Source organism: Mycolicibacterium austroafricanum, from assembly GCF_902705885.1.
GTDB lineage: Bacteria > Actinomycetota > Actinomycetes > Mycobacteriales > Mycobacteriaceae > Mycobacterium > Mycobacterium vanbaalenii_A.
On record NZ_CACSIP010000007.1, the window covers coordinates 55,199 to 112,869 of the forward strand.

Sequence of the window (57,671 nt, forward strand, 5' to 3'; positions counted from 1 at the left end):
TTCGTTGCGGCGTCGCGTCTTCGGTTCACCGTCCACGACAGTCCTCACGATTTCCGAATCGGCAGCTGCAGATACGAGGCGCGTGAGCATCCGGTATGGATGACGTGGCGTCCACTGTTGGCGCCGGCGTACTCGCGGATCCCGGGCATCAACGGGCCCAGCAGGTTGGCCGAGCTGATGACGAAGCGCAACTGTTCGCCGGGCCGGAAAGCGAGACCGATGGGCAACAGGTCGATTTCGATCTCGACGGGCTCGCCGTCGACAAGCTTTTCGACGCGGTCGAAGGTGTGCGCGGGCACATCCGCGGTGGACAACTCGTCGTCGAGGTGTCGGGCGGAGACACGCAATCGTCCATCGGATCCCTTGTACCGCAGCACGCTTGCCCCATGGTCGGTCAGATCGTGGATGCGTGCGTTCTGGTTGGGCACGGTGAACTGCTGCAGCGGGGTGCCGTACGCGTCGAGTTTCTGGACGAGCACGAAAAGATCCATGTCGTCGGCGCCGCGTGCCTCGACCCAGAGGTGCGCCTTCGGATAGCCGACCATGACGGTCTCTTCGTCGAAGCGGGCGATGAACGACACCGCGTTCGGACTGCTGTCGACCGCGTAGCCGACCTCCACGCCAGCCGAGGGCAGCCGGGTACTCAACACCCGCGCAGCGCCGTCGAGGTAGAACCTGGTCGAGACGAATCCGGCGGGCGGAAACGCGTCCGCGGGCACGCCTACCTGATCGCCACCGTGCAGGTCGAGAATCGAATAGCGAACGCGGGGTGTGGATTCCCACCCATTGTCGACACCCTTGAGGTAGCGGTCGAAGAAGCGGCGCAGATCCTCGCGGTTGTCCTCGTCGTAGTAGTCCGGCCATTCCTGACCGTTGTGGATCCGCAGCCATTTGTCCTGCGACGCCATCCGCCGCCAGGCCCGGAACGTTCCCGCGGTGTGCAGTGTGTTCGTATAACTGGCCACCACGTACGCCGGCACGGCGATCTTGCAGAAATCCGGGATCTTGTTCTCCCACAGGGCATTCATCTGCGGGTAGCGCTCCGCCTCGGCGAGGATGTCCTCCTTCAGGCCGGCACCGAAGAAGCTGCCTTCCTGCAACTGACGGGCGAACCCGGTGTCCGGCATGCCGCCACGCATCACGAGATCGCGGTAGACATCGCTGACGCCCTCCCACGGGTTGATCGCGGCCAGGTGCGGAGGCTGCTCAGCCGCGGTGAACCACTGCGACACCGCCAGGTAGGAGGTGCCGCTCATCCCGACTTTGCCGCTGCACCAGGGTTGCCCGGCCAGCCATTCGATCAGGTCGTGGCAATCGCGGCCCTCCTGACGGTCCCACAGCACACTGTTGCCCTCGGAGTCGACCACACCGCGAACATCCGGGTTGCAGATCGCATAGCCACGGGCACACCAGTACGCCGGATCGGGCCCCTCAAACTTCTCCAGTCCCGAGACGATCCCGTTGTCCAGGCCGACCATGGCGAACACTCCCATGACGCTGGCCGAGGTGCCCTGCCCCTTGCCGTACGGACTCCAGGCCACGACGACGGGCACCGGTTCGTCGCCCACTGGGCGAAACAGGTCGACGTGGATCGTGACCCCGTCACGCAGCCGGACGGCGACGTCCTTCTCGAAGACGATGTCGACCGGAATCGGCAGCAACTGTGGTGCGACCCGAAAGCCGGCCGGCAACGTAAGCGTGCTCGGCGCGAATCCGGTCAGCACGCCCGTGCGAGCCGCCGGCAGCCGCCCCGATGGCGTGAAGATCATCTGCTGCTCCACGGCCATGGCGCTTCCCCGGATTCCTCGTGCGGCGTCGACCGATGTAGATACGGTCCGTATCTTAAAATCGTACTCGGGTCCGTTCGGGCCGCCGACAACCCTGGCGAGAATGCGCAGAAATGCCGGCCGTTGACGGCACCAATACGCCAAACCGAGCGCGAGTGAGGGAATGCACTGCTACAGGCGCTGCGTTACAGTTTCTGACACCAGATCCCGGCGTAAAATGGGACTGTTGCACCCGGTTTTCGCGGACATCGCGGCTGCCGAGGTTCATCACATTGACACACAAGAAAAGGACCGAAGATGGCATTGAATCGTCTGGCTCGTCGTCGGATTTCGGCAGCGGTTGGCGGTGGCGCCATCATCGCGATGATCGGCTTCACCGCGGCGTGCAGCAGTGACAGCGACAAGCCCGAAGAGTCGCCGACCACCACCACGACCACCACCGAGGTCTCGCTGACCCCGACCGAGAAGTCGCTCAACCCCGGAGGCGGCGTATTCACTCCTCCGGTCACGGCCCCGCAGCAGACCGTTGAGGGTCCGAACGACTGACCGAATCCATGAGAAGTAAGGGCGGGTCCGAATATATTCGGACCCGCCCTTACTTTTTTTTGCGGACTTTGACCGCGAGCGTTCGCAATTGGTCAGGGCGGACGAACGGAATTTCACGCGGCCCGCACTGCGGGATTTGATGGTGGGCGCGGACGGTATCGAACCGCCGACCGCTGGTGTGTAGAAGCCTTTTACCAGCTTCTATAGCGTCTTGTCGCACCTTCGCGGTACCTATATGTCCAGGTCATTGCCTCTCACGGGTTTCATCCCATTGTTCGCGTCTCCCCTGTTTCTGCGCGTCTTGGCGCACGCAGGGCGCAAGCGGGGGCTCGACGTCGGAAGACTCGTTCCTCCCCAAACAGGGCTTGGCCGCGGGCCGTTCCATTGAACTTCGGAACACGATCAGCAGCGCTGCGGTCGCAGTCACCAGTCCTCCAAAACACCAGGGCAGGCGTCAGCCAGAGCATCGCCATGGGCGTGGTGCGCTCGCGGAGACCCTCGCCTGCGCCGTTGCTTCTAGGGTCGCGGTCAACCGACGGAGACTGCCCCCGGTTTGGTTGACTCTTGACCTGTGAGGATTCGTCCTTGCTGGAAGGATCAACCTTGTGCCGACACCGTTTCCTGCCGAGTTCCGGGCCGACGTCATCGCTGTGGCCCGCAAGGGTGAGGCGCCGCTGCGCCAGATTGCGAAGGACTTCGGCATCTCGGAGGCCTGCCTGCATCGCTGGCTCAAGATCGCCGACCGAGAGGATGGCCGCGGCCGGCCCACGTCCTCGACCAATGCGGACGATATGGCCGCGCAGCTGCGCGAAGCCCGCAAGCGGATCAAACTCCTCGAGCAGGAAGCGGAGGTGATGCGACGCGCGGTCGGCTACCTGTCCCGGGATGCCAACCCAAAATGATGTACCCGCTGGTCCTCGACCTTGCTGATGTCGGCGTGCCCGTCACGGTGACCTGCCGGGTCCTGGGATTCTCCACCCAGGCGTTCTACAAATGGCGCAAAGCACCTCTATCGCAGCGTGATTGGGATGACGCCCACCTGATCAACGCCGCCCGCGGCATCCACGCCGCCGAACTCCCTGGGCGCGGGATCACCGCCGGCGAGAACCGTGTCGCACGACTGTGTTCCCAGGAACGCATCTGGTCGATCTTCGCCGCGAAATGTGGACTGAACCGCCGATCCGGACCACCGGTGCATGACGACCTCGTGCAGCGTCAGTTCAGCGCCCTGGCCGCCAACCAGGTCTGGCTGGCCGATATCACCGAACGCCGGACCGATGAAGGCAAGCTCTACCTTGGCGCGATCAAAGATGTCTATTTTAACCGGATCGTGGGTTCTTCGATCGACTCCCGGATGAAGTCCTCGCTGGCGGTGGCCGCCCTGGATCATGCGGCAGCACTGCGGTCACCCGTGGCGACGATCGTCCATTCCGACAGAGGCAGTCAGTTTCGATCGAGCAAGTTCGTGCATGTTCTGTCGCGCAACGGGTTACAGGGATCGATGGGCCGCGCGGGAGCGTGCGGTGACAATGCTGCGATGATGTCGTTCTTCGCCCTGCTGCAACGCAACGTCCTCGACCGGAAACGGTGGGCTACCCGAGCCGAACTGCGCCTGGCGATCGTGACCTGGATCGAGCGGAACTACCACCGCCGTCGCCGGCAACGTGCCCTCGGCAGGCTCACCCCGATAGAGTTCGATCTGCTCCACACATCAGTCGCGACCGCGGCCTGAAATTCACAACCCGCGAGTCAACTGAAATCGGGGCAGTCCCCTCCGCAATTGGAGGCCAGCCACCGGACACCCGACTGACCGACCTCCCTGGACGTCACACCTGAGTGTACTCGACAGGGACATTGTTGACGGTTTGGCTGTGAGAAGGGAGGACCTCCGGGGGTTAGTGGAGCTGTCTGACGTCCTCGCCCACACGCAGGTCCTCTTCTCCCCCGCTGATACCCGGCTGACTGTCTATGGTCGACAACTGCTCGTCGATCGGATCCTGATCGGTGGCCGCAAACCCGCTCACGTCGCGGCCGAACTTGGGGTCTCACACCAGTGCGCGTATCGGAGGGTGCGCCGCTTCCAAAAACAAGACCTTGCGGGGTTGATCGACCACTCCTCACGGCCCCATCGCTGCCCGCGCCGCACCACCGCCGCGGTGGAGTCAGCGGTGAACGAACTCCGGCGCCCTCCCGACGCGGCCAGGACTGGATCGGCGCGGAGCTGGGTCTGCCGGCCCGCACCGTCAGCGCGATCCTCCACCGTCATGATCTGCCCTGCCTAAGGGACGGTGACCCGCTCACCGGTGCGCTGATCCGCGCCTCGAAGACAACCGCGGTCCGCTATGAGCGAGCCGGTCCCGGCGAGTTGATTCACATGGACGTCAATGAAATTGGTCGCATTCCCAACGGATCGATGAACGGTATGGGGTTCGCACAGAGCCTTCAGCTGTGAACATAGAGGGCAAGCCTCGCGCCCGAAACTAGGCAGCAGGTACGTTCGGCACGAGTTCAATCGTATCGGCGATGCCGAATCCTCACGGGGTCAGGAGCCAAGCAAACCGGCGCGGTCCCACGTGCTTTTGACCCATACGTATCCCGAACAAGGCGCGATTGTCTGGCGAAGTCGCACGAACTGGGGAACCATAGCTTCATGCCGACGCTGACCGAGGTGTGGGATTCCACACGGATGAGACTGTTGATCGAGCTCGATCGCGCGTCGAGTCTCTCGGCAGCGGCCGCGGCAATGGGAATAAGTCAACCGTCGGCCAGCGAGCATCTACGCCTCTTGAGTTCGGCGGCCGGCGAACCGGTCGCCGAACGATCAGGACGTTCTCTAGTGCTCACTCCAGCGGGGCGCATCCTCGCACGTTTCGCCGCGCAGGCGCTCGCAAGTCTCGCTGCTGGAGAATCCACGCTGGCCGCCCGCGCTGGACTACGGTCGGGGGACCTAGCAATTGGTGCATCGTCAATGCCAGGAACGTACATCCTTCCCGCTGTGGCCGCGTCTTTCATCGCTCGTTGTCCCGCGGTCACATTGCAGGTTTCAGTTGGATCGACTGAGTCTGTGATGGAGTGGTTACGAGAGGGACGAATTACCTTGGCAGTAGCGTGCAGCGACTCCAAACTCCGAGGACTGCGTTCCGAAAGCATCGGGGCTGATGAAGTAGTCGGTATCTGTAGCCCCGGCTCGATTGAGGTTTCCTCGGACGGTTACGTTAGCGTCGAGCAGTTGGCGTCTCGGACATTGTTGGCGCAGGAGCGTGGTTCGAGTATCCGTGCACACGCACTTCGATTGCACTCATCTGAATCGAAATGGGGTGCGGTGTGGGAGATGGGCTCAATCGATGCAGTCAAAAGGGCAGCACGCCAGAACGCTGGCGTGGGTTTCGTTTCCAAGTACGCCGTCAGCGACGAACGGCGCCGAGGCGAGCTACTGTGCTTTCGGATTAGCGATGTCGACTGGGGCTGCCGAGACATCCGCGCGGTAACGCTAGGCAACGCTATCCAGGCGCCCGCCGATCGGTACTTTCAAGCCCTCCTGACCGAGGCCGTCGCAAGCGGTTCGGGGCTCCTGTGTCCTTGAAGTGAATCGTTCGAAGGCGTCGTCGGCGGTATAGGTCCGGTTGAATGGGCCGCGCGAATTGTGGTTCCAGGCTGTCACTCTGATGATTAGCGTGAACTCGAGGGCACCGAGATAGTGGCCGGCCATCTTCCGAATCCGACCGGTTGTTTGAGTTCCTGGCGGCACGACGGCGAGATCGCACCGCTCACCCTTTAGATAATCCCGATGACCATCGATCACCGGGCACGACAGAGTCTCCGGACATGGCCGGGGCGGTTCACGGACCCCGCAGCGGCCAGACCCGGAATGGCCATCACGGATCACCTAGAACTGGAGATCTGACCCACCTATCGGAAAATCCAAACTGAGACTGCGGTCGCATACGGGCTCTGTATATGTCGGACATTTTCCTTGGTTGCCGGTGCCGGATCGCCCTACTGTGCATTGGTATCCGAATTCACATTCGGCAGACGGAGATTCGACTGAATGAGGTGACCAATTGTCTTCGTACGATAGCGCTGTTGATGTGTTGATCGTCGGTGCGGGGGTGGTGGGAACCTCAATCGCGAGGGAGCTCTCTTTGCTTGATGCCAAAATCGCTGTAGTCGAACGCTGGCACGATGTCGGCGAGGAGACGTCGAAGGCCAACAGCGGCGTAGCCAACTGCGGGTGGTCGGCTGCCCCGGGCAGTCTTGAAGCGCAGCTGATCCTCGCCTCGGCACCTCAGTGGGAGAAAATTTCCCGAGATCTCGGTGTCGCCTTCCGTCGAGTCGGAATCACCATGCTGGCCCTGAATGAGGACGAGGTCGAGGAGCTGCCGAAATGGGCCGACCGGGCCCAGCAGAACGGCGTAGAGGCACGACTCGTTACCGGAGGCGAAGTTGCAGAACAGGCGCCGCACGCCTCCCCTAAAACGCTTGCGGGTCTGTACATTCCGGAAGAAGGGGTCGTGGACTCGGTGCGGCTTTCGGTCGCCTACGCCGAACAGGCCGAACTCAACGGCGCTCGTTTCTACTTCTCTGAGCCAGTCACGAGCGCGCAGAAAGACGGCGACCGCGTAGTCAGCGTTACGACGTCAAAGAGAACATTTTTTCCCAAGTTCGTCGTGAACGCCGCTGGTCTGGGCGCCGACCAAGTGTCGCGCATACTCGGTGGCGACGTATTCACAGTCACCCCTCGGCGCGGGCAGTGGGTGTTGTTGGATCGAGAATTCGGCAAGAACGTCCCAAGCATGTTGACCGGTGTTCCGGGGAGGCTTGGACACGGGCCGATGGTGCTGCCCACCGCCCATGGCTCGGTGCTGCTGGGGCCGACAGCAGAAGACCAAGACGACAAGCTCGACCGATCGACGGATGAGGACGCTCTAGACGACGTTCTTCGTAGATGCATGGACATGATGCCTTCCATCGACTTGCGGTACGTCACCAAACGATTCGCAGGAGTGAGAGCGAACTCAGATCCCACCTACCGGATCGAGTGGTCGGAGTCAGCCGGGAACCTTCTTCAGGTCGCCGGTATCCGTTCTACAGGCGTTTCGGCTTCCCCGGGGATTGGTCAGTATGTCCGCGGGCTCCTAGAAGAAGCAGGTCTTGGCGGAGCCCCAAGGTCGGACCCAGTCCGCATTCTGAGCTACTCCCAACCGCTGTGGCAGGACCTAGATTGTGATCGGGCCGCTGCTGATCCACTCGGGCGGACTGTTATCTGCGCCTGTGAAAAGGTGACCGCCGCGGATATTCACCAGGCACTGTCCCCTCCATTGCCGGCAACGTCGATTGCAGGGGTGGCCCGGCGAACACATGCGACGTGGGGGCGTTGCCAGGGTTCGGCGTGCTTGTCCGGTGTCTCATTCATTACATCGCTGTACACCGACCACGAACCGTGGCAGATCCCATACCACGAAGAAGGATCCGATCTGGGAGTGGGCAAAACCGATGACTGACGTCGTTGTAGTTGGCGGTGGACGCTGTGGACTTCACGCCGGCACCATGTTAGCTGAGCAGGGATTCGCGGTCACACTGGTCGAAAGGCTGCCTCAGGCCGGGGGCCAGGAACCTGAGCGTGACGCGCACAGGCTCGTCAAGGAGGCACGACTCACGGGTGTCAGGTTCGTTCTCGGCACCCTGGCGGTCGAGTATCGGGGCGGTGCAATTGCGATGCTGGGTATCGATGGGGCGGCCATCGTCCCCACCAAAGCGCTGGTTCTTGCCACTGGCACGCGGCCAAGAACACGAGCCGAGCTCAACATAGGCGGCGAACGAGGTGCCGGTGTGCTGCCAGGGTCAGCCGCACTGCATTTCCTCGATTCCGGGTTACTGCCGGGTCGCCGCCCAGTCGTTATCGGCTCAGGCGAGCTCGCGCACCACCTCACAAGCAAGCTGCTCAGCAAGGGGGCTCAAGAAGTGAGCGTGGTCACCGAATCAGGGGCCGGAGTCTTCCCAGAAAGCGTCCGGCACTACTCCCACGCGAGACCCAAGACAATCCGTGGGTTTCCCCGCCTGCACACGCTAGAAATCGAAACTCGAGACCGGTTGCTATCGCTTTCCACTGATTCGGTGATCCTGGCCTCCGGACGAATCCCCATGCGCAACGTAGAGGGTGCGATTTATGGAGGCAGCCCAACGGTATATGAGTGCTTCTCCGATTCAGATCCAAAAACAGCTGACAACGCTCGAACCATTGCGGCCACTACCAGCCGCCTAATAACAAGCCGCCTACGCTAAGGCGATTACACCGGAGAAAAATTATGCAAGTTCTGTCGCCCGTGGGAAGATTTTCCGTTAATTACCATGGCTTATATATCCAAGACCGTCGAATCGTCGTGAGAGCTTCGCTGGGTGCTTGGCGGTCAGAAGTCACGTTGGAGAGATCTGACATTCCGCTCATCTCAAGCATACTCGCTGTTTTCAGCGCTCTCCCGCTTGTCACGTTCTGCCTCGGGCGGCGGTCAGCTTCAAGGAAACAGGTGAAATAAATTGGCAAATAACGTTTTCAACAGCATCGTCGGAACGGCGCTCGCAGACGGATATGGTGTACTCGGGTTAAATGTATTCGATGAGTTGACCTTGCGAACCGCGGTAGAGGCTGCCGAGTCACAGGGAGCGTCGCTGATCGTGCAAACGTCCGTCAAGACGGTGAAAGCCATAGGTGCAAAACGTTTGTCAGATCAGTTCAAGCTCGCGACATCTCTTTCTCTGACGCCGGTTGCGCTGCATCTAGACCATTGCCCGGACCGTGCCGTCATCTCGGAGTGCATCAGGGAAGGCTGGGACTCGGTGCTCTTCGATGCCTCCAGCCTTCCTTTGCATATTGCAACTGCCCAGACCAAAGAAGTAGTGGAGGAGGCCCACGCCCAAGGGGTGAACGTCGAAGGAGAGATCGAAGGAATTCAAGGTGTCGAAGATGGAATTGGCAGCGACGACGTTCCTCTGCTCTATCCGATCGAGACTGTAATTGACTTCATTGAAACAACCAGAATCGATTGTTTTGCACCAGCCATCGGGAATGCACACGGACTCTACAAGCAAGTCCCGCAACTAGATGTCCAACGTGTGCGCGATATAGTCGCGGCCACAAATATCCCAATGGCATTGCACGGAGGATCTGGGCTCTCATCGGAACAATTTAGCGAGCTCATTGCGGCAGGGTGCGCAAAGGTGAACATCTCCACCGCACTGAAGAAGACCTACATTGAAGGTTTCCGCAGCTATCTCACCGAGCATACGTCCGCATCAGAACCCCTTACTGTGATTGAGCACGTTCGCCAGAATGTTCGGCGAATCGTAGTCGACTATATCCACGAGTTTGGCAGCTCCAAAGTGATTTCCACATGAAGGCTCTGATTTTTGATTGCGACGGTGTTCTCGCCGACACCGAACGTGACGGTCACCGGGTAGCGTTCAATCAAGTATTTGCTGAGAATTCGGTCGCCTTCGAGTGGACGGACTCGGCCTATCAGCAGGCCCTCAAGGTTGGCGGCGGTAAGGAGCGCCTGCGAGCGCTGCTGTCTCCGGACTTCACCACGAGGCATGACTTGCCCAACGACGCTGCCGAACTTGAAGCCCTCATAGCGAGTTGGCACCGGCGAAAGACACAGTTGTACGTGGACCTCCTCGACTCTGGTGCTGTGCGGCCAAGATCCGGTGTGCGGCGGCTTTCTTGCGAAGCCCTTGAACAGGGCTGGAGGCTTGCAGTCGCATCGACGTCTGCACATGCGTCGGTTCGAGCTGTTTTGAATAGGGCAATGGGAGCAGAACTCGCAGAGCAGTTCTCGGTCTTCGCAGGCGATGATGTTCAACGAAAAAAGCCGGCGCCTGACATCTATCTCCTCGCGCTCAAACAGCTGGGAGTCAGAGCCTCCGACACGGTTGTGGTCGAAGATTCCGCCATTGGCATACAAGCGGCGCGCGCAGCGGGCATCACTGCAGTGATCGCGACGCCTAGCACGTACACGATTCATGAAGACCTCAGCGCCGCAGCAATAGTGGTCAGCGAGCTCGGCGACGCGGGAGTGAGTACTCACTGCGCAGGGACAAACGTTATCGGCAATTTGATTCACGACGTAGTGGAGCAACGGCATCTCCAAGCCCTCTTGGAAATTGGTGTAGCACCCGAGGAAGCGAGTAATCATGCAGATAATAAGTAGCATCGTCCTCTACACGATGATGGCATTCGTCCTCATTGGAGCAGCGTTTGCGATACGCGACAGCGAATCGGGTATTGGGAAAGAGTTCCTGCAGGGAATCCACTCAATCGGACACCTGTTCATCCCCGTAGCGGGAATCATGGCATCGATTCCGTACCTCACTATTGCAGTCGAAAAGGGCGCCGGCCCCATTTGGCAGGCGCTGGGCGCTGACCCCTCCATCGCTGCAACAACATTCATCGCCTCCGATATGGGCGGCTATCAATTGGCCTTCGCAACAGCAGATAACAGTGGGGCCTGGATTACCGCGATGGTAACTGGGTTCATGGCGGGAGCAACAATCGTGTTCACCGTCCCCGTCGGATTGGCGATGCTACAGAAATCTGACCAGCGATACATGGCGCTGGGGATCATGTCAGGTGTACTGACAATCCCAATCGGAGTTCTGGTGACCATGGTGACCATCATGGTCACTCGCCCGTTCATTCGCGGAGACGTGCGGACGACCGGTCCCTCTGACACGGTGATCGAGGGGCTAAACTTTGCCGAATTGCTAAGAAACCTATTCCCGTTGCTCCTTATCGTCGTTCTCATCGCCGCTGGGCTAAAGTTCGCACCCGGTTTCATGATCAAAGCATTCATCATCTTTGGTCGCCTCATTGACGCGGCGGTCAAGATCATTCTCGCCCTGTCGATAGTCGAGTACTTCACTGGAATCTTTGGGAAAATCTTTGGCTCTTGGGGATTCGAGCCTATCATTGCCACTCCAGACGACCCGTTTCGTGCCCTTGAGGTTGTCGGAGCGGTTGGCATCATGCTGGCAGGCGCATTTCCCATGGTGTACGCCATTAATAAGTTTCTTGCAACGCCCTTGAGCCGCTTAGGAAATCGCGTTGGTATCAGTGAAGCTGGAGTCACCGGAATGCTGGGTGGCGCGGCCAATGCGCTCGCGCTCTTTCACGTCGTCAAGTCAATGTCCCCAAAGGACAAGGTGATGTCCATTGCGTTCGTAGTGTGCGGTGGGTTTTTGCTCGGAGACCACCTCTCCTTTACTGCGAACTTCCAGCCCAACCTCATCGGCGCTGTACTTCTGGGCAAACTATCTGCCGCCGTTCTCGCGGTGATCTTGGCGCGTTACATCGCGGTCCCCACCGCGGAGCGGTTGGCACAAAACGATAATCCGTTCATTGATGCGACACCTTCACAGGGTCTGCACGGAAAATGAACGAACCAGATTCTGCAGCTCATCGTGATCTGGGTGCTGTGGTCCAAGCGCATTGGCCGAACCGTTCTTGGAAGTCCGTTCCGTTGGACGGGGGTATGACCAATCGTAATTGGCGTGTAACGGTCAAATCGGACACCCGAGATACGGAGCGAGACTTCGCTGTCCAACTCCTGCTGTCTACCGACCATGCAGCCAGAATTGGAATCAATAGGAGCACCCAGGGGCAGGTGATGCCGATCGTCGAGGAGCTGAAGCTGGGCCCAAAGCTTGTTGCATGGCGACACGACAACCCTTGCGCTCTGATCACAGACTTTATCCGCAACACCAGCTGTTGTGGACCACAAGACCGGCCACGAGTAATTCTCTCGGTGGCTGCGGCGCTGGCGCGTCTACACGGACACACGCAGAAGACCACCTTGCACAACTACATAGCCGATCCATTCGATGGTAACGAGTGGCTTTTCCGGAGAGTCCAGAAGCTTGTTCCACAAGCAGCGAAGTCCTTCGCTTGGGCCCTTGATCTGAGTAGTCGTTGTCAGCGCGCGCGAGGTGCGTTTGATGCTTGTCTTTTGCACTCAGATCTGTCAGTCGGGAACGTGTTGGTATCGCCGTCAGACGTGACGCTCATTGATTGGGAGTACGCGGGCGGCGGAGACAGATACTTCGATTGCGGCGATTTCGCAGAGAAATGGGAGCTCAGCGCTGATGAAGAGCACCAATTCGTCGTTGCGTATTCATCCGGGAAGGATTCACTTGAGTATCAACTCGCTGCTCTGCGCATGTACCGCTTCCATAGTCGGCTACGGGAGGCATTGTGGGCAGTGGCGGCGAGTACCACTCATTTCGTCGACTTCGACCACATCGCTTACAGCCGAGCCTGCGCGGTCCGCCTTGACGAGATTGCCAGTAGCAGCGCGTTTGAAGACAGCGTGACCATGATGGAATCAAGTACGGAAGCGAAGGAAGTACAGTGCTCGTGACTTCATCTGACCTCAGCTGCAACACTGCCGAGGCCCTCAGAGAACGACAGATCAAGGTTGAGCGTGCCTCGGCGGAGTACGTACGCTTGGTCCACCCTTCATTTCTTACGGGGCTCGCGCCTGAGTCTGAAGTGAGCGTGACTAGGCGCTTCCGTCAGATAATCGATCTTTTCGAGCCGCAACGAGAATCCACTCCGGCGGGGTTCCGAGTGGAAACCGTTGAGAACAATGGTGTGGCGTTTGATCTTGTCCGAGATATCAGTTATGACCGAGGTGGTCAACCGAGACCGACACCGCTACTATTTTCAGCCGATACCGCCAACCCATACGAGATCGCCCAATGCCGCGACTTGATCGCCAATGTGACATGCAATCCCGGAATTGTTTACGATCTTTTTCTGAATAATCCAGACGCAAACATTGGCGGCGAATTCTCGAATCTAGAAGAGGTGCTAAGAGCGATCGCCGGAGAGGTCGGTCCAGGGTGTGACGTTTCCGTCGAACTTCACAACCCCTACGAAACAGACCCCTCCAAATTGTTCGACGAGATCCAAATGTACGAGGAAATTCTATCGCTCTACCGACTGGTAGTGAAAGTACCTCATACCGGCGCGATATCGCCATCGCAAGTTGAACAGTTGCTGTCGAGTGACGGTCGCCTGGATAATCGATATCACGATGGATCTCCTGAAGATCTTCTACGCGGGCACGCTTTAGCAAACAAGCTACACAGCCTAGGCCACAGGGTGAATTTTACTCTCATGTTCGAACCGTACCAAACACCACTCGCCCTTCAGGTGCACCCGTATTTCATCAATGCGTTCGTCCGTAATAGGCTCAATGCGACGCGCCGCATATCGGGACTATTGGCCGCCTTCGAAGCAACAGAGGACCTGTGGTTTGTAAAAGAACTACGGCAATTTATGGTAGCGAATCACTACCTGGGTAAGAACGACGTCAGCCTTGACCTTTTAGAAACCCTTTCGCTTGCGAAGCGGATGACCGCATATCGCCAAAGTGAGTGCAGCGACGGCCTGGACAGTGTGCGAGCATCTGTCCGCTGGCTAGGTGCGTCAAACCTGCCGAACTCGCGACTGATTATCTGCTCGCTAGAAGGGGACACGATGTTCCCGTCGGTGATGTCGATGATGTCGGATCCAGAATTCATCAAGCTTCAGAATCGGGTGTTGGTGACCACTGATCCGCGCTATCTGGCTCGCTGGGCCAGCAGCCCTCACGTAATTAGCTACCAACAGCGTTTTCTGGCAGCTTGTAAAGGAACATCTGAATGATCTCTTCGCCATAGCCTGCGGCACGCCACCTGGGCGGGCGCCTCACGGAGTCATCGACAGTTGACCATTTTTACAGTTTGACGATGGCTTCGGGATCGATGGGGCCGCCGAGTTCGCCAAGGGCTACGCTGGTGAAAACAAACATTTATACTGGCCTTCAGTGCGATGGTGTATTCAGTTTATCGTTGTGCGTTGATGTGTCGATTGACGATTTTCGTGTCCAGGTCGGTCGGAACGTCCAATCTAATGCTGCCGAACCCTTTCCGGCTGCGTATGCGTCGCGGTTGGGCTTGGCGCAGCGGAGTGATAGCGACCGGAGAGCAAGGTGCGGCGAAAGCATCTGCCACGGCGAAGAGGCGCTGCCAGTGGCGAGGGCCCAAATGTATACGGAGCGACCGATTGACATATCGAATGATTCTGATACTTTGGGCTCCGTGGTCGAATCCCAACACGTTGTGCTCATCCACGGAACCGGCTGCACTGGCCAGTCCTGGTCTCATGTCGCGCCGGAATTCCAACGTCGTGGGTACATCGTCCACACGCCGTCACTGCGCCATCACGACCTCCCGCTCAAGGAGGGATCCTCAAAGATCGCTGGCCTAAGCTTGCTGGACTACACCGACGACCTTGTCAAATACGTGGATTCGCTGAACTCTCCCCCGTTGCTCGTCGGGCACTCCCTCGGAGGTTTGCTTGCCCAGCTTGTAGCCGCGCGCACCAACCATGCGGGCGTGATAGCGGCCGCACCGGCACCGGCAGCAGGAATCTTTGCGACCTACCCGGCCATGATCCGAATGTGGGGACCGCACTTCATACATCCGCGACCATGGGCTCGACCGCTGAATCCGAAATGGTCCCACATGCGGTGGGGCGCCCAACACCAAACCGAAGATCATCTGCGGGAACTCTTCGACATGATGGTGTGCGAGTCAGGTCGCGCCTATTGCGAGATGTCGTTGTTCTTTCTGGACCGACACCGCGCAGCGAAGGTCGACTTTGACGCGATCACTAGCCCTGTGCTCGTCATCGGTGCCGGCCATGACCGCGGAGTGAACCCCCGGATCGCACGCACGACCGCGCGTCGGCACCGCAATGCCACATACATCGAGATTCCGAATGCCGATCACCTCGTATTCGACGGCGAGTTTCTTCCGACCACGATGAACCACATAGATGACTGGATTACGACTCACGACCCGTTCGGGTGCCCCACCCCGACCGCCTAGCGAACTAGGCGGAAAGCCGACAAACCGTGAGATACGGTGAACTGGTGTCGATGGAGCCGACGAACACTGACGGCCGCGCCACGCGCTGGGAGCACCGGCGACCAATGCTCTTGGCAGCGGCCACCGAGTACGTACTCGACCACGGGGTAAGCAACCTGACATTGAGGCCCCTGGCTGCGGCGATCGGGGTGACCATCGCGACGGTTGTAAGACAGTTCGGGTCCAAAGAGCAACTGATCGAGGAGGTTACGCGTGGGATCAACCAGCAACTCCTCGCCGACCTGCACAACGATCCCGAACTGACGGCAGGGCCGCCAGTGGAGACACTGCGGATACTGTGGCGTCGCTGGCTGACGCCCACAGAGGCCCGCAAGTTCTCGCTCATGTTCGAGCTCTACGGGCTGGCGTTGAGGGAACCCGAGAAGTACCGCTGGTTCACCGATTCCGTTGTGCGAGAATGGGGCCTAACACTGGTAGAGGGCGCTCTGATCGACTCCGGAAGCGAATCCGGCCAGGCCGAGATCCACGGCACTCTGATACTCGCGGTGCTGAGGGGGCTACAACTCGACTACGCCGCAACGCACGACACCGCGCGCATAAGCGCAGCATTCGAGGTGGCGGTCGCACTTCTAGCGCCCGCGGTGGGCCACCCCGACTGACCTGACTCCCCAAGTCTCCAACCAAGTTGTGGCACGGGGATGGCTCTGCGAGCGATGCACCCTGTAGCCGCCCTGGCCTCTGAGACGCTGACCTGCCGCGAAGTCATTTCGCACCCCGAGGTTGTCGACCGGATCGGTCAGGCGCACCGGAAGCTGCAGAAGTAGTGGCAGAGGCCCGGCACTCGGGACGCCGCAGTGCCGGCCGACGGTCGTACCGGGCCGCGCCGTCCACTCACACCGACAGCCGGGTCGTCGGCGTCTTCCGCAGTCGCGCCGAGAACCAAGGCGGCATTGGTGCGCACCTCGCAACGACCGACATGACCACGAGGAAGACCGACGCAGGCCCCAAGGCAAGCCAGAAGACGAAGATCCCGTTCCAGGCGAACGGGCCCGAAAGAAAGAAGCACGCCAGGACGTCCGGCACTAACGCGAACGCCACCCACAGGTTCAGGTATGCGACCCACCTCGGGAAGGTCATAGCCCGGTCGGTCAACACAGCCGTCCCGATCGCCAGATTCTGAATGATGAACGGCATGATCGGGATGAAGAAAGATGGAGCCAGGTGAGGTCGTTGAGCAACATGGTCGACTGGGTGCCAGGAGTTCGGGATCGAAACGCCAGTAGGGCGAAAAGCATTGAAGCCAAAGGTTGATGAGAACTGTCATCGAGCCCGCGCCCAGTTGAACGAGCGACAGCTGGGGCACTCGACGTTCCGTCCGAAGCATGTGCAAGGTGATGACACCGACCATCGGCAGCGCGTAGCGCGTAGCACACGCCAAGAGTTGACAGGATGAAGCCGAACACCCGACGAGCGCCGTCGGTCGAGTGGAACGTGACAACGTCCTGTATGTTGTCCGGCGGTCCTAACTGCAGCGGTAACAGTCTCGCCACCAACCGCCCGATGAGGATGACCAGGACAGCGGCGAGTCCGCCCCAGGGACATAGATTGAAGATCCGCAGTTTCCGGCGCAGCGTAGAACGCCAGGCTCTGATGGTCGAGCATCACGCCATCGGAGTCCGGCACCGCAATGACAAGTGCCGCGCCTGCACGTCCTGAATCGGGATCGTGAGGTCTTGGCCGCGCCCATGAGAGGGGCGCGGCCAAGACCGTCGACGTGTTTCACACTGCGTTGGCGAATCAGGGTGTTAGCGGGTTACCCGAGCATCCTTGGCGATCGTGCTCGAACCCACCGGTGCCGCGTCGATGGCGGGCGTTCGGACGATCCGGGCGAGTATCACCGTCCCGACAGCCGCCAGCACGAGGAACCCACCCATGACCCACAGGCTCGCCGAATAGGAACCCGTCTGGTCACGCAGTACACCGGTGATCGACGGGCCGATAAGGCCCGAGAAGTTACCCATCGCGTTGATCATGCCGATCGCGGCGGCCGAAGCCAGCCCGGTGAGATAGCGCGACGGGAGCTGCCAGAAGATCGGGGTGGCCGAGAAGATACACGCCGACGTGATCGAAAAGGCCAGCACTGCCAGCGGCAGTGAATTGGCGTAGCCGGCAGAAACAATGGCCACCGCACCGAGGACCGACGGAATGACAAGGTGCCAGATGCGTTCCTGCTTTCGGTCTGAACGTCGGCCCCACAGGATCATCGCGATGACACCACACAAGCTGGGAATGGCAGTGACCAGTCCGATCTGAGTGAGGCTGAGTCCGACCGCAAAGTCTTCGTTGAGCGACTCGATGATGGTCGGCAGGAAGAACGCCAATGCGTACTCACCGAATTCGAGGCCCAAGTAGATCATGCCCAGCGCGAGCACCAGCGGACTCAGGATCGTCCGCAGAACGCCGTCTTTGGCGTTTCCGGCTTCTGCGATGGCAGTCCTCTCGGCCTCCAACTCATTGTGCAGCCACTGTGCCTCGTCGCGAGTGAGCCACTTGACCGTCAGCGGCGATTCCGGCAATTTCACTGTTGCCCAAATGCCAAGTGCGATGGCCGGTAGCGCCTCGATGATGAACATCGACTGCCATCCTTGCAGGCCCAGGAATCCGTGGGTGCTGTCCATGAGCCAGGTCGACAACGGCGCGCCGATCAAACCGGACAGCGGTGCCGCCGCAATGGCGATCGCCGTGATCCGGCCTCGCCGGGCAACGGGAAACCATAGAGTCAGGTAGAACGAGGTTGGCAGCACGGTTACGGTTCTACGAGATGAGGACCAGGATCCAGTTCCCTGGCGTGGTGCCGCGCCTAAGGGCGCGGGAGGCCTCGGTCATGATCGATTCCGACCGACATCCGGTTTGGCAATCTGGTATCGCGGCACTGCCGCTCCAAAGGGACCTCAGCTGACGGCAGCGACTTGGCGGGATTCGACTTACAACCCAGTTACACAACGAGCACACCTCTGCGGTCGGTGCTGGATTCTAGACACCCTGCGGCCCAGCTGTTTCGGCGTTCACACCAGTTCTCCAGCCTGGACGACATGGACGAGGCAGTCGATCCGCGACAGACCGTTCGCTCCGTAGAATTGGACCTCGAGTCAGGTGGCCCATCCGACACCTTCGGAGGGTGAGCCATTCTCATTCCGAAGGTTCGGATTGCTGTCGCGGGCGTGAACCCGTTACGACCCGTTCTACGAACGGATGCGAGTGGAACACCTTCTGCCGCGGTACCCTCCCCACTGTTGTTCGGCACACGCTGCGGCCGAGAGTGTTTGGCCAACCGGCACTAAGACGGGCACCGCCGCCGATACCGCCTCCCCCACATTTGTACTCAGTGCCGGCAGTCACCGTGTCCGGGATTTCTGCGGGAATTTAACTAGGGCGTGTCTCCCATATTGAGATGGGTTTTGAGGTGATGCTGTCGGTGTGACGACGGCTTCGCGGTATCGGTTGTTCGATGACGCTCAGTGGGAATTGATCTCGGGGTTGCTGCCCTCCAACGCGGGGCGGCGTGGTCACCCGTTCGGTGATGACCGCCGCGTGGTGGAAGGGATCATTTACCGGTACCGGACGGGGATTCCTTGGCGTGACCTGCCCAGATCGGAGTTCGGACCGTGGCAGACGGTGTGGAAACGGCACCGGCGCTATGCCGGCGACGGAACCTGGGATCGGGTGTTGCGGACGCTGTTGGCGACCGCCGATGCTGAGGACCGGTTGGATTGGACGGTGTCGGTAGATGCCACGATCAACCGCGCCCATCAGCACGCGACAAACACCACGCGCCCCGATCAGGACACAGGGGGCTGGGTCGAATTACACGAATCAGCCACTACGCCAGTGTGAACCCGCAGGTCACGGCATCGGCCGGTCACGGGGCGGGTTGACCACCAAGATCCACACCGCCGTCGATGGCAACGGGCGCCCACTGGCAGTGATCGTGACTGGCGGCCAGCGCAACGACCAGGCGATGCTGGCCGGTGTCCTCGATGAGATCGTCGTGCCGCGCCGCGGAGTGTCCCGTGTGCGACCCGACGCAGTGATCGCTGATCGCGCCTACTCCAGCGGTGTCGCGCGCCGACTGTTGCGTAGCCGCAAGATCACTGCGGTCATCCCCCAGAAGAGCGACGAGATCGCCGCGCGACAGCGTCGCGGCAGTGCCGGTGGTCGGCCACCGGCATTCGACGAAATCCGCTACAAGCAGCGCAATCTCATCGAACGATCCTTCGCCCTACTCAAACAATGGCGCGGACTGGCCACTCGATACGACAAACTCGCCATCGTCTACCGCGCCGCCGTCGTCCTCAGTGCCTGCATCACCTGGACCCGCCATTTAGGAGACATGCCCTAGCTCGCTAGGTCGGAAGCGGGCGCAGTGTCCTCTCTGGTGCCTATCGGACCCAACCCATCAGTCCGCCCCGCATTCATGGCAGCAGGCATACCCACAGTCGTCCATCCACGCGCAACCGGGGACATGTCCGCACGCGTAGCAGGGCTTGTGCCAGGTGCTCTCGTCGGTTGGGTCGCATGTCGCGTTCGCGCAGCGGCTGCACATGTTGAGCGCGCCTGTCCCCTGCTGCGCTTCGCACGCCGAGCAGGGCGCACCAACACTCATGGGCTGATTCACCTCAGGAAGGTCCAATTTCAGTGGCTCACTGGTTGACATACGAGGCGACACCTTTCTAGGGAGTGGTGGTCATAGCCTACCATCGATGGTATGTTATAGCCAACCGCTATGTGCGGTCACCAGGTCCCCCTCCCACGCGAAAGGCGCTATCTCCCATGGACACATACCCGTCCGCTGACTCCCCGATCGACTACACCCTCAGTGACGAGCACCCCGACTCGCCTATCGACTACGCCTTAACCCCGGCAGGCCTACGGGCAGCGATCCGCCCCGCAGTCGGACACCACCGGCTGTTCTGACCCCGACCGAACTGGAGAATCTACAATGACTGTCATGAGCCAGCTCCAGCGCCGACCGGTGTCCTACACACCCGAGGAAGCGTCGTCTCTGGCGATCGCGGCCGCCGGCCTCGCGGGCTTCCCCGACAGCGACTCGGTTCGTGAACTCCTGGCCCGTATGGACAGTGGCGAACTTGACGAGGAGCAGGCTGCCGCAGAGGTGGTCGCGCGCTTCACCCAGCCGGGATTCTGTGAGAGGTGACGTCCTACGACACGTGGGATAGTTACTTCTGGCCTGATGCACCAGGTGTACTCAAAAACAAATTCGGCATCAAGAACTACCCCGACCTAGCGGTTGCCGAAGCACACGCTGTAGCGCCTCGCATGCGCGGAATTATCCTCGATGACCCGTCCACGCTTCCCGCGACCGTCGACCTCGATTACTACCGACGCGTGCACCATCGCCTCTTCCAAGACGTCTACCCGTGGGCCGGCACCACCCGCGTCGTTCCAGAAAATGCGATGGCAAAGCAGTGGCGCGATGTCGTCAACTTTGCACCCGACGACCGGTCCGCCCCGTGGATCACCTATCGGTACCCAGCGGGACGCCTCGTAGAGGAACAAGCCACAGCTGTATTTGCCCGACTCCAGCAGGCGTTGAGCGACCCGGCAAACCTTGCCCCGCAATCATTTATCCCGACGATCGCCCAGCATTGGGGCCAGCTGGATCAGGTCCACCCCTTTCGCGAGGGCAACACCCGCAGCCAGACCATGCTGATGGCCACCGTATGCCGCAAGTACGGCTACGCACTCGATGGCGTGCAACTTCTTGCACGGCGTGAAGAGTTCATCGGCGCCCGCTACCACGGGCACAGCACCGGACACTACGGCCGCCTCACTGCCCTGCTGCTGGACACCGTAGAACCACGCACTACAGAACAGGTCACTGACCAAGAACGCCAGTGGGCGCAGTCGCTCATCCCGCAGAGCCGCGGTCTGAGCCTCTAACTCTGGGGCGGTCTCCTGAGATGGAACGCGACCCACTGGCTGAGGCAGCGTCCGAACGCGCATTCGTGGGTCCGTCGGTGGTCGCAGACTCACGGTCCGCGCGCAACGAAGCCTTCGGCGTCCTGGTATCCCGCTCGGCGTTCGGCTCCCCACGAATCGATCTCGTATCGGACTCGCCGGCCGACCTATCCGCCGCCGTGTTCCCGCGGCGCTCCCCTGCGGCGCGGCTTCCCCGCGTGCCCGATCGGCTCGCTCTCACCATGGACTCCTCGGCTCCAGCTGTGGTGCTGGTGGTCTCGCGCGCATCGGCGTCCCCGGAACCCTCGCCTGTCTGCTGTGCAACAAGACGGTCCTCAATGGTGTCGGCCGTGGACGCCGCCAGCTCGCTTGGGGCAGATGCTTGCTCGGTCGCCGCGCCCGGTTGGTTCGCCGGTTCGGCGTCTGCGGTGACTTGGGGTGCGCTGGTGCCGGGGGTGATGTCGAGCGTGATCGTGGTGCCCACAGCAGCAGGTGTGTCCGTGATCGCGGGGGTCCGAGCCCCCGAGGTGGACACCACCGCTGGCGAATGTTGTGCGCTGTCGCTGGTCGATTCCAGGGCTGGTGGCGAGTCGATCGGCTTGAGATTGAAGATGCTGCGGATGCCGTTGTTGATGCCATCGCCAACCTCGTTGACAAGTCGGTTCGCGTCGAGCATCGGCCCGTTGAGGTCCACTCCGAGGCCGGTCATTGCGCCCAGGCCGTCATCGATGACCTTGTTCACCTGCCCAGTGGCCTCATCGAGCGCCTTCGCGAGCGGGGTGAGCCCACCCTGCACGTCGTTGATGATCGGATTGAGCGTGTCGCGTACTTGCTCCAGCGCCTGCGATATGAGCTGCGCGACGGCGACGCTGACTGCGTTGCGGTAGACCAGGTTTCCGATCTCTTTGTTGCCGAAGATCTCGAACTCGCCTTTGTCCGGATCGAGAAGATTGGTCTGCAGTCCGGTGATGATCGAGTTGAAGACGGTTTGCGGGGTCTCCAGGCCCATCTGCCAGGTGATGGGGTTCTGCCAGAACTTCGCCTGGGTGCCGGCCATGTCCCAGCCGCGGGTGAAGGTGGCCACCCCTTCGGCGTCCACGGTCATGTTGACGTCCTGGTAACCCTGGGCGACCAGTTGGGTGAGCACATCGGCGAAAGAGTCCGACAGAGTGGTGGAGAATCCGAATCCGGGCAGGTAACTCAGTGTGCGGGGGATGAATTGGATGGGTTCCAGCAGCGGCAGACGACCCGAGTCGTAGGTGACATACAGGTTGCCGTCCGCGCCGACGTCGACGTGCAGCAGGCTCATCAGGTCCGCCGTGTCGAGCAGGTGATTGATCGTCCCGGCGCTCAGGTTGCCACCGGTGAGATCGCTGATCACTTCGAAGAACGCATCGACGTTCGGGGGCAGCAGATAGGTCGGCGCGACCTGGCCGACGCCGCTGTTGAACCACGCCAGCGGGTTGAGCAGTGTGGACGGGGCATCGGAGATGATGTCGTATGCGGCCCCGAAGTCCCACACCGTGACGTTGCCGTCCATGACGGTGATCGGTATACCCCAGTTGTTGGTGTCCTTGTGCGACGCCGTTCCGTCGGCATTCGACAGATTCAGCCCGACCGTAGACGACAGCGGGTCCAGCAGCGAGAGAATCCCGCCGCCGGTGCGGCTCGGGTTGCGCAACGCGATCGCCAGGATCGCGGTCTTGGCGAAGGCTGGATCGTTGAGCAGCGTCGGTGAGGCGAGCGCGAAGTTGGTGCCGCCCAAGCCGATTGCCGGGACGATAGCCAACTTGCCGGCGTCGGAGAAGAACGGCCCGTCCCAAGTGCCGGGAACGTTCAGCGGCAGGTCTCCCACGAGGGTTTCGATGATCTCGGTGTCGATGCCGGTGATGTCGCCGAGCAGCCCGATGATGACCGCGGCCGCGTCACCGGCGGCCAGCGCGGTCTTGAGCGCCGACAGCGTGCCCTGAGTCAGGGTCGACCACTGCAACGTGTTGATCTGGTCGACGGTCCCGGCCGGCCCCATCGGCGGCACGGCGATCTCCGGGATGGAGATGTTGCCCAAGATCGGCAGATTGACACCGGACTGCAGTGCGGCGACCAGGGCGGCGAGGTTTTCCACCGTCTGCTTGAGGCCTTGCCCCGCCTCGCCAGGGACGATCTGCGCCAGCCCCGCCATCCCGTTGAGGAAGTCCTGCGCGGTACCCATGCCCAGGGTGCGGAACGCCTGCGGGATGGGTCCGATCGGATAGACGCCAGTCGAAGCGGCGAGGTTCACCTGCGCCTCAACGAGCCGTGTCGGGGCGGGTGGCGGCGTGGGGACGGCTGCCGCGGTGGTCAGCGCGGTGACGGTGGCCGCGGCTACGACCGTGGCGGCCAAGCGGCGCGAGGTGGTGGACATTGACGCTCCTAGAGGGTGTTTGGCTGGGGCTGTTCAGATACCGGCAGCGGACATGAGCTGCTCTCGGGTATCGGTGTCCAAGGCGGTCAGCATCGTCGTGAGCCGCCGCACATCGGGGTCGTGCGCGACCTCTAGCCAGCGCAATTCGGAGTCCAACCATTCCCCGTAGCCGCTTTCGGGACTGGTGAAATACTCGCTTCGGATTCCGAAGAACTCGGCGATCATCTCGACCGTTTGCTCAGAGGGCCGCTTTCGCTCGCCTGTGCGAAGCTGCGACAAGTACGGCGCCGACAAAGCCAGACCGCGCATGCCCAACCAACGGACCAACTCTTGACTGGTGTACGGCCCCCGACCAGGAGGGTAGATGCTGGAAAACAGCCGATTCAGCTGTGCGGCAAAGCTGTCCGACCGAGCTGCTGCGTCCGCAGCGGTCTGTGTTGTCGTCATTCGGGACCTCTGTTCTCTAACTGGGATGCGGGATCTGTCTCCGCGGTGTTCGGGGCGGCCCGCCGGATCACCACTTCGAGGTCTGCGTCGTCGCCGAAGGCGGCAACCATGCGCTGAAAGACATCGCCTACATGGTTGTATTGCGTTGTGTCGTTGCCGAATTCGCCGCAGTTTGTGATGTGGCTGTGGTAGCGGGCCACTCGCGGTGCCCGACCAGACGGCGCGTCGTAGGCGAAGTGGGTTCGAATCATGATGACGGCGGGCGCAGATCGGTCGCTGAACCGTCGTTGCTCTCGGGGTGGCCGTTCGGAGTCAGCCATGCGACACCCTCCGCTTACGGCCGACAGTGGCCGATGAGGGTCCCTGCTGGCGATGAAACAGGCGCATAGTCCAGGTGGAATAGGCGAGCACCCATACCCAGGCGACGATTGCCAAGGTGGCCGGCCACAACCAATGTGGCGTTCCGATGGCGGCAGCGAGCGCCCGGTCATCGATGGGCGGGCTTGCGAGGAGGTAGGGCACCAAGACGACCAGCAGTGCCAGCACCGCCCCCGCGACGGAAACCGCAAGAGCGAGAAGCGCGGGCCCCAACACCTCGGTGCCTTGGCGGTAGCGAGCAAGGATCGCCATCGCCGAAAGTATTGACACGACCAGAATCACGACCGAACACCACGGCCCTACGCCACTGATGAACGCGGCGCCGCTCACTTCGACGCCTTTCGATGCCGCGCCCACAGCACCGTGAGGATCGCTGTGCTGGCGGCGACGGCGAGAAAGAAAGTGACCGGCCCGATCACGAAGTGTCCCCTTGCGCCACAGTGCTGTCAGGGCGAGTTTCGGGTGCCTGCGCGCCGGTCGGTGAGCGGGGCTCGAAGGAGTCAATGCAGTGGCGGATGTGGGCCGAGGCTGCCTGAGCCCGGCGACGCGCCTCCCAGCACAGGAAAAGCACGCCCGCGCCACCAACTAGCCAGGCCAGCGCTGTGAGGGTCACGATTCGGTTCCTGAATCTCTCGTGGTGCGGGAAGTGTCCGCGCGCGGTGCCGATGTGGAAGTGGCGCGGTCGCTGCCGCTGCCGGGGGATCCGGACCTACTCGACACACTGACCGTCTTCGGGGACCGCGGCCGCGACACCGCTTCGGAGCTCGCGGCCTGCCTGGAGGTCCGCATGTGCGGGCGCGTGCTGGTGGTGGTCACACGCGCGTCGGCGGGTGTGACCGCGGTGTCGTCGTGGCCTGTGGGGAAGTCGCTGCCGCGAGTAATGCTCGTCGCGTCTTCCTGCGGGCCGGGTGGGCCCGTGGTGCCTGGCTCGTCGCTGTCGGCATCGAGATCATCGGCGGGAGCGGTGGCGGGTTCTGACAGTGGGTCCTGTGTGGCCGGTGCGCTGGAGGAGGAGGTCGGCTCACTGCTGGTTTCGCCGAGTGTTTCCGTATTCGACTGCGACACTGCGGGATCAGTGTCTGGTACTGGATCAAGACCCGGCTCCTGAGAGTAGGACACCAGCGCGGTCTGCGATCGTGATGGCGATCCCGGGTCATGGTCTGCACGGCTCGCTGCCGCCTGGTCGCCGGCGTCCCCCACCGCATCGACAGCGGTCGCCGTACCGGGCCGGTGCGCAGCCTCAATGCGGCGCAAAACCGTTCCCACGCCTTCGGCCACCCTGCTCAAGCCGTTGACGACCACGCGCACCATCGATTGCACCACCCGCGCCAGGACGGGGGCACGACCGGGCTCGTAAGCGGAGTCAATGATCGGTTTCAACTTCCGGTGCCAATCATTGAGCAGGCCTTCGTCTACACCGAGCGCCTGCAACGGCCGCAGCAACGGCAATAGCCCGGTCGCCCGGATCAGGTAGGTCGTGGTGGTTGCGCCGAGCGAATTCACGGTCGTGGTGATATCGGCCAAGGGAAAGTTGGCGAGATCCACGGCGTAGCTGTTGGGATTGTGAAAGGTGAGGGTGCCCAGGACCGCGTTGAGGACAGCGAGCACGTTGAGCTGATTAACCGGCCAGTGGCCGAGCCCGTCGTATTCGTGGTTGAGCACGATCTGATCGAACGGGGATTCGTCTGGCCGGGTGACGAATGAAAGTCCAGGCAGGTTGAAGCCCCAGTTGCGGCCCATCACCCCGGTGTCCCCGGACGGGCCTGCCATCCGCACGAACAGCACGTCGCGGGCCTCGCCCGCCGCGAGCAGCGCCTGCTCCAACAGGCTCAGCACAATATCGCCCTGCGAGACCCCGATCAGCACCAGCCGATCTCCGGGCGGCGCGGCCTCCAACGCCGCTACGAGGTTCGCCAACCCCTCGGCTACCGAGGCGTTCAACGCGGTCGCGCCCTGGAACGGAAACAGTGCCGCTGCGTAGCCGATCTGCAATGCCTGCTCACCGAAATAGGTAAAGGCCGCTCCGATGTCGGCCAGATCGATCATCTGCTGTGGTGCGGGATTGTTGCGTGTGCCCGAGAGGTAGAACACCGAGTCAGCGGCCTGCGCGGGTGTAGGACTGATGACCACCGTGGGCGCCGCGATCAGCGCCGCACAGACCGTGGCCCCTGCCCACCGCTTGGCCCAGTGCGTATTTCGGCGGATGTGGGGAGTCGTCATTTGCCGGTTCCGGTCCGGCTGTTGTCACGTCCCGATCCCCGTGGGGTGGACCGTTGCTCGGCGCGGTCGGCCCGGTCCGTGGAAGCCCGCTGCCGTGATGGCGACGTGGCCGTGCGCGGTCCGCGCCGCGGCGAACGGTCAGACTGCACGGCACCGTCTTCGCTGCTGGCTTCGTCTGTGCGCTTGCCTGCCTGCGTGGCGTTGTCGACGCCTGACGTGTGCCCCGTATCGGGCTCAGCCTCGGTCGTGGTGTCGGTGTCGTCAACCGGTTCATCGGTGCTGACCGTTTCGGTCTCGCCTGTCGAGTCGCCGCTGTCTGTCGCGGTATCGGGTTCGCTCGGTTCAGTCGGGTCGGCGATGGGTTCGGTTTCCGCGACTGGCGCGGTCAGGGATTCCCCGACGTCCACCGGATCGACTGTCGTCTCCTGTGCGGTGTCCGGGTTCGTCGTGCTGACCAGATCGTGGCCGCCGTCATCATTGGGCACGTTGATGAGCTGGGCGTCTGCATCGTCGGCTAGCACCGCAGTGGTTTCGCCACCGGGGTCGCCGGCCGTCTCGCCCGTGCCGTCCCGGTCGGCGGCATTCTCTGCCACACCTGTTGTCGTTTCGTCTGTTTCATCGTCGGTGGGCTCTGAGACGGGCACTGAGGGTTGCGGCAGTGCGCGGATCACCAACCCGAGTGCTGCCTCCATGACCGGCGTCACCGCGATCGCGACCTGAGCCACGACCGCCGACACCGCGTTAGCCACGGCGGTGAACGCCTGCCGCAGCGGACCTGGCATCAGGTTGTAGATCACGGCGATCGCAGCGTTGGGAATAACGAGCGCCTGGTTGGCCAGCCCAAAACCGACCGAGGCGAGCTGCAAGTACAGGTCCCGTGCGGCCGTCATGCGCGGTGCGGTGTAGTCGGGCAGTTCACCGACACCGCTGGCCGCGATCAGTTCGGCAAGCACCTGCGCGGCGGGCTTGGGCTTACCGTCGGAGGTGAAGAGTCCGAAGTTGTACTCGTGGTTGAGAATCCCGGTCTGCGCGTCTTGAGAGGTGTACACAAACGCCGGACCCGTATAGGGCAGCTTGGACCACGCGGTGAGGAAGTCGCGCAGCAGCGCGGCCTGCTCGGCCTGGGTGACACCCCATCCGGGTGTGGTGGCTGTGCCGTACTCGGTGGCCCAGATCTGCTTGTCGCCATCGCCGTTGGCGACCATCAACTCGTAGAGCTTGCGCACCTGGTCCAGCGGTGTGTTGGCTGTGCCCGCCCCGGCGGAGAATGGCAGTGTGTAGTGATACGGGTGATACGACAGAGCATCGAAATAGCCTGCGGCGCCCGCGGCGTACATGTCAGCCAGGAATCGCTGCGGGGTCACCGAGATCCCGGCGACATTGGTTGTCGCCCCCAGCGATCCTGCGAGTACCATTGCGTCCGGGTTGGCGGTCTTGATCGCGGTGTACGCCGCTTTGAGCATCCGGGTATATCCCGCGGGATCGACTGGGGCGTAGAAGATTACGCCGTTCGGTTCGTTCCACACCTCGTACGCTGCAATCTGCGACCCGTACCGGGCGGCGACCGCTCCGGCGAACGCGGCGTAGGTGTCCGGATCCGGGGCACCGGCCAGCGGCAGGCCCGCCCACGTCGGGGTCGCCGTCACGCTGCCGGTCAGAGTGAAACCCAGCTCGCTTGCCGTGGACACCAGGGCGTCCATCTTCGCCCAGTTGTAGGTGCCCTTGACGGGCTCCATGTACACCCACGGCACCGCGATCCGCAGATCCGTGACGCCCAAGTTGCGCAGCTCGGTCAACCGTGCCGCTAGCTCATCAGGACCGAGGTCGTACAGATGCGAGTCGGCGACACCGAACACTGGTGCGGCACTGCTGGTTTCCGCCAGCAATGAGATGGCCACCTCGTGGACTGGGCGGGCTCGGTCAGTGGTGGTAGCGGTTGCCGGCGCGGTGGTCAGCACCGAAGCCAGCGTGACGGCTGCGACTGTGCCTGCGGCGATCTTGGCCCGCAACAGCGGGATCGGAGTGGTCATTGTCGGGTCCCCTGCCCAGAAAGTGATTGTTGACGGGGACGGTAGCAGTGTATTCAACATGTTGGCAACGCATCATCGGGCAAGCGCTCACATCCGCGCCCGGCGAAACCTAGGCCGGGCTCAGCCCTACGTCGGAGTCATCCACCAGATCAGTCGCCAGCGTGGACAGTTCGCACGAGATCTCGGCGGCAATATTGCGCTGCCCAGGCGGCATTCCAGGTAGGCCGCCAATGGCGGATATGACCTGCTCGGAAGCCTTCTGTACCGCTTCGGCCTGGGCGTTGGACACCTCGGATGCCCCTTCGGCGAAGGCCTCAACCGCGAGTCGGGCCAAGGCGAGTCCCGCCGCCGCGAGGTCGAGGGTGCGGCCGGCTGTTTGGCTGGCTACACCCTCCTGGTCGGGTAGGTCGACAGACATGGCCACCCCCTTGCTGGCGTCTGACCAGCGGAGTGTATCAAGTGTATTGGTTACACGTCGCTACGGTTCCGCGGACGCGTGTAGTTCGGCCAGTCGTCGCACCACGCCAACGAGGCGGGCCCGCTTGGACTCGTCCGGAAGCTCGCGAACCGCTGACGAGAGGGACTCCATCGAGACTTCCAACTGTTCACGAACCAGTGCGCTCCTAGCGCGCCGGGATGCCGCGGGCATAGCCGCGACCGCCTCCAAGGCGACTTCGGCGAACCGCACCACAGATTCGGCGCACAACACCAAGGCTTCTGTCGGGGCAACCTCGCCGTGGCGGCTCACTGCCGCCTCCAGTTCCGCCTCTGACGCCCTGTACATCTTCGCAAGCTTCGGCACGACCGAACGTGGAGGCTTATAGCGGCCCGTTTCCCAACCCGACACCGCAGCCGGAGCCACTCCAAGAGCTTCCGAGACCGCGTGCTGCGTATAGCCGGCCACCATCCGAAACAGCTTCAAGGTCCATGACGGACGTTCGGGGAGATCGAGATAGTCTTCCGGTGTCCCCCCAAGGACCTCAACCATCTTCACCAACAACTCCGTGGACGGTGCACTGCGTCCGCTACGAACGGCACCTAATGTCGTCCGATGAACCTCAAGCCGGGACGCCAACTCCTTCCACGTCACACCGGTCTGTGCAGCCCGAAGGGTGAACTTGGCCGCTGAGAACACCTCCGCTGTCGAATCGGCCATCCCGAAACGGTAGCAAGCGTGACCGCGCGACATCGCAGCCGAACTCACCGCAGCACATGCGGCGTGAAAGCCAGGAGTCACGGGTCGTCCCTTTCGCGCCGAGTCGACCTTTGTCGACTACCCGTTGGCGTGGACTCACCCTCTTGCACCCACCCCGCCAGGGGGCGGTCTCGACTACGCATGAGCCTGGCCCGCCTCACCCAACCGCCGACGCGGCTGCGGTCATGCACTCTGGCGCACCCACCACTTGCCCACAATCCACCGGGGTCCCGGCCTGCGTACCCCTCAGCAGAACTACGCCTGGATAAGAAGAAGGTCACGGACACCGCACCCCTGCTCACGCCGAGCCCGCCACACCCTTAGATGCACAGAAACCAGCAGTTCAGAGCCATAATCAGGTTGACACTGCCTCCCCGCGATGGTAGGCTATGGCCATCCACTTAGAAAGGCAGGCGCAATGCCCACCATCACCGTGTACACCAAGCCCAACTGCGTGCAGTGCAACGCGACGTTCAAGGCGCTCGACAAAGCAGGCATCACCTACGTGAAGGTCGACATCAGCGCCGATGGCCAGGCGCGCGACTACGTGATGGCCCTGGGCTACCTGCAAGCCCCCGTCGTGATGGCCGGCGACGACCACTGGAGCGGCTTCCGGCCCGACCGCATCAAGGCCGTCTGCGATGAAGCGGAATTCGCACCAGATGCAACGGGACTGTGCGCATGAGCGCCCACGAGCCGGTGGTTCGCAGCTCCGCGAGTCCCGGCTTCAAGACCATCAGTGAGCAGGCGGCGTAGGCGTGCACTCCACTCTGACATCCGAGCAACGCCACCTCCTGGCTTTCGTCGGCCGGTCTTCGGGAACCGCGCTCCTTGACGCGTTCCTCGAGGAACGCGCTCTGCGATCCCTGCTGGCCCGTGCAGGTGGCGCGTCCGGTCCGACCGCGCCCCACGGTGCGCCCGACTGGATGACCAGCTACTGGACCGTCGGATCGAAGTTCGTCAGCCCGCGCCCCGGTGCCGGCCCCACGCGCGCCACCGTCACCGCCACCCAGATCCAACGCCGCGGCCAGGCCCTACCGTCTGCACTGCGCGGCGAGATTGCCGACCTGCTCACCGCCACTCGGGCAGAGCAGGACCGCACATGGCAGTGGTGCCGGTGCCCCTACGCCTACGAGGCGCGCAACGCCCACAGCGGACCCTGCACGCGCTACCACCCCTCAGATGAAGAACACCGCGAGCACTACCGCCGCGCCAATGAGATGCGCGACAAGACCCATGCCCTCCTACGTCGAGTTCTCGACCTTGACGCCGGTGCCCAGCTCGACCTGTTCGACCAGTTGATCTGACCGCCCCGCCATGTGAGACGCCGCCGCCACGGGGCACTCCAAGAACCCACGCATATGGATGGCTATAGCCACCCTTTATGTGGTAGGCTATAGCCATCATCCATTGTTGAGAGGACCACCCCATGCTGACGATCTGCGACCTGTACTGCGGCGCCGGAGGCTCCACCGCTGGCGCTGTGATGATCAACAACGTCGTCGCCACCGTCGCCAGTAACCACTGGGATCGGGCCATCGAAACCCACAGCGCCAACCACCCGAACACCGACCACATTCAGGCCGACCTCTCCCAGATCGACCCGCGCCTGTTTCCCACCACCGACCTGCTCTGGGCAAGCCCGAGCTGCACCAAACACAGCATCGCCCAGGGCCGCAAACGACAAGACGCCCAACCCGATCTGTTCGGCGAGATCCTCCCCGAGGCTGCGGCCGAACGGAGCCGAGCCACCATGTGGGATGTCGTGCGGTTCTCCGAGTACCACATGTACCGCGCAGTCATCGTGGAGAACGTGGTCGACGTCGTGTTCTGGCCACCGTTCCAGGCGTGGCGCATGGCAATGGAATCCATCGGGTACACCGCCCAGTTCGTCTACCTCAACTCCATGCACGCCCAGCTCTACGGCCGAGGTGCCCCCCAGTCACGCGACCGGTTCTACGCGATCTTCACCCGCGTGGGCGACCCCCGGCCCGACGTCAAGCGTGTCGTGTCCCCCTACGCGGTGTGCCCCGACTGCGGGCCGGTGCGCGCCGTGCAGAGCTTCAAGCGCACCGACCGCGCACCGTGGGGTAAGTACCGCGCCCAGTACGTCTACCGCTGCCCCAACGTCTCGTGCCGCAACCAGGTGATCGAGCCGACCTACCGCCCGGCCGCCGACATCATCGACTGGTCGCTGACCGGCACTCGTATCAGTGATCGCAGCCGCCCACTGGCCGCCAAGACCATGGCCCGCATCGCCGCCGGAATCCAGCGCTACTGGCAGCCCATGCTGGTGCCCGTCGAAGGACGCGACGGCAAGAACGCCGCCCCGGTGGACCAGCCGACACGAACCATGACCACGCGCAGCGAGACCGCGCTGCTGGTCCCCACCGGAGGCACGTGGCGCACCGAGGCCGTCGCCGCCGACCAACCCATCGCCACCCGCACCACTCGCGAGAATGACGGCATCGCCTTCGCACCCTTCATCGCCGAACTACGCGGCGGCTCCAGCGATGCCCGCAGCACCACCGAAGCGCTATCGACGGTCACCGCATCCGGAAACCACCACGGCCTGGTCTACACCCCCGTCACACGAGGCGACGTGTTCCACGGCCGCTGGAACCCCACCGAGCCGCGACCGCTGATCACGAGCTACTACGGCAAAGGCGGCAGCATCCCTGCCGACGAGGCACTGCCCACCGTCACCACCGTCGAGCACCACAGTCTGATCACCAGCGGACCCGCCCCCGCGCCACCGCAACACATCGATATCAACGACGTGTTCTTCCGGATGCTAGAGCCCCGCGAAATCACCGCCGCAATGGACTTTCCCACCGACTACCGCATGCTCGGCACCCGCCGCGAGCAAGTCCGCCTGGCCGGCAACGCCGTCACCCCACCGGCCGCCCGCGATCTCGTCGGACTCGTGGTGGAAACCCTCACCGGCGAGCCCGCCACCGTCACCACCTAAGCCGGTAGGCCCCGGCGTGCATCCCCTACTCGCCGGGGCCTACCCCCACCGCCCATACCGAAAGGTGCCACACCGATGAAGACCTCCGACCGCGCCACCGCCGACGCCTACGATCTCGACCTCGCGTCATCCGGCGCGGGATGGGTAGGAACGTTCAGCATCCTTGTTCGAACTCTGGTCGCCGACATCACCGACGATGGGCCGTATGGTCCGGTTCAGGTGACGCTTTCCCATGGCGAAGTCGTCACGGGTGAGTTGTCACCAGGGTCGGGTGATGATGTCCTCAGAATCGGCAGCCGCGTCATCGAGATCGAATACGTAACGCGGGTGCAGGCTTAACGCGACGTGCGGCGAGATCGCGAAGGAACTCGCCGCACGCCCGATAGGAGCCAGAGCTCGCCCTGCGAGCGTCGCCCCGCCGCGGTTATACCGGGGGCTACTCAACGAGAGCTAACCAATCCTCACCACAATCGGGGCTGCTCGCCGAGCAGCGCGGCTTCCACCGCCGCGCCATCCCACCCAGAGCGCACGGCCGCGCGTAGCGCCAGCGCCTGCTCACGTCGCGCCTTGACCCCGGCGCGCCGCGCAATCACTGCTGGTGTCCCTCCACCGCGCCGCGCCCTCGCCATTCTCTCCATGTTCTCCTGTTGCGTCCCTGCAACGACATGAGGTCGGACACCGCTGCGCAACTCTTCGGCCGTGATCACCCGGACGCACATCGGCACATCGCACTCGTGCAGCGCCCGCAGATGCCCGTCGAGCGCTCGACCGCCTGCGGCCACCGCGAGGGCATACCGCGGTGTCCGCACCATCCGCAGCCTGCCCTCGCGTCGAATCGCGAACCGGCCGTAAGCGTCGTCACCGATGGCCCCGGTCCACAGCCAACAGTCCTGCCGACCTGGACCCGCGACCACTCGGCTGAAGAACCTTGCCACCTCAGCGATATCGCGGTCCGGATCGACTGACAGCTCGCGCGCCAGCGCGCCCACCACGAGCCTCGCTACGCGCTGAGGCTCGTGGCTGTGTCGACCGCCGGCTCTTCGGCGCCCACCCCATCACCTGCGCCGTCGCTGGCCGCCACCGCGCCACCGCCGGGCACCACGTCAGGCTCCTCAGCGTTCACACCGGCAGACTCGGCATCCTCGCTCGCGCCACAGGTATCTGCGCTGCCCATCGGGACCACCTCCGTAGCGCCCTGGGCGGTCGTGGCCAGCTTGCCCAGCTCCCGCACCCGATTTTGGCTCTGCCCAGTCTGACTCGCGATGGCCGTTACTGTCTCGCCCTGCTCGCGCAGCCGCATCACCGCCTCACCGGCAGCACGCTCGCATCGTGCGGTCTCCTCACGCGCCGCCTCGGTCAGTTTTGCAATCCGTTCCTCGGTCTCCTGCTCAATCCGCTCGACGCGCTCAAGCGCTTTCGCGCGCGCTGCCGCCACCTGATCTTCGAGCTTTGTCCCGACCGCTGCCGCGCGATCCACTTCGGCGAGAAACTCCGACAGGCCATCCACGATGGCTGCCTCCCGCGCCTCGCGCGCGGCTTTTTCGGCGCGCCGCGCCTCCAGAACCCGTTGTTTCACTGCGTGTTTTGTCGTTGCGTTTGCCATGTTTCCGGATGCTAGCCATCACTTACGACGCAATCACGCTTGCTTCCCGCACAACCGCCCTACTCACTCGCCATTTCACCCTCACCACCGTCTCACCCTCGTTGACCTGCATCGTTGCTTTCCAGCCTGGTTTGGTCCCACACACCTCTTGCACTTAGGTCACGGTTGGGTAACGGTCCGTTCGGGGGCTGGCGGAAAGCGGCCTTGGTTTCGTCGTGAGAAATCGGTGCGCTGGGCAGGTGAACGCGGGCATCCACAAGCTCACGGCTGGCTCCGGGTACTTGTACCTGGTGCGGCAGGTGGCTGCCCATGACCGCACTCATGGCCCGGAATCGTTGGGCGACTACTACTCCTCGAAGGGTGAGACCCCGGGCCGCTGGGGTGGGCGCGGGCTGGCCGGATTGTCGGCGGGTTCGGAGAACTGGACGCGCACCGACGCCGGGGACCGGCTGTGGTCGGTGGCCGAGGGCTCGGAGGTCACCGAGGATCAGATGAAGGCGTTGTTCGGGCTGGGCGTGCACCCGAACGCCTCAGCGTTGACCAAGCAGCTCATTGCTCAAGGGGCGCGCAAGAACTCGGCGCTGACCGCGACTTCGCTGGGGCGGCCGTTTCGGGTCAATGCCGGGGAAACCGAGTTGCAGCAGCGCCTGGCGCTGGCCTACCGGGACCATAACTTGTCCATCGGTGCGCACTGGAACGCCGCGATTGATGAGTCGGTGCGAGCGCAGATGCGCACCGACATCGCGACCGAGATGTTCGAAGAACAGCACCGCCGCGCCCCCTTGGATGAGCGGGAACTGACCGGGTTCATCGCCCGCGGCACCCGCGACCAAACCACCTCGGTCGCCGGCTACGACATGACCTTCACTCCGGTCAAAAGCGTGTCCGCGCTCTATGCGCTGTGCCCGGAGCCGATCGCCAAACAGATCGAGGAATGCCACAGCAAGGCCGTCCAAGACGCGTTGGATTTCCTGCAAGACCAGGCCGCCTACACCCGCATCGGCGCCCAGGGCGTGGCCCAGGTCGACACCGAAGGGTTCATCACCGCGGAGTTTTTGCACCGCGACACCCGGGCGTCGGACCCCGGCCTGCACACCCACGTCGCGATCTCCAACAAGGTCCGCGCCCGCGGCACCGACGGCATCGCCCGCTGGTATGCCCTCGATGGTCGGCCGTTGTATGCCTCCACCGTCGCGGCCTCGGAGTTGTACAACTCGCGACTGGAGGCCTACCTGGGTCAGGTGTTGGGGATGCGGTTCGCCGCTCGCGGTGATGCCCGCGAAGGCAAGCGCGAGGTCCGCGAAGTGGTCGGGGTGAGCCGCGAACTCAACGAACTGTGGTCCTCGCGCCGGGCGGCGATCGACGCCGAGTATGCGGTGTTGGCCAAGAAGTTTCAGGCCGCTCACGGCCGCGAGCCGACCACCCCGGAGTCGATCGCGATGTTCCAGCAGGCCACCTTGGCCACCCGCGACGCCAAGCACGAACCACGCTCACTGGCCGAACAACGCCAAGAGTGGCGTGCTCAAGCGGTCGGTCTGTTGGGCAGCGACGAGGCGGTCAACGCGATGATCGCCCGGTCCTTGGCCGGGCGCACCACGACACCGGCCGAGGTCACCGACAGTTGGATCAAAGCGCGCGCAGCCCAGGTGATCGCCACCGTCTCCGCGGCGCGGGCCACCTGGAACCGCACCCATGTGTTGGCCGAAGCGTTGCGGGTGGTGCGGGTCACCGGGCACGCCGGAATCGACGGCATCGCCGAACTCATCACCGACGCCGCCTTGGCCGAACCGTTGAGCATCCGCCACGCGTGCAGTCCTGATACTGACCTCGGTGAGCCCGCCCGGCTGCGCCGCCGCGACGGCTCCAGCGTGTACCGCCAAGTCGGATCGCAGACCTACACCAGCCACGAAATCCTGGCCGCCGAACGCTCCATCCTGGCCGCCGCCGAGCTGCGCGATGGGCGCACCGTGCCCGCCGCCGACGTCGAGATCGAACTACTGGCCCAGGCCGCGCATCGGCGTGAACTCAACGCCGGCCAAGCCCAACTGGTCCGCGAGATGGCCTGTCGCGGGCAGCGGGTCATGCTCGCGCTGGCCCCGGCCGGGTCGGGTAAGACCACCGCCATGGCCGCGCTCGCGCGGTCCTGGGAAGGTGCCGGGGGCACCGTCATCGGGTTGTCCCCGAGTGCGAGTGCGGCGCAGCTGCTGCGCGAGGAAATCGAAGTCGAAGTCGGTGACACTCTCGATAAGTTCAACTGGCTCACCGACAATCCCGACATCTCCCCCGGTGATCCGGCGCGGCAGTGGTACGACGCGATCGATGAAAACACGTTGATCATCGTGGACGAGGCCGGTAAGGCCGGCACGTTGGCGTTGGCCTCGATGATCGCGGTCGCGTTGGCCCGCGGCGCCAGCGTGCGCCTCGTCGGTGACGACAAGCAGCTGTCCTCGATCAGCGCCGGCGGTGTGCTGCGCGACCTGGCCCACCGCCACGGTGCGATCACGTTGTCCCAAGTGATGCGGTTCGCCTCAGCCGCCGAAGCCCAAGCCGGTCTGGCGTTGCGCGACGGTGACCCGTCGGGGATCGCGTTCTATCTCGATGAGCAGCGCGTGCACGTCGGCACTCAAGCCGCCGCGTCCGACATGGCGTTCGAGGCTTGGCAATCCGATATCGCCGCCGGCGAGCACTCGCTGCTGTTGGCGCCCACCCACGATCTGGTGTCCGAACTCAACGACCGCGCCCGACTGCACCGGCTCACCGAACTCGGAGCCCGCGCCCCCGGCATCGAAGCGGTGTTGATGGCCGGTGCGCGCGCCAGCGTCGGTGACCTCGTGTTCACCAAGGAAAATGACCGCACCCTCGCGTTGGGTGCGACTGATTTCGTGCGCAACGGCTACCGGTGGGAAGTCACCGAGGTCGACCCGGAAGGCTCGATCACCGTTAAGCATCTGGAGTCTGGGGCGCACCTGCGCCTGCCGGCCGAGTACGTCCGTGCCCACGTCACCCTGGGCTACGCCCGCACCATTGACGCCACCCAGGGAGCCACCGCCCGGTACCGGTGTCACACCGTGGGCTCTGACCAGTTGACCCGCCAGCAGGTGTACACCGCACTCACCCGAGGGGTGTACGGCAACCACATCTACTTCTCCACCGCCGAACACGACCCACACCGCGTGCTGTCCCCGAAAGCGACCCACCCCGACACCGCTGTGGACGTCTTGACCCGTGCGCTGGGCCGCGACGCCGCGCAAGTGTCGGCCACCAGCGCGGCCCGCGCCGCCACCGATCCAGCCGCCCGCCTGGCCGCTGCGACAGCCATGTACGCCCATGCGGTCGGTGCCGCGGCCGAGTCACGCCTGGGCCCAGCCCAGCACGCCGAGTTGGATTCCCACGCCGAAAAGTTGGTGCCCGGACTCACCTCGGCCACGGCCTGGCCGGTGCTGCGCCAGCACCTCGCGTTGATCGCCGCCGCCGGAATTCACCCGCTCAAACGGCTCGACAAAGTGGTCGCTGCCGGCGGATTCGACAACGCCGCCGACCCGGCCGCGGTCATCGATTGGCGCCTGGACCCGACCGGAGCGCACTCCGGTGGTGCCGGTCCGCTGTCCTGGCTGCCTGCCATCCCCGAACGCCTCGCCGCTGACCCTCAGTGGAGCACCTATCTGGCGGCCCGGGCGCAGCGGGTCACCGAACTGGCCGCCGAGGTAGCCGACACCGCACGCGGATGGAGCCCGGCGACCGCGCCGCGATGGGCACGCCCCCTGATCGACACCAACGCAGAGCTGGCCGCCGAGCTGGCCGTGTATCGCGCCGCGACCGCCGTCGATGACAACGACACCCGCATCGCCGGGCCCGAGCAATACCCCGCCCGCACCCGCGCCGCCCAACGCGGACTCGAACAACGCGCAGCCGAACTGATCGGCACCGACGCCACCACCAACCGCTACGACGACCTGATCGACTCCATCAACCCGCACATCCGCCGCGACCCCTACTGGCCACAGCTGGCGCATCACCTGTCGGCGGCCGCGCGCACCGGAGTCAACATCACCCAGCTCGTACGCAAGTCCGCGGCCGACCGACCGCTGCCCGACGAACTACCCGCCGCCGCCCTGTGGTGGCGGCTGTGCGGCACCCTGTCCCCGGCCGCACTGGAAACCGCCAACGGTGGGTTGCGCCCGGACTGGCTGCCCGATCTGCACACCGTGTTCGGCACCGAACTGGCCGAAACGATCGCCGCCGACCCCGCATTCCCCGCGTTGGTCTCCGCGATCAGCAACGCCGATCCCGACCAGTGGACACCGTTGGATCTGCTGCACGTGGCCGCCGAACACCTCTATGACGCCGACGCCCACCTGACCCATCACCTACGCGCCGACGAGTACGCCCGCCTGCTCACCTACTCGATCGAGGTGTTCACCACCGACGACCCCTACGACCACGACATCCCCCTTCCCGAGCACGCACCGCTGACCCCGGAAGAACACGAAGAACTCGCCCACCTGCACCCCGATATCGCGAACGCACCAGCCTGGCGCCAGCACTCTCACGAGGATGTGTTGGCTGACCCCAACAACCTCGCCGCCGCGCTCGGACTAGATGAATACGACCTCACCGAGCCCACCGAACCCGACGAACAACTGCCCCCACCCGAGTACGCCCACGACGTCCTTGACGCCGAATCGCACCTGGATTTCGACAGCCTGAGCACCAGCCGTCCCACCCCGGCTGCCGCGCTGGCCGCCCACCGCGCCGACGTGCACGCGTTGCGTGCCCGCTACGCCGCCGCCGACGCCGAGCTACGTGCACTCGCTGCACAAGTGTCCGCCGGCGCTGGACCGCACGTGCTCGCCGCCACCGATGAACTGCGGCGCATGCGCGACGCCGCCGACGCCGATCGACCCTTCCTGGCCCGCGTCGAAACCGTTCTTGCGCAGTGGCACGAGGCCGAGACCACCTACACCGAAGCCCTCGAACTCATCAACCACGCCCGCACCGAACTCGATATATTGCGCGCCGACCCGGCTGCCGACCCGCTCGATATCGCCTCGGCCACCCAGAACCTGAACTTCCTCACCAGCTACCAGCTACCCACCCGCAGCCCCGCCGAGCAGTTCCACCCGGCATTCCAAGAAGCCACCGCTGCCCGCGCCGCCGCAGCCGGAGGCAGCGAACACATCGTCACCCACGCCGACGCCGACGCCCTGCTGCGCCGGTGCCGCGCCGACGACGACACACTGCTCGCCCGCCACCGCGCCGACCGCGCGGCGCTACGCGAACAGTTGCACCGCACCGAACTCGCCGCCGCGCAGGCATTCGCCCACGCTCAGCGCAGCACCGCCGACCACATCACCGACCTACTGCCTCGCATCGACACCGAACTGCGGGTGCTCGACGCCGCCGGCCAACACGCCTTCCAAGACCGGCTGCCCATCCCCGAGCACCCCGACATCGACACCCACCGCCTACACCGACTCACCGACATTCCGTTCGTGCTCACCGCCGCCCACGCCACCGACCGCGCCGCACTGCTACCGATGATGAACCATCTCGCCCGCGCCGCCCGCGCCGCCCACGCCGCGCAGCGCCCGCTGATCTGGGCCGCACCCCCCACCATCTGTGACAACCCCGACCTGTCCCCGATCAACCCCACCGTCATCGACGCCGCCACCATCGACCTCACCGACAGCGCGCCCGGCACCATCGTCATCATCGACCGCGCCGAACACCTCACCCCCGAGACCATCGCGGATCTCACCGAAAACGCCGCTACCGCCCACGCCCGGATCATCCTGCTCGACACCAACACCGCCACCTGGCCACCACCACCGGCAGCGCCACTGCTCAAACTGCTGCACACCGAACTCCGTTGGTCGCCAGTGCTCACCGCGTCCACCGGCCGCATCAACCACTACCAGGCCAGCCCAGACACCGACGCCGCCCTCACGCAAGCCGCCGGCCTACACCCCGACCACCACACCCCCGCCATCACCAACGCCCTGCAACGCCACCGAAAAGCCCAGCAGCGCAACACCACCGCCCACGAACTACACACCCGCATGTGGAACGCCGCCCAACGCGGCGATGGACTCAGCCGAGACGTTTAGATGTGGTGTTCCATCACGTTGGTTACACGATTGGGCAGCTCGTCAGTGTCGCCGACATACCACCGCACGAACGCGGTGAGCTCAGCCGCCATTGATGTCCCGGCCTGTGTCGTCGCTGCCTTGAACCGTTCCTTGAGGTCTGGGTCCGGTCGGAAGTTGAGGCCTCGGTTCTTATGCCGTCCGGTCATCAGCTGTCGTTCGATGACCTCACCGCGTAACCACATTTAGAGGAAACCGATTCTGAATGCGGGCTCATCGGTTCGCCCGCGGCGAAATTCGCCCACGAAACCTACATGCGCAGCCGTCGCGCAGTGGGATGCTCGCGATCTATAGGTGGGTGAGGGCTATCGAGCCCCGGTGTGGACGGTCCAGTTCGTGCCGTCCCACCAGCGCCAGTAGCGCGGATCGCCGGGGTCGACGTACCACCCCGCTGGGGGAAGAACATCCGTAGCCAGCTCGGTCTCTACGGTGAACGCGGTGAGCGGACGATTAGGTTCGCCATCTGCCCGAGTGGGGTTGCGCCTGTCGACTGCGCGGTAGAGCGCCACCACCTCGGACGGGTCGAACCGCGTAGCCCGTGCGATATCTGGCGTCGTCACCAGGTGGAACACCGGCATTGGTTCACCTGTGACCGGCTGAGTCCCGACCCGACTTGGGTCGTACTCCACGACGTACTGCCCATCGAAATCGGTCGGCGTACCGTCGCTGAGACCCACTATCCGAATGGTGCAACGGTCGCTGGGGTGGCCAGTATCCATGGGGACAATCGTCTCCCATGGGTACGACATTGAGCGCAGCACCTGCACCACGGTGGCGGCGCGGCGCACCCAGCGCAAGGCATCCGACAGTTCACGGTGGCTCATCGACAACCAGCAACCGGGCCCAGAGAGGCTTACCCAAGCTCGTCCACAACACTCGCCGTCTGCATAGAATCCTACGTAAAGGTAAAGGCGCTGGTACAGTGCGGGCATGCTGATTGACACCAACGATCTGGTCTCCGCGACCGACTTCAATCGGAACACCGGCCGGTACACAGCACTCGCCGCCGAAGGTCGGCGCATCGTCATCGTCAAGGATCAGCAGCTCGTTGCCGCCCTCGTCGGCATCCACGACCTCAACCGCCTCGACGCCCTCGACGGCGCACCCGAACTTGCCTTGGACGAAGTCCCGGGCGAGGGGGACACGACGCTCTCCGAGCCGCCCCCAGGGGGATTGTTGCTCGGACACACCGTGACCGGCCAGGCTGCCTACATTGACCCGCGCCAGAACCTCATGGTCGTTGGCCGCGGTGCCTCCGACTTCATGAGCGTGCTGCTTGCCCGGGTCGGGGAGATGTCGGCCGACCTGAATCTCCAGTTCGTGATCGCCAACGAGCACGCCCTCCAGCTACCCCGCCCTAGCACGCCCGATCGAGCACCCACCATCCTGTCCGTGATACTCGACGTGGCCAACGCCCGCACACACTTCTGCCGCCTGGGCGATCAGGTCGACGGTGAAATCGACCGCCGGACAGCCCTATTGGCTGAAAGCTCCGTCAACACCATTGACGAGCACCGCCGACTGGACTCAGATTCACCGGCGAACCTCGTCATCGTGGTCGATGACGCCGACCAGGTAGACCCGGGCATTCTCAACAAAATGGTGTCCGAGATCAGCCGCAGCGGCGAGAAACTCGGTATCAGCGTGTGGCTGTTCGCCGCCACCGCATCACCACGAGGCGTCCTGCCGGCTGCGGGGATCTCGCAGCGCGTTGCGCTCCCGATGGAAACCCCCGCACAATCGCGCGATGTTGTGTATAGCGACATCGCCTACCGACTAAAGCCCGGCCAGGCAGCATTACTCAAACGCGGCGGGGACCTCAGCCCGTTCAGGACCCCCACCTCCGAGAACCTCACGCTCACCCCAGCCGTACCCACGGCAGCACCGGAACTGCAATGGTCGCCGTTACCCACGTCCCCGCCACTCGACTCCATCGTTGGCGACAGCGATCAAGCCAACGACGGCAGCGCTCCTAGGCTCCCCATTGGCGTGATCGACCAGCCGCGCCTGCACTCGCACCCCGTCTACGCACTCACCCTTACGCCAGGTGAATTGACCGACGTCTACACCGACGACCCGATGTTTGAAAGGGCCTTCATCGACGTCGTGCTGCGGTCTGCGTCGCTGGCCGTAAGCCCGTCGGCGCAGGGCGTGCGCTTTCTCTACATCGGCCCTAAGCCTTCTCCGCGCTGGCCGCGCGGAGGCAACCTTTTGCGCAGCTACACCTGGGATCAATTCGTGGGCGGGGACGGCCTGTCCGGCGGCCACGAGATAGCCCATGCCTTGAACGAGATCCCGGAGGAGGCCCACGCCGCCGACAGCACAACGGTTCTCATCGCCAATATGCTGGGCCCCCAACGTATCGTCATCACCGACCTCCTTGAGAAGGCAATGCGCGAGGACAATTTCCACGTCCTGCTCCTACGGCGCGGCGGTCTTTACGAAGAACGAATGCTCAGAGGGGCTCCCCAACCAGCGACCACCATTTATAGCCGCGGAAGCGCCGGCCACGAAGTGTTCCTCGACCACGCAGTACGCCAAAAGGTACGAAAACTACCCCATCGAAATGATGCGTATGACGCCATCACATCATCGGACGGCTATGGCCACCTCGTACTCGCGCAATGACGACACCGATGACCAGCGTTCCATCGGTGTAGCGAACGCTGCCCAGCCCCGCCTGCATACGGTTCGACGTAGTGGGTATGGTCCGGCCGCCATCGCGGCGAGGCTGCCGGCGATCTTCTGTTTGCCGCCGAAGTAGGCAAACGGCGGATGCAAGGGCGGATGCCAACGTGTGCCTCCGACTGGTTATGGTGTCACCAAGACAGTGGCGACGGTAGATCCGGCATATCCTCGTCGGTGCGCCAGTTCCATACTGGCAGTCCAGCTATCGAGCTATCGTCGTCGGTCTCGCCGGCAGGGCGGTCGATGAAAGCGGCTATCGCTGGAGTGGTGTCGGTAAAAACAAGAGAGGCCAGAGCCGTCGCGCTCCCGTTGTAGGACAGCACTTTCCGGAAGCAGCGCTCCTCTTCGATTGCGGTGGCGATCAGGGTGCGATCGGCGTCGCTGGTGAATGGTAGCCAGTTGTGGTCGGTCGTCATCAGAGACAGTTGTTCGACGTTCGCATAGCCGGCCCGCGAGACCGAGAAGGTGGCGACGGCCACCAATCGCACCTCGCCAGGGTCAGCCATCTGCCAGAGTTCGAGTTCGGTCGCGAACCGCTTGGTGAGCTTGCGGTAGAGGTCTTCATCGAGGAACCAGGGGTGCCCCGGCTGGTGGCGCACCTGCATTTTGAATCCATGGCTGGCCGGCTCGATTGCCTTGATATCGCCCACCCCGATCAGGAATTTGGTGGTCTTGCCGGGTTGCCGGCGAGCTGGGGCCCAGGCTTTGATCCGGCGCTGCTCGATCTCGGTCTTGCGGTCGGCTGAGAAAGGCTCTGGCACAAACAACGACGCGGCCAGCGGGTTCTTGCGGACGAGTTTGCCGTCTGCGGCAGACCTCAGTCTCCGGTGCACGACGGCCCAGGGGCGCCGCCCGGCGAAACCGGGATGCCATGTGGTCAGCTCGGCCTCGTCCCACAGGTAGTGCAGGACGGCACGCAACGTTAACTTGTTGCCGTCAGACTGCACTGTGCTCGACGGGGAATCCGATGGTTCAGGGGCTGCCCGGTTCCCCGACTTCGACAGCGAAAACCCAAGCCGCAAAGCCGTTGTGCCGTCCACAGGGTTGTCAACGATAGACCGCTCAGCAACAGCCCCATACCCCGAGAGCTCATCGGGAGGCAGCCACGAGCGACACCGATGGTCATGTGCGGCCGCCGTGCCAGGCATCCGTTTCACGATGAGATCGTGCCCAGCGGCAGCGATGTACATCTGCACCCCTGGAGACTGGCACAAACACAGCGGACGCAGCCTCGCAGTCTTTGCTTCACCGAGTATCTGTTGCGCCTCCAGGGTGTGTACGTCGTCGACCACGTTTCCGTTGACCTCAAACGGGGTCTGCATCGTCATCACCGGAATGCGACGATCTGGAGTTGTGCGTGGAGGGGCCGCGGGGACACCAGCTCGGCCAGGTCCTCCCTGCTGGACACTGTCACGATTGGGTCGGTGAGCAACGTAGCGGCTAGTGCGAGGGCATGTCGGTAATTGTTCTCGTTGTGGGTCATGATGAGCTGGTGTCGGCCCAGGCGCTCAGCGGTCCACCACCAGCAGGAACAGAGTTCGCAGGGGCACCCCAGTGAGGACGGCGCGGGAACCGCTCTGATCGCGCGAGCCACAGACTGCTTCACAGCCCAGGCCCGTCCCCTGGACGGCTCGGACACATATAGCGGCCGTGAGTCGTTGGTTGCCATATCGGTTCTCGATTCCGTTGGGTTTGTCTGCCCTACACAGATAGCTGTGCGTGTGTCTGAGCCGCCGCGCGGGCGGCGGCGGTGATGCGGTCGGGGCGGTGTCCTGCCCAGTGTTGGCCGTCGGGGGTGACGATGACGGGCACGCTGAGGTAGCCCCAGTCGGTGAGCATGGCGGCGGCGGTGGGGTCGGTGCTGACGTCGATGATGTCGATGGCGACACCGGCTTTGGCGAATCCTCGGGCGGTGGCGCGGCACTGCACGCAACCAGGCTTGCTGTACACGGTGATGTTCCTCATGGTGCACTCCTCGAATCTCCTACATATGTCCACTGAACTTTGCGCGGCCCCAACGGGATTGCCCGTATGATCCCTTCGCGGGCGAGGGCCCTGAGGTGCCGGTAGATACCCGTTCGTGAGTCCTGCGAGGACCGCGGACGACTCACCAAATGCCAGGTTCGATGACACTCGATCACCCGCATGACCGCCGGCCGCCTCGGTGCCTGGCACACCAGCTCGCAGCCCACATCCAAACGGTGGGTCTGCCACGGCAGGACGCCAGCCAGCTCAGCGCTCGTCATTGGCCTGTCGGCGGCTCGCAGAACCGCGACCAGTTGCTCGCGGACCGCGAGAGTATCCGCCGTGGTCACGTCGCCCCCAGACCATAGTCACCAAGGTCGAACAGGTGCTCCTGCATCGAGAGCACGCGGTTCGACCACAGGTGCACCGCTGAACCGTCCCGCTGCTCCCCCACCGACGTGCACGTCCAGCTCCGTACTGGACTGTCTGTGATCGCGCTGCGCTCCGCACGGATCACCACGGCAGCTTTAGCCGTGGACACTGCCCGCAGAACCTGCACCGGCTCCACGCGAGCACCATGGACCAGACTGGCGCCCTGGGCACCGAACACATCCGGTCGTAGATCGAGATAGATACACACCCCAAGCTGGCGTGCCACCGCGGCGATCAACTTCACAGGAGCGGCCGATTCCAGACTCACCCGCTTGATCCGGGCGGCGGTCTCGGTCATCTGATCGATGGCAATATCCAGCGCTGACGCCATCTTGCGGTGGGTTGCAGCGTTCTGCCACTGAGGACGCATCCGTGCTGGACCGGACTGACTGTGATTGAGGCGCAGCCATACTCGCCGGGCAATCTCCACTTCGTTGGCCTCACCGGGGATGCGGGAACCGCTAATGGCGGATGAGAATTCCACCCGCGAGTGTGGAGTCAACGCACACGCCCGGGCCAGCTCAGCCGGCCGATCACGCAAGACCTTCCAGAACGTGACCAGCTCGCGATCCACATCGTTGACCGTCTCCAGCGCACTGCACGGTTTGTGAAGCAGAACCTCCAGCGTCCCCGACAGCGGTTGTACATAGTGTGTGTGCGGGGGCAACAGGCTGGCGATCTGCCGACCGGTCTGTTCCGAGCGAGGGCCCCGTTCTACCAACGGTGAGCGAAGATGCGCAGCGGAACTCATTGGCACACCGCCCCTTCACCGTCTGCGCGCAATCTGTTCGAGCGTGCAGAGCCAGGCTCCTTGAGCTTTCGTACATCGACCGCCTGGCGCTGAGGAATCAGCAGCGCTAGCCCCCGTGCGATACTCCCGTCTTTCGTGGTGAGCCCGCTGATTTCGCGTAGCCACTGTCCCAAGCTGGGACGGTCGTAGGGAGTGAGCGCAGCCAAGGTCATCACCATCGCCATCAGGTCGTACCTATCGGCACCCTGCATGGCCCGCCATAGCTCATCTGGGCTGGACTCGCCATGGATGTCGGCAACGACCGTCAGAGCCTTGTTGTAGAGCTGCCGGCATTCAGCCAAGCGAGCCTCGCCCTGGGAGTACACCAGCGGAATGTCGCCCACCCCGAGCAAATGGCGCAGATGGGCTGCCACAGCGGACTTCTCCAGCAACAACCCGGCCCGGACCACGGCGCGATCAGTCCACAGGTCCTGCCCGTCGTGGTCGCGGTTGTGTGGTCGCCAACCATCCTGACTGAACTCTTCGCGGTGCTTTTCGAGCACAGTCGAAAGCCGGTACTGGCTCACCTGATAGAAGTCCGCGACGTCACCGAGGCAACGTGGCTGCTGCTGACCCGGACTGAGCAGTTCGTCAAGGACCGCCACAACACGACTGAGCTTGTTGCGGACCTTGCGGTCACGCCGTTGCTGGGCTATCCGACGTTGTTCCTCGCGGTCGCGGTCGGTGCGCCACTGCTGCCAGCAGCCCTGATCATCACCCTCACCTGGATGCACCGGTCACTCCTTGCCGGGCGTAGCGTGCCGCCTTACGGCTGACCAGCGCCGACCACGACACTGGCCGCAGGCCGTCAAAGCCTTTGGCGTTGTCGTGCCATGGACGGGCAGCCAGCCGCGCGGGTGCCTCGAACACCCAGTGATACTTGGGCTGGCCAGGGTTAAACGGAGTCGTACCCCACGGGGCGCAGCACCCTTGGGCCCGATGCACGTCCACAAGTACGGTTGCGCCGAGCCAGCCCTGCTGGTCGCAATGAAAGTTCATCTCTCGCATGCCCAGCTGTGCACCGAGCTCGATACCGGCCTGGTCGATACGGGTACCACCGTAGATCAGTACAGGACCGCGATAGTCGGTGGAATCTGTCCGGTTCTCGACGTTCTTCCCGCCGATCTGACTCGACACCAGCAGCATCGATGCCCACGGCCGTCGCACAGTCAACCCCATCGCCAACCCGGTCTCTGCGCTCGGGTCCGGCGTGTGCAAAACGTCGTGGAGCACCCGCCGCACGCATCCGAAATCCTCAGGTGCGCAAGCACAGTCCACGGCGGCGAGAGCCTGACGGGCCCGCGCGAGTTCATCGAGGCTGCCCGCTAGACGTACCGCATACTCGACTAGTGCGGCCAGGCGATGAGCCTCGGAGGCACTGGCGCATGGCACTGGAGGCACACCATCAGCACCGAGCCGGTGTGGAGCACCGCACATGTCTGGACCGCCAGCACGGAAGTCTGCGACACGTGCGTGCCCTCGAGCCAGACCGTTGCCGCGGAGGCGGGCAAGGTCGCTGGGAAGAGTGCGGCTGGTCATGATCGGGCCACCGCCATGTTGCGGCGGACGTGCTGGTGCTCAAGAATCAAACGTTCCAGGTCGGCGGTGCAGCCGTCTGTGGCGACCGCAGCGAGCAGCCGCGTGAGCCGACCTGAGGTGGTGCAGTCAGCCGCCGTCGCACTCCGGTACCGAACTTCCTCCTCGTCGTAGGGACCGACCGCGGTGAACCCTCGCGCGTCGACACCCGTGATACGCCATCCGTAGTCATCGGTGAGTGTGGTCGCCGCCCAGTAAGCCCGGCGCACCGATTCCGGCGGTTGCGCGGCACCGTGATGAGGCAGATACCACGGGCACCGCGCATCGTCGGAATGCGCCCGCCCGGCCGGCATTCCCAGGCGCAGCATCGCTGCGATCGTGCGGGCGGCGTCGTCGCCACGGTGCGCGACTGCTCGCTCGTGGGCGCATTGGTGGAGCAGTCGGCAGGCGTGCAGCGGCAGCAGCGGCACACTGGGCTGGCCCTGTATCCGCTGCTGGGATGACGGTGTGTGGTCAATCGGATCGGCGGCTACGGGCAACTCCACCCCCGCCGGGGTGCGAAGCCGCAGCCACCCGCCGCAGTCGAGTCCGAAGCTCAGGACCGACCACCCGTGATTGACCATCCGTGACATGGCCCAATAAGCGCGTCCGGTGGTGTTCAGTTCTGCGTCCAGATATATGCCGGTAGCGGTCATGATGTCCTGCCGTCCTGCGGGGGCTGTGGCTTGCGCCCGGGAGACTCGTTCGGGGTGCTCGTGCTCGACGCCGGAGATTGTTGAGCCGATGGACGCTGCTGTGTCGGTTGCTCATCGGTGCGCCCACTGGGCGGTGTTTGGGGCCGGGTGCTCGGGGCGGCACTGGTGCGCCCCGGCGCGGCGGGTGCATCCGTGCTTGCCTTCGTGGTGCTGCTCGCAGCGGGCCCGGTGTCGCGGCGCTTGTTGGCTTGCTGCCGTTCGATCACCTTTGACGCGACCACGGCTCCAGCGACCACAGGGGCGGCCGGCCCGGCCGCAGCGGCGGCCGCCGCGCCACCGCCGCCCGCAGCGGCCCCGCCTGCTGCGCCTCCGCTGGCCGCCGCCCCGCCCGCTGCACCACGGGCGGCTGCCCCGCGCGCCGCGGTCCCGGCAGCGGCAGACCCGCCCGCGTGTGCGCCAGTAGCGGGTGTGGTTGTAGACGGCGGCGTTGCGCTCGGAGATGACCCGCTATCGGAGGGGATGCCACCGGGATTGGGATGTGCCTTGCGGCCCTTGGCTGCGGGGGCTCGGGTGCCCTCATCGCCGGGTTTGCCTGAACTTGGCATACCCACACCGTCGGCGTTGATGTCGCGGCGCATTGAGCGGCCCATGTCGCGCATCGCCGGGTAGAAGCTCATTGGACCGGCTCCGATGGCAGCGGTCTTGCGCAGCACCGACATCGGCCCCGGCAGGCCTCGATCACCGAAGCCTCGCATCAGCGCCCTGAACCCGAACACCGCTCCACCGGAGAACAGCAGCATGAGCAGCAGGATCGCAATCGGGTGCTGAACCTCGAAACCGTCAAGTTGCCCGGTCGATACTCGGGACATCAGCACCAGGACAATGCCGAAAGCCGCTGTAGCGAACAGCATTTCCAGGGCGTGAACGATCAACTTGATGGCGGTGCGTTTGGCGAACTCACGCTGAGGTCCTGGCGCGACGGCTACCGCGGCGGCCGGCACCAGCACCAGCACGTTCCAGAACGCTTTGAACCCGATGCGAATGACTTCACAGCCGATGTAGCACAGCAGCATCAGCACGACCAGCACGACGCAGTTGATGAAGAACATCAGCCCGATCGTCTCGCCGCTGAGAAAGTGAGCGTGGGCATAGGCATCGCCCGCGCCGCAGGCCCGCATCGCTTCTACCGGCCCGTCGTGGCTTCCTGCCGGTGCGAGCGCCTGGGTTGCGGGTGTCAGGACCGTAGAGGCGTTGAGCGCGGCGTTCCAGGCTTGTGCGCATCCGTCGATGTTGTCGATCACGCTGCCGAAGTTGGCGATCTGAATGGGGTGGCGGATCAGGGTGGTGGCCATCCACTGCGAGAGCACTTCGATCTGACCGTCGGCGTTACCGGATGGGTCGAAGCTGCCGTTGTTGGCGATTCCCAACGACAGCTCGAATCCGATGGCCCGGCCGGCAGCGAGCAGGCCGTCGCCTCCGAGTTCCTTCACCGGGTCGTTGAGGAAGAACCCGATCAGCAAGATCACCAGGAACCCGCTGCACATCACGCCGGCGCCGCGCCCAAAGCCTTTGGTCAATGCGATGATTCCGCCGATGAAGACACAGATGATCAGTGCCAGTGGAATGATCTGAAACTCACCGAGCAGATTGTTGATCGCGACCAGCACGGGCGCGGCCAGTGCGGCCAGCCAGCCCAACCAGGCCGAGCCCAGCGCAATCTTGATGAACCAGATTCCGACCGCACCCACCATCACCAAGAACCCGCAGAACCATCCGAGGATGACGGCCAATTGGCTGTAGGTCATGGCGATTTCGAAGCGGTCGGTCAACGCGGGAATCCAGGAACCCGGATCGATAATGCTGACGTCGCTGCCCTGGGTGCGGATGGCGTCGAGCATCGACACCGTGCTGATGAAGTAGGTGCCCACCGGTTGGTCGTAGGTGTCCACGATCGGGCTGGGCCAGTTGAGTGCCCCGGCGAACCCGGCCGCCACCGCGTGTGGGGCGGTCAGCAGGGCCATCATCCAACCCGCCCACAGGAGTTGAGCGATCAGCCACGCCCGCCGGATACGTGGGTGCTCATATAGCCAGGCGCTGTAGGCGGCCATCACCGCGTCAGCTCCAGCGCCTCGTCCTCAAGGCCGCGGGTATCAAAGGCTTGCTGCAGCTCGGGCTGTACTGGTTGCAGAATGTCGATCAGGCCGGTGCTGCCCGTGTCGTCAATCATGTACGCGTAGCCGTGCCCCTCGGCGGTGCGCAGGTTGAGCACCTCAGGATACTCATCGGGGTCAATCCCGATGCGCTTGAACTCTTCGGTCGCTTCTTCTCGCGCGGAGGCCTTAAACGGTGTAATGACTCGCGTCGGCAAATCCTTGGTGGGAATCCCGTCGAAATACTCGACATGCTGTGCGATGCCGATCAGCCCGTATCGCTGCTTGCGGCCTTGGGTAATCAACTCGGTGGCATCTTCGCGGCCAACGGGAGAGGCGAAGTACGCCCGGGCTTCCTCGGCAACGAACCAACCGAACTTGCCAGGCCGACGATTGGGCCCGGTGTAGCTTTCCCGCGTGACCGCTGCGATCATCCCGTAGATGGCCAACCCGGCTCGCGCACGCGCTGTTTGGCGCTTGTAGAGGTGGAGATCCTCGGTCTGGGAGGTCGTCGGCAACTCCAGGTCACCGGTCAGCCAGATCACCGCGTCCTTCTCAGCGATCGGCGGTATCGGCAGCGACTCATCGAACATCGCCCGCAGATAGTCGATATTGGCCCACATATCCAGGCGCGCCGCCAATTCCGCATACTCCTTGTAGGCGCTTGCCTGCAAACTGTTGAGGTAGCGAACCAGGGCGCCCATGCTTTCGGCGACCCGCTGATCGGGGCGCAACAGAAAGCGGAGCTGTCGGGCGATCTCGGCATCGGGCTCGACACCCATCATGGGCAGCAGGTGATCAAGAGTGCGTTCGACGGCGACTTCACGGCGAAAGATGCGCAACCCGTCGACCGAGACTTGACCGCGTGTGGGATCAAGCACCGCCACCCGATCCCCCAGATGCGCCAGCGCACGCACCCACTCAGGATTGGAACCAGGGTCAAGGATGCTGCACTGATTGCCCCGGGCAAGCAAACCGAGCGTCACTCGCTTAGCGCCTTGAGACTTGCCCCCTCCCGGTGGACCGTAGAACAGCATCCCAGGCACCTGACGCCGCCTGCTCGCGCCTTCGGGCTCGATCAGGACAGGGGTTGGTCGGCGGGTGGACAGATTGCGGGCGAACAGAATCCCGGTGTCGTGACCGAGCTTGCTGGACACCAGCGGAGAGAAACGGGCCCAGTCCGTAGTGGTCCCCGGCTGGCTGAACTGGCTGCGCGGGCTGCGTTCTTCACTGCCTGCCAGCCCGGTTTGCCACAGCCCTATTTGGGCGCTCCCGCGACGTCGACTCAACGTCATGTCGAGGTCTTCTGCGAAGTGGGTTTGCAGCAGCTGGCAGGCCGCGTCGAGTTCGGCCCGTGAGCGGGCTCCGACGGCGACCACCGTCGTGGACTCCACTTCCCGCTCCAACTTCGAGGCCCGCAGCTTGGCGTTGTACTCCTCGGCCGATGAGTAGCGCTCGATGAGATCACTGTCGCTGGACCGTCTGCCGGCCCGCTGGAACGCCTGATCATCGAGGTTGCGCTGAGCGCGATCGATCCGTGTGAGCGCCTGCTCGGCCGGGCGGGTAGAAATGTGCTGAATCCAGTCGATGTCGGCAGGTGTGTCCACGTCATAGACCGCTAGCAGGTATTCCGCACGTGGATAGGCCAACCCGCCGCGCGGAATCTGCGCTACGGCCAGCATGCTTTGAAAGCTGTCCGGGCGCCGGGCACCGCGGATCACCAGCACTGCTGCCAGCGATGGCACAACACGGCGCCACCAGCGGCGATCCTTCTTGCGGGCCTGCTGATCACCACAGTCGAAGTCCGCAGGCACCACGGCCGCAAAGTCGGCTTCGGTGAGCCGGTCAGGACCGCCTTCGCCGTGCGGAAAGGGGTCGTTGACGGCACCGATGGCCAGCCGCCGCCGATACCACCAGTGGATCTGGCGCGGGGTGGCCGGTCGCGCGTTGAACTCCGCGGGGATCTTCGACAGTATCGAGGCCGACATTTCCTGGTACCCGGCAAGGGATCTCGGGTCGTCGGGGTCGCGGCCGGCGACCACGGTGGCCGCCTTGGCCAATCCACCCACTCCGGTCCGGCCGGCCTGACCGGAGTCCACCGGCACGCGTATGCCGAATACCTGCTCGTAGAACGGCTCGATGGTCAAGAAGTCTTCCCAGTCGCGGACTTCCTGCACCCACGCGGGCTCGTTCGCGTAGCCCGAGAGCATCCACCGCAGCAGCCGCCGGTGGTCAAGGCGCACGCAGCAGCCCCACAACAGCAACCCAGAGGGGAGTTGGCGCACCAAGGGTCGGTGACGCATCGCAATCGCGTCCTTGAGTGCGTAGGGCATCATTCCGCCGGGTTGACCGTCCACGATGAACTCTGCGTAGACACCACCGGAGGTGAAGCTCAGATTCCCGATCACCTCTTTGGGTGGCGACAGAGCGGACTCGCCCTCACCGTTGACCCCGGCCTTGCGCTGGGTGTGCAACAGTCCGCCGAGCAGCCAGCCGATCCGGTAGAGCGGGCTGGGTCGAGAAACTGGGATTTGGCGAGCGGCGACCGTCAGTGCCGCTGTCAGTGCGATGCCGAACAGTGCGATGGCGATGGCATGCCCGGAGTCAAGCCACTTGCGGGTTGCCCAGACTGTCGTCGTGATACCGATCAGGAAGGTTGCGCCGTCCCAGATTCGCCACGGCGCGAACCACAACCGGGTGTTGTCATCGATGTGGGAGACATAGATGGGAAAGTCACGCACATCGGCGTATACCCGGGCCGTCTGACCACGAAAGGTGTTCTCACCCACTACATAACCTCCAACTACGTCTCGTCAACACCATCTGCTGCACCAGACGCTCTCGACGCCTGGCAGGCGGTCTAACCGAACTGTCCGGTGGTGATGCCCCCACCGTGCTTGTCCACGGTGGTTTTCAGTGAGACCGCCAACCCGACCGCGCCGAGGATGATGGCCGCGACGGCGACCCCGCCGAGCACCTTGCCCATGGCGGCGCCGAACCCGCGCACCAGCGCGAATGCGCCGGCGACGCCGCCAACGAAGATGGCGATAATCGCCAGTGGTATCTGTGCCGATTCCCATAGTGACGGGATGGCGGTAAGTAGATCCCCTGCGGCCAAGGTCGTTTCAGTCATTGTGGTTCCCTTTCCTTGTGGCACGGCCGCCGGTTGGGCGTGCCGGTCAGTTCGGTGTTGCAGAACTCCAGTCGGTGGACACCGCCGCCGGGACGAGGCTGTCGTCGGTGGATACCGCTGGTGCTTTATCGATCGCTGCCACGAGCCAGCGCCCACCCACTCCGCGAAGCGTCAAGGGGTAGACCAACGGCGAGGGAGCGAATTGCGAATTCACTGCGGTCACGCGGACCAAAACACGGGCCAACTCGCCATCCGCGGGCACGGACGAGGGAGCTCCGAGTGCAGTTACCCCTTGTATGACAAGGCTTTCGTACGCGTTGCCCAATCCGGCGATCATCGAATCAGTGGTCACGTACTGCTCCACGCCCCCGGCAGGCGTCAGGTACGCCTTCAGGAAACCCGTGGCGGTGCCGTAGGCGGGATCGGCCTCGCTCAACGTGCTCGGGTAGCTCAGCGGCAGGTCTGCGCCCGCGCCCGGGCCACCGATGCGGGCCGGGAAACTTGCAGCACGCGGGCCGAACCGCGACCACAGCACCGGAACCCGGTACAGCGCGCGGTGCGGGGCGGCTGATTCGTATGGCCGCTGGGTCACACCAACAACCACGGAATAGACTTCGGCGTCGGCTTCCTGGCCTGCAACGCCCTCCAGCGACACGGCCACGATCGTGGGAGTGTTGATGACCACGGCCGGGGTTGAGGGCAGCGTCAGGGAAGCTGGATCGACGCTGATGAACTGGCTCAGGCTAGCGGCGTCCTGAGTGTTTGCCTCAAGCCAGACCGCGACGAAATCCTGGGCGAACGCACCGACCACCGCGGACCGATTGACCACCGCCCGTGACGGCTCAGTGAGGTCGGGGTCTGTGGCAAATAAGAACTGCCACAACACGTTCACGCCCGCAAGGGCGGCTAGAAGCAGGACTGCGGGCTTTCCAAATTTCGTCAGCGCACCCTGGGTGCGGCTGATCCGTTGCTGCCAAATGCGGCTCATTGCCATGGGTCATGTTCCTCGCCGCTATACCGGCTTATGGCCGATGATCTTCAAACTTTTGATAGCGAAAGCCGCGTCAACCGGATCGCTGTTCTGTTGCCCCCCGCCCAGCACTCCCGGCAGTTGCGGAAGCTCCAGTCCCAGCGGACCGTTCGGTTTCGTCGGTGCTGCGCTGGCACCGCCTTCGGGCTGGGCCGGCGGCCGGGACGTCTCCCGGATCAGCATGCGGATCTTGGATGCCAGCACCCGCTTGATCGGCTGCGTCGCCTCACCGTGGACATTCTTGGTGTCCTGGGTCACCAGAGTCGCCTCGGTGTCGTTGAACGTGTACTGCACGGTCGTGACCACCCGGTACTGCGACCACGGCTTCGACCCGCTGGCATCAGTTCCCACCCAGCCAAACTCGCCCACGATCGCAGTGATCAGGTGAGTGCCCGGCAATTCGATGTCGATGACCTGTCCGTCGCCGCCGCCACGCACACACAGGAACGCCGCGTGAGGATCGGTGCCGGCCATGGTTTGCGCCGAGGTCGAGCCCTCCGCGCACGAGCCCAGGGCATCGGCGGTGAAAGAGATCGGACGGTCCAGGACGGGAGCATGCGCCGGGGCAGGCGCGGCCGAACGCGACGGCGGTAGCGCCACGGCGTCGGCTCCGTTCGGGGCACCTGTGGGCTTGGGCTCATCCGAGCCGTACACAACGACTGCCCCGACGATCGCCACCAACACGGCCACCAGTCCGACAGCACCGAACCCCATAGCGACCTTGCCATCAAACCTGCGGGCCCGCCGCGGTTGCGCCGGCCCGGGCTGACCATCACCAACAGGTCCGGTAAGGGCTTGCCCGTCGACCGGATAGTCGTCGTAGTCGTCATCGGCCACGTCGTCTTCGGGGCCGCCGTGCTCATCCTCTGGGTCGCGGCAATCACCAAATCCCCGCTCGCCGACCGCATCGCAGTCGAGTTCGGGCTCATCCACGTCGGTGCCACCGACCTCAGCCTCTGCGGGAAGCTCGAACGCCGGAGCCTCGGGGAAACCGAACCCATCGTCGTCCTCAGCGGCCAGATCGTTGGACCACTGGTCATTGGTGAGCGTCACTACCGTCTCCGTCCGGTGCCATGTTGCAAGGTCGATGCGCTGCGCGAACTGATCTGACGGCGCTGGCCTCCACGGCTGAATCGCTTCCCGGGTCGGCGGGCCGGTTCGGGCTCTGGAATCTGGTAGACCAGGGCCGCTGGCCACAAGGCAGATCCCCCCACCGGTGAGTAACCACCAGCGACGGTGTTTACCGATGAGTCAGTCCATGGCGTCGCACCGGCCCGGTTGCTGCGGCGCCAAACCCGGCGCACCAAAACCACCACCAACACCACAAAAAGCGAGGCCAGGACGCCAATCGCAACGATTGCGACCAGAAACGCCGCGATGGGGTAGACCATCGCACCGCCCATCGCTACGCTGTCCGTCATGCCCATCATGCTGACAGATTACGCAATAGAAGGCAACACGTAAACACATGGTATTCACATCGAGTGTTGACCGATACGACGAACTACGCCGCGAGTGGATCGCTGAGCACGCGGGCATCTTCTCCATGCAGATACGCCGCGCTGAGCTGCTCAATCGAGGAATTCGCCGACGTGCCCGCGACGTCGCCGGCGCCAGGCCCAGCCCCTACAACGACCATCCCAGTCACCCACTGCTCACCCGAGGCGTCAAGACGATCGAAGGTGTACTGGAGGTCGGCATCGTCGTCGCGGCGGCCGTGCTGGCCCCCATTGGATGGCCGCTGGGCAAGCTGATCTATCACCGCAGCGAAGCACTGATCCCCGACCGGCTACGCTCCTTCCCCATCCCTGCATTCCTCTGGGCGGCAGCTGCATTGGGGGCGCTGTTGCTTCTGCTGTACCGGCCCACGGACACGCTGACAAGCACCGTCCTCGCGCCATGGCTGCTCGCGCAACTTCCAGCAGCATCCCTGACCGCAGGAATCTACGGAATCCTCAACGGCTGGCTGGCAATCGACGGATCAACCGACTGGTGGCCACTGTCCCCCACGGCACCGACTGTGACCCTCTCCCTGCCACTGCTGCCCGACGACATGACCGCACCCTCGCCGTTCCGCACCATCGAACCAGCCGACCCCATCGACCTCACACCGCTAGGTGCGGGCGCGGTGCGCCCGATGCCGCGTTCGGCCAAACTCATCGCTATCGGCCTCATCCTCAACGCAGCAGGAATCCTCTGGACCCTCGCAGCCGTAGGGGTAGGAATCGGAACTGTTGCGGAACAGGCATTCACACCCAGCAGCACTATCGGATCGAGCTACTGATCCGTTATCTGTAACGGCTTACCGCGGCGGCCCCGGATGCCCTTAGGGAACAACCCTCTGAACCGACGCTGGTTGGCGTCGGCTCAAAGGGTTGCGGATCAGAACACCCCATATGGCCGGTGCGCGGCTCTGCAGGCATATCGCCTATCACCATTTTTCTACACCACCTAGATTCATCTCAGCCGACCCCGCGCGGCTTCAGGTAGTAGTCACATCCGCAGGTGCATCGGGATGGCCTCGCACGTAGCTTTCCGCTCGATTCATCGAAATCCGTCACCTCAAGGTGACGCCCCTCCATGTGACCGCAGACGGGACACCGGGAGATCTTCGCTTTCAAC

The 57,671-nt window shown here is 63.6% G+C and carries 50 protein-coding genes; 23 read left to right on the plus strand and 27 right to left on the minus strand.

All coding sequences use genetic code 11. The features are described from left to right. Nucleotides 1–44: 44 nt before the first annotated feature. The gene (locus BEMPMBAN_RS06405; RefSeq protein WP_159229563.1) at nucleotides 45–1,787 is read right to left on the minus strand and encodes a CocE/NonD family hydrolase; all 1,743 of its coding nucleotides are present in this window, start codon (nucleotides 1,785–1,787) and stop codon (nucleotides 45–47) included. Nucleotides 1,788–2,084: 297 nt separating this feature from the next. Between BEMPMBAN_RS06405 and BEMPMBAN_RS06410 the strand changes: the two genes are divergently transcribed. The 13 genes from BEMPMBAN_RS06410 (at nucleotide 2,085) to BEMPMBAN_RS06470 (ending at nucleotide 15,919) form a co-directional block, all read left to right on the plus strand. After that, nucleotides 2,085–2,333, plus strand: coding sequence for a hypothetical protein (locus BEMPMBAN_RS06410; RefSeq protein WP_057169796.1), 249 nt, complete (start codon nucleotides 2,085–2,087; stop codon nucleotides 2,331–2,333). A gap of 605 nt (nucleotides 2,334–2,938) precedes the next feature. Then, nucleotides 2,939–4,065 (plus strand): IS3 family transposase gene (locus BEMPMBAN_RS06415; RefSeq protein ID WP_159229564.1). Its coding sequence is split into 2 segments (ribosomal slippage): nucleotides 2,939–3,230 and nucleotides 3,230–4,065, totalling 1,128 coding nucleotides; the frame shifts between segments, so codons are not numbered across the junction. Nucleotides 4,066–4,231: 166 nt separating this feature from the next. Beyond that, nucleotides 4,232–4,615, plus strand: a complete 384-nt coding sequence (locus BEMPMBAN_RS33120; protein WP_159229565.1) for a leucine zipper domain-containing protein — start codon at nucleotides 4,232–4,234, stop codon at nucleotides 4,613–4,615. A 404-nt stretch (nucleotides 4,616–5,019) separates the two neighbouring features. Continuing rightward, nucleotides 5,020–5,916, plus strand: coding sequence for a LysR substrate-binding domain-containing protein (locus BEMPMBAN_RS33125; RefSeq protein WP_425294937.1), 897 nt, complete (start codon nucleotides 5,020–5,022; stop codon nucleotides 5,914–5,916). 478 nt (nucleotides 5,917–6,394) lie between these two features. Then, nucleotides 6,395–7,834 carry an NAD(P)/FAD-dependent oxidoreductase gene (locus tag BEMPMBAN_RS06430; RefSeq protein ID WP_159229567.1) on the plus strand — a complete coding sequence of 480 codons (1,440 nt, stop codon included), beginning with the start codon at nucleotides 6,395–6,397 and terminating at the stop codon, nucleotides 7,832–7,834. After that, complete coding sequence (locus BEMPMBAN_RS06435) at nucleotides 7,827–8,615, plus strand: FAD-dependent oxidoreductase (protein ID WP_159229568.1); 789 nt, start codon at nucleotides 7,827–7,829, stop codon at nucleotides 8,613–8,615. Before BEMPMBAN_RS06430 ends, BEMPMBAN_RS06435 begins: the two co-directional genes overlap by 8 nt. A gap of 252 nt (nucleotides 8,616–8,867) precedes the next feature. After that, nucleotides 8,868–9,725, plus strand: a complete 858-nt coding sequence (locus BEMPMBAN_RS06440) for a class II fructose-bisphosphate aldolase (RefSeq protein ID WP_159229569.1) — start codon at nucleotides 8,868–8,870, stop codon at nucleotides 9,723–9,725. Further along, complete coding sequence (locus BEMPMBAN_RS06445) at nucleotides 9,722–10,537, plus strand: HAD-IA family hydrolase (RefSeq protein ID WP_159229570.1); 816 nt, start codon at nucleotides 9,722–9,724, stop codon at nucleotides 10,535–10,537. Before BEMPMBAN_RS06440 ends, BEMPMBAN_RS06445 begins: the two co-directional genes overlap by 4 nt. A 16-nt stretch (nucleotides 10,538–10,553) precedes the next feature. Next, complete coding sequence (locus tag BEMPMBAN_RS06450) at nucleotides 10,554–11,762, plus strand: ethanolamine utilization protein EutH (protein WP_234897319.1); 1,209 nt, start codon at nucleotides 10,554–10,556, stop codon at nucleotides 11,760–11,762. Next, nucleotides 11,759–12,742, plus strand: a complete 984-nt coding sequence (locus BEMPMBAN_RS06455) for a phosphotransferase (protein ID WP_272952217.1) — start codon at nucleotides 11,759–11,761, stop codon at nucleotides 12,740–12,742. The genes BEMPMBAN_RS06450 and BEMPMBAN_RS06455 overlap by 4 nt, the downstream gene beginning before the upstream one ends. Nucleotides 12,743–12,951: 209 nt before the next feature. Beyond that, complete coding sequence (locus tag BEMPMBAN_RS06460; RefSeq protein WP_159229573.1) at nucleotides 12,952–14,034, plus strand: transaldolase family protein; 1,083 nt, start codon at nucleotides 12,952–12,954, stop codon at nucleotides 14,032–14,034. Between the two features lie 434 nt (nucleotides 14,035–14,468). Next, nucleotides 14,469–15,260: an alpha/beta hydrolase gene (locus BEMPMBAN_RS06465; RefSeq protein WP_159229574.1), complete on the plus strand. Its 792-nt coding sequence runs from the start codon at nucleotides 14,469–14,471 to the stop codon at nucleotides 15,258–15,260. Between the two features lie 104 nt (nucleotides 15,261–15,364). Further along, a complete protein-coding gene (locus tag BEMPMBAN_RS06470) occupies nucleotides 15,365–15,919 on the plus strand; it encodes a TetR/AcrR family transcriptional regulator (protein WP_234897320.1) in 555 nt (184 codons plus the stop codon). A gap of 232 nt (nucleotides 15,920–16,151) precedes the next feature. Here BEMPMBAN_RS06470 and BEMPMBAN_RS06475 read toward each other — a convergent pair whose 3' ends face one another. Together BEMPMBAN_RS06475 and BEMPMBAN_RS06480 are read right to left on the minus strand one after the other, a co-directional pair. Continuing rightward, the gene (locus tag BEMPMBAN_RS06475) at nucleotides 16,152–16,454 is read right to left on the minus strand and encodes a hypothetical protein (protein WP_159229576.1); all 303 of its coding nucleotides are present in this window, start codon (nucleotides 16,452–16,454) and stop codon (nucleotides 16,152–16,154) included. A 611-nt stretch (nucleotides 16,455–17,065) separates the two neighbouring features. Next, on the minus strand, nucleotides 17,066–18,064 hold the full coding sequence (locus tag BEMPMBAN_RS06480; RefSeq protein ID WP_159229577.1) for an MFS transporter: 999 nt from the start codon (nucleotides 18,062–18,064) through the stop codon (nucleotides 17,066–17,068). A 697-nt stretch (nucleotides 18,065–18,761) separates the two neighbouring features. On the opposite strand from BEMPMBAN_RS06480, the gene BEMPMBAN_RS33130 reads away from it, so the two are divergent. The 3 genes from BEMPMBAN_RS33130 to BEMPMBAN_RS06500 all read left to right on the plus strand — a co-directional run bounded on the left by BEMPMBAN_RS33130 (nucleotide 18,762) and on the right by BEMPMBAN_RS06500 (nucleotide 21,221). After that, a protein-coding gene (locus BEMPMBAN_RS33130; protein WP_425294938.1) for an IS5 family transposase occupies nucleotides 18,762–19,659 on the plus strand; the annotation gives its coding sequence in 2 pieces (ribosomal slippage) (nucleotides 18,762–19,150 and nucleotides 19,149–19,659; 900 coding nt in all). 609 nt (nucleotides 19,660–20,268) lie between these two features. Next, nucleotides 20,269–20,475, plus strand: a complete 207-nt coding sequence (locus BEMPMBAN_RS06495) for a hypothetical protein (protein WP_125939772.1) — start codon at nucleotides 20,269–20,271, stop codon at nucleotides 20,473–20,475. Continuing rightward, on the plus strand, nucleotides 20,472–21,221 hold the full coding sequence (locus BEMPMBAN_RS06500; protein ID WP_068920339.1) for a Fic/DOC family protein: 750 nt from the start codon (nucleotides 20,472–20,474) through the stop codon (nucleotides 21,219–21,221). The genes BEMPMBAN_RS06495 and BEMPMBAN_RS06500 overlap by 4 nt, the downstream gene beginning before the upstream one ends. Here BEMPMBAN_RS06500 and BEMPMBAN_RS06505 read toward each other — a convergent pair. From BEMPMBAN_RS06505 to BEMPMBAN_RS06540, 8 genes are all read right to left on the minus strand, one after another. Beyond that, nucleotides 21,190–23,640: a PE-PPE domain-containing protein gene (locus BEMPMBAN_RS06505; protein ID WP_112558132.1), complete on the minus strand. Its 2,451-nt coding sequence runs from the start codon at nucleotides 23,638–23,640 to the stop codon at nucleotides 21,190–21,192. The two genes, BEMPMBAN_RS06500 and BEMPMBAN_RS06505, sit on opposite strands and share 32 nt — an antisense overlap. A gap of 33 nt (nucleotides 23,641–23,673) precedes the next feature. Next, a complete protein-coding gene (locus BEMPMBAN_RS06510) occupies nucleotides 23,674–23,865 on the minus strand; it encodes a hypothetical protein (protein ID WP_159229578.1) in 192 nt (63 codons plus the stop codon). A 218-nt stretch (nucleotides 23,866–24,083) separates the two neighbouring features. Further along, the gene (locus BEMPMBAN_RS06515) at nucleotides 24,084–24,287 is read right to left on the minus strand and encodes a hypothetical protein (RefSeq protein ID WP_159229579.1); all 204 of its coding nucleotides are present in this window, start codon (nucleotides 24,285–24,287) and stop codon (nucleotides 24,084–24,086) included. Nucleotides 24,288–24,399: 112 nt separating this feature from the next. Continuing rightward, complete coding sequence (locus BEMPMBAN_RS06520) at nucleotides 24,400–24,822, minus strand: hypothetical protein (protein ID WP_068920335.1); 423 nt, start codon at nucleotides 24,820–24,822, stop codon at nucleotides 24,400–24,402. 252 nt (nucleotides 24,823–25,074) lie between these two features. After that, nucleotides 25,075–26,685 (minus strand): PE-PPE domain-containing protein, encoded by a 1,611-nt coding sequence (locus tag BEMPMBAN_RS06525; protein WP_083128755.1) that lies wholly within the window; start codon nucleotides 26,683–26,685, stop codon nucleotides 25,075–25,077. Next, the gene (locus BEMPMBAN_RS06530) at nucleotides 26,682–28,715 is read right to left on the minus strand and encodes a cellulase family glycosylhydrolase (protein ID WP_070354484.1); all 2,034 of its coding nucleotides are present in this window, start codon (nucleotides 28,713–28,715) and stop codon (nucleotides 26,682–26,684) included. Before BEMPMBAN_RS06530 ends, BEMPMBAN_RS06525 begins: the two co-directional genes overlap by 4 nt. A 109-nt stretch (nucleotides 28,716–28,824) precedes the next feature. Further along, entirely contained in the window at nucleotides 28,825–29,133 is a 309-nt protein-coding gene (locus BEMPMBAN_RS06535; RefSeq protein ID WP_125939771.1) for a hypothetical protein, read from the minus strand. A 60-nt stretch (nucleotides 29,134–29,193) separates the two neighbouring features. After that, nucleotides 29,194–29,871, minus strand: a complete 678-nt coding sequence (locus BEMPMBAN_RS06540; protein WP_068920331.1) for a helix-turn-helix domain-containing protein — start codon at nucleotides 29,869–29,871, stop codon at nucleotides 29,194–29,196. A gap of 457 nt (nucleotides 29,872–30,328) precedes the next feature. On the opposite strand from BEMPMBAN_RS06540, the gene nrdH reads away from it, so the two are divergent. The 4 genes from nrdH (at nucleotide 30,329) to BEMPMBAN_RS06560 (ending at nucleotide 33,220) form a co-directional block, all read left to right on the plus strand. After that, complete coding sequence (gene nrdH / locus BEMPMBAN_RS06545; protein ID WP_112558131.1) at nucleotides 30,329–30,595, plus strand: glutaredoxin-like protein NrdH; 267 nt, start codon at nucleotides 30,329–30,331, stop codon at nucleotides 30,593–30,595. 73 nt (nucleotides 30,596–30,668) lie between these two features. Beyond that, nucleotides 30,669–31,217: a hypothetical protein gene (locus BEMPMBAN_RS06550; protein ID WP_112558130.1), complete on the plus strand. Its 549-nt coding sequence runs from the start codon at nucleotides 30,669–30,671 to the stop codon at nucleotides 31,215–31,217. Nucleotides 31,218–31,339: 122 nt separating this feature from the next. After that, nucleotides 31,340–32,881, plus strand: a complete 1,542-nt coding sequence (locus BEMPMBAN_RS06555; RefSeq protein ID WP_112558129.1) for a DNA cytosine methyltransferase — start codon at nucleotides 31,340–31,342, stop codon at nucleotides 32,879–32,881. A gap of 75 nt (nucleotides 32,882–32,956) precedes the next feature. Next, the gene (locus tag BEMPMBAN_RS06560) at nucleotides 32,957–33,220 is read left to right on the plus strand and encodes a hypothetical protein (RefSeq protein WP_112558128.1); all 264 of its coding nucleotides are present in this window, start codon (nucleotides 32,957–32,959) and stop codon (nucleotides 33,218–33,220) included. 122 nt (nucleotides 33,221–33,342) lie between these two features. Here the strand turns inward: BEMPMBAN_RS06560 and BEMPMBAN_RS06565 are convergent, their stop codons facing one another. Continuing rightward, the gene (locus BEMPMBAN_RS06565; RefSeq protein WP_234897321.1) at nucleotides 33,343–33,870 is read right to left on the minus strand and encodes a hypothetical protein; all 528 of its coding nucleotides are present in this window, start codon (nucleotides 33,868–33,870) and stop codon (nucleotides 33,343–33,345) included. An 11-nt stretch (nucleotides 33,871–33,881) separates the two neighbouring features. Beyond that, nucleotides 33,882–34,484 (minus strand): hypothetical protein, encoded by a 603-nt coding sequence (locus tag BEMPMBAN_RS06570; protein ID WP_133259138.1) that lies wholly within the window; start codon nucleotides 34,482–34,484, stop codon nucleotides 33,882–33,884. 239 nt (nucleotides 34,485–34,723) lie between these two features. On the opposite strand from BEMPMBAN_RS06570, the gene mobF reads away from it, so the two are divergent. Further along, on the plus strand, nucleotides 34,724–40,591 hold the full coding sequence (gene mobF / locus BEMPMBAN_RS06575; RefSeq protein ID WP_159229580.1) for a MobF family relaxase: 5,868 nt from the start codon (nucleotides 34,724–34,726) through the stop codon (nucleotides 40,589–40,591). Here mobF and BEMPMBAN_RS06580 read toward each other — a convergent pair. Both BEMPMBAN_RS06580 and BEMPMBAN_RS06585 read right to left on the minus strand, forming a co-directional pair. Next, entirely contained in the window at nucleotides 40,588–40,779 is a 192-nt protein-coding gene (locus BEMPMBAN_RS06580; protein WP_133259137.1) for a hypothetical protein, read from the minus strand. The two genes, mobF and BEMPMBAN_RS06580, sit on opposite strands and share 4 nt — an antisense overlap. 156 nt (nucleotides 40,780–40,935) lie before the next feature. Continuing rightward, nucleotides 40,936–41,307, minus strand: a complete 372-nt coding sequence (locus BEMPMBAN_RS06585; protein ID WP_200845895.1) for a DUF2510 domain-containing protein — start codon at nucleotides 41,305–41,307, stop codon at nucleotides 40,936–40,938. 253 nt (nucleotides 41,308–41,560) lie between these two features. On the opposite strand from BEMPMBAN_RS06585, the gene BEMPMBAN_RS06590 reads away from it, so the two are divergent. After that, on the plus strand, nucleotides 41,561–43,258 hold the full coding sequence (locus BEMPMBAN_RS06590) for a hypothetical protein (RefSeq protein ID WP_068920322.1): 1,698 nt from the start codon (nucleotides 41,561–41,563) through the stop codon (nucleotides 43,256–43,258). 191 nt (nucleotides 43,259–43,449) lie between these two features. On the opposite strand, the gene BEMPMBAN_RS06595 is transcribed toward BEMPMBAN_RS06590, so the two are convergent. From BEMPMBAN_RS06595 to BEMPMBAN_RS06650, 12 genes are all read right to left on the minus strand, one after another. Beyond that, nucleotides 43,450–44,646 (minus strand): DUF1173 family protein, encoded by a 1,197-nt coding sequence (locus BEMPMBAN_RS06595; protein ID WP_068920321.1) that lies wholly within the window; start codon nucleotides 44,644–44,646, stop codon nucleotides 43,450–43,452. Between the two features lie 373 nt (nucleotides 44,647–45,019). Next, nucleotides 45,020–45,283 carry a glutaredoxin domain-containing protein gene (locus BEMPMBAN_RS06600; protein ID WP_068920320.1) on the minus strand — a complete coding sequence of 88 codons (264 nt, stop codon included), beginning with the start codon at nucleotides 45,281–45,283 and terminating at the stop codon, nucleotides 45,020–45,022. Between the two features lie 346 nt (nucleotides 45,284–45,629). Further along, entirely contained in the window at nucleotides 45,630–46,466 is an 837-nt protein-coding gene (locus BEMPMBAN_RS06605; RefSeq protein WP_068920319.1) for a DNA adenine methylase, read from the minus strand. After that, nucleotides 46,463–47,239: a hypothetical protein gene (locus tag BEMPMBAN_RS06610; RefSeq protein ID WP_112558125.1), complete on the minus strand. Its 777-nt coding sequence runs from the start codon at nucleotides 47,237–47,239 to the stop codon at nucleotides 46,463–46,465. Before BEMPMBAN_RS06610 ends, BEMPMBAN_RS06605 begins: the two co-directional genes overlap by 4 nt. Further along, nucleotides 47,226–47,651 (minus strand): ASCH domain-containing protein, encoded by a 426-nt coding sequence (locus BEMPMBAN_RS06615; RefSeq protein ID WP_068920317.1) that lies wholly within the window; start codon nucleotides 47,649–47,651, stop codon nucleotides 47,226–47,228. The genes BEMPMBAN_RS06610 and BEMPMBAN_RS06615 overlap by 14 nt, the downstream gene beginning before the upstream one ends. 389 nt (nucleotides 47,652–48,040) lie before the next feature. Next, complete coding sequence (locus BEMPMBAN_RS06620; protein ID WP_083128785.1) at nucleotides 48,041–48,736, minus strand: hypothetical protein; 696 nt, start codon at nucleotides 48,734–48,736, stop codon at nucleotides 48,041–48,043. Then, nucleotides 48,733–50,844, minus strand: a complete 2,112-nt coding sequence (locus tag BEMPMBAN_RS06625) for a hypothetical protein (protein ID WP_159229581.1) — start codon at nucleotides 50,842–50,844, stop codon at nucleotides 48,733–48,735. The genes BEMPMBAN_RS06620 and BEMPMBAN_RS06625 overlap by 4 nt, the downstream gene beginning before the upstream one ends. After that, nucleotides 50,844–53,243, minus strand: coding sequence for an ATP-binding protein (locus BEMPMBAN_RS06630; protein WP_234897322.1), 2,400 nt, complete (start codon nucleotides 53,241–53,243; stop codon nucleotides 50,844–50,846). Before BEMPMBAN_RS06630 ends, BEMPMBAN_RS06625 begins: the two co-directional genes overlap by 1 nt. Nucleotides 53,244–53,746: 503 nt before the next feature. Then, the gene (locus tag BEMPMBAN_RS06635; protein WP_046364557.1) at nucleotides 53,747–54,019 is read right to left on the minus strand and encodes a hypothetical protein; all 273 of its coding nucleotides are present in this window, start codon (nucleotides 54,017–54,019) and stop codon (nucleotides 53,747–53,749) included. Between the two features lie 46 nt (nucleotides 54,020–54,065). Beyond that, nucleotides 54,066–55,013, minus strand: coding sequence for a conjugal transfer protein (locus BEMPMBAN_RS06640; RefSeq protein WP_083128793.1), 948 nt, complete (start codon nucleotides 55,011–55,013; stop codon nucleotides 54,066–54,068). An 18-nt stretch (nucleotides 55,014–55,031) separates the two neighbouring features. After that, nucleotides 55,032–56,102 (minus strand): hypothetical protein, encoded by a 1,071-nt coding sequence (locus tag BEMPMBAN_RS06645; RefSeq protein ID WP_083128794.1) that lies wholly within the window; start codon nucleotides 56,100–56,102, stop codon nucleotides 55,032–55,034. After that, entirely contained in the window at nucleotides 56,102–56,479 is a 378-nt protein-coding gene (locus BEMPMBAN_RS06650) for a hypothetical protein (protein ID WP_083128796.1), read from the minus strand. Before BEMPMBAN_RS06650 ends, BEMPMBAN_RS06645 begins: the two co-directional genes overlap by 1 nt. Nucleotides 56,480–56,517: 38 nt before the next feature. Between BEMPMBAN_RS06650 and BEMPMBAN_RS06655 the strand changes: the two genes are divergently transcribed. Continuing rightward, nucleotides 56,518–57,333, plus strand: coding sequence for a hypothetical protein (locus BEMPMBAN_RS06655; RefSeq protein WP_068920311.1), 816 nt, complete (start codon nucleotides 56,518–56,520; stop codon nucleotides 57,331–57,333). The last annotated feature ends 338 nt before the right edge of the window (nucleotides 57,334–57,671 follow it).

Bases quoted from the DNA above. Each gene is read 5' to 3' on its own strand.
- BEMPMBAN_RS06600 (WP_068920320.1), bottom strand. From the start codon at position 45,283: ATGAGGAACATCACCGTGTACAGCAAGCCTGGTTGCGTGCAGTGCCGC.
- BEMPMBAN_RS06590 (WP_068920322.1), top strand. From the start codon at position 41,561: ATGCTGATTGACACCAACGATCTGGTCTCCGCGACCGACTTCAATCGG.
- BEMPMBAN_RS06655 (WP_068920311.1), top strand. From the start codon at position 56,518: ATGGTATTCACATCGAGTGTTGACCGATACGACGAACTACGCCGCGAG.
- BEMPMBAN_RS06640 (WP_083128793.1), bottom strand. From the start codon at position 55,013: ATGGCAATGAGCCGCATTTGGCAGCAACGGATCAGCCGCACCCAGGGT.
- nrdH (WP_112558131.1), top strand. From the start codon at position 30,329: ATGCCCACCATCACCGTGTACACCAAGCCCAACTGCGTGCAGTGCAAC.
- BEMPMBAN_RS06470 (WP_234897320.1), top strand. From the start codon at position 15,365: ATGCTCTTGGCAGCGGCCACCGAGTACGTACTCGACCACGGGGTAAGC.
- BEMPMBAN_RS06505 (WP_112558132.1), bottom strand. From the start codon at position 23,640: ATGTCCACCACCTCGCGCCGCTTGGCCGCCACGGTCGTAGCCGCGGCC.
- BEMPMBAN_RS06525 (WP_083128755.1), bottom strand. From the start codon at position 26,685: ATGACGACTCCCCACATCCGCCGAAATACGCACTGGGCCAAGCGGTGG.
- BEMPMBAN_RS06450 (WP_234897319.1), top strand. From the start codon at position 10,554: ATGATGGCATTCGTCCTCATTGGAGCAGCGTTTGCGATACGCGACAGC.
- BEMPMBAN_RS06555 (WP_112558129.1), top strand. From the start codon at position 31,340: ATGCTGACGATCTGCGACCTGTACTGCGGCGCCGGAGGCTCCACCGCT.
- BEMPMBAN_RS06615 (WP_068920317.1), bottom strand. From the start codon at position 47,651: ATGCTGCTGGTGTCGAGTCAGATCGGCGGGAAGAACGTCGAGAACCGG.
- BEMPMBAN_RS06540 (WP_068920331.1), bottom strand. From the start codon at position 29,871: ATGGCCGATTCGACAGCGGAGGTGTTCTCAGCGGCCAAGTTCACCCTT.
- BEMPMBAN_RS06635 (WP_046364557.1), bottom strand. From the start codon at position 54,019: ATGACTGAAACGACCTTGGCCGCAGGGGATCTACTTACCGCCATCCCG.
- BEMPMBAN_RS06455 (WP_272952217.1), top strand. From the start codon at position 11,759: ATGAACGAACCAGATTCTGCAGCTCATCGTGATCTGGGTGCTGTGGTC.
- BEMPMBAN_RS06410 (WP_057169796.1), top strand. From the start codon at position 2,085: ATGGCATTGAATCGTCTGGCTCGTCGTCGGATTTCGGCAGCGGTTGGC.
- BEMPMBAN_RS06580 (WP_133259137.1), bottom strand. From the start codon at position 40,779: ATGACCGGACGGCATAAGAACCGAGGCCTCAACTTCCGACCGGACCCA.
- BEMPMBAN_RS06530 (WP_070354484.1), bottom strand. From the start codon at position 28,715: ATGACCACTCCGATCCCGCTGTTGCGGGCCAAGATCGCCGCAGGCACA.
- BEMPMBAN_RS06445 (WP_159229570.1), top strand. From the start codon at position 9,722: ATGAAGGCTCTGATTTTTGATTGCGACGGTGTTCTCGCCGACACCGAA.
- BEMPMBAN_RS06595 (WP_068920321.1), bottom strand. From the start codon at position 44,646: ATGACGATGCAGACCCCGTTTGAGGTCAACGGAAACGTGGTCGACGAC.
- BEMPMBAN_RS06510 (WP_159229578.1), bottom strand. From the start codon at position 23,865: ATGATCGCCGAGTTCTTCGGAATCCGAAGCGAGTATTTCACCAGTCCC.
- BEMPMBAN_RS06535 (WP_125939771.1), bottom strand. From the start codon at position 29,133: ATGTCTGTCGACCTACCCGACCAGGAGGGTGTAGCCAGCCAAACAGCC.
- BEMPMBAN_RS06625 (WP_159229581.1), bottom strand. From the start codon at position 50,844: ATGGCCGCCTACAGCGCCTGGCTATATGAGCACCCACGTATCCGGCGG.
- BEMPMBAN_RS06570 (WP_133259138.1), bottom strand. From the start codon at position 34,484: ATGGCAAACGCAACGACAAAACACGCAGTGAAACAACGGGTTCTGGAG.
- BEMPMBAN_RS06435 (WP_159229568.1), top strand. From the start codon at position 7,827: ATGACTGACGTCGTTGTAGTTGGCGGTGGACGCTGTGGACTTCACGCC.
- BEMPMBAN_RS06650 (WP_083128796.1), bottom strand. From the start codon at position 56,479: ATGATGGGCATGACGGACAGCGTAGCGATGGGCGGTGCGATGGTCTAC.
- BEMPMBAN_RS33125 (WP_425294937.1), top strand. From the start codon at position 5,020: ATGAGACTGTTGATCGAGCTCGATCGCGCGTCGAGTCTCTCGGCAGCG.
- BEMPMBAN_RS06475 (WP_159229576.1), bottom strand. From the start codon at position 16,454: ATGCCGTTCATCATTCAGAATCTGGCGATCGGGACGGCTGTGTTGACC.
- BEMPMBAN_RS06620 (WP_083128785.1), bottom strand. From the start codon at position 48,736: ATGACCGCTACCGGCATATATCTGGACGCAGAACTGAACACCACCGGA.
- BEMPMBAN_RS06560 (WP_112558128.1), top strand. From the start codon at position 32,957: ATGAAGACCTCCGACCGCGCCACCGCCGACGCCTACGATCTCGACCTC.
- BEMPMBAN_RS06405 (WP_159229563.1), bottom strand. From the start codon at position 1,787: ATGGCCGTGGAGCAGCAGATGATCTTCACGCCATCGGGGCGGCTGCCG.
- BEMPMBAN_RS06605 (WP_068920319.1), bottom strand. From the start codon at position 46,466: ATGAGTTCCGCTGCGCATCTTCGCTCACCGTTGGTAGAACGGGGCCCT.
- BEMPMBAN_RS06495 (WP_125939772.1), top strand. From the start codon at position 20,269: ATGAGCCAGCTCCAGCGCCGACCGGTGTCCTACACACCCGAGGAAGCG.